Here is a 57,671-nt window from a genome sequence, read left to right as displayed (position 1 = left end):
GCCAAGACAGGCAACCGTTTCGGCAGCATTGATGCCTACATTTCCCGCACCGAGAATCACAACCCGGGCAGCATTCAGACTCCCCATGCCTCCCAGCAGCCGGCCCGTACCTTGAAAAGGAGAGCCGTTCTCTTTCTGCAGATACTGAACACCCAGTTGAGCTGCCACTTTTCCGGCCACCTGACTCATCGGCGCCAGCAACGGCAATCGACCCGACTCAAGCTGAACCGTCTCATAACCGATCGCGCATACACCACTGGCCATCAGTTCCCGGGCAAGCTCCGGCACGGCCGCCAGATGAAGATAAGTAAAAAGAATCACTCCTTTTCTGAAGTGGCGATATTCGTCAGGCAGCGGCTCCTTGACCTTAATAACCAGTTCGCAACGCCATATCTCATCTGCTGAGTCAGTCACAAACGCCCCGGCTTTCCGGTAGGCCTGATCGGTAAAAGCACTGTCTATGCCCGCCCGGGATTCAACAACAACTTTGTGCCCGGCACCCACCAGTAGCGCCACACCTTCGGGGGTAACTGCCACCCTGTGTTCACGATTTTTTATCTCTTTAGGTACGCCTATACGCATGAACATTCCCCGTCACAGATACGGCTGATTATCTGCAACCTTGTGTATGAATATAGCAGAGATTCTCTTTATGATCACGCAACGATCACAGGAAAACCGATCAGAAGCGTTTAGAGCTGGGTCAACTGACGGATATCTTCGGTGAGTGCTCGCACATGCTCATCAGGCGAGATATCCAGATATACCTTTTTGACGATCCCATCGCCATCGATCAGGTAACTCAGGTTTCTGGCCAGATGGTTCATCGAACTGTGGGCTGAATACTCTTCAATCACTTCGCCGTCGGGATCCGATAGAAGCGGATGGGTTATATTCAGCTTCTCGGCAAACTCCCGATGCGAAGGAACGGAGTCGTAACTGATTCCGATCAGCTGCAAATCAAGTTGTTGAAAGCTCTCGTAGCTTTCCCTGAAACGTCTGGCCTGAACCAACCCTTCGGGCCGTCCCTCATTATAGAAATAGACAAGACACCAGTGGCCCAGATAATCCTTCACGGAAACATTGGCATTGTTCTGATTCGGAAGAATGAATTCAGGCACCTCTTTACCAACCTGAATCGGTTTACCGTTATTGACAATTACCCCGATAATCACAACAGCAGGTACGATCACAACTGCAATCATGCCGGCTACAGCCATCGCAATGGCCCGCTGCACCTTCTTTGCCAGTTCATGATTGGCCGGAACGTATCGCTCTGTCATTCCCGCTTTATGCCATATGATCGAAAATAAGTAAAGTCTAATATACGAATGTTAAGGTGATATACAACGTCATCACTCGGAATGCTCTTCCGAAACCCGCTCCTTTTTTGCACGAATGCGGGCCTTCTTATCGTCTACTGCATGCGCATCACGAGGCTTTCTCGGCAGTGAACGGTAGATCTCGACACGATCACCGTCATAAAGCTCCTGGCTTGCCTGCACCAGCTTGGCATAGATACCAAGCTTATTTGTCTTCAGATCAATCTCAGGGCACTTCTCCAGCAAGCCACTGCTGCGAACCGCATCTTCTGCCGTTGTACCCTCTGGAACATCCAGCTCCTCGATAAACTGCTGATGTGGTAGCGCATAAACGACACTGACATGCATTCTAGACCCCTATAAATAAGGATACGCTGAAAAAACCAAGTATCCATGCAGGCCATCCAGGGCCTGAATAAAACGCCAAAAAGTTGTTAGTACTTCTTAAGCTCCATCGCCCGCTTCTCAAACGCCTGTACCATTGATTTGCATGCCGTGGAGAAGATTGGACTGGCCACAATATCGAGCATCATGCTGCGAAACTCAAATTCAATCGAGAAATGGACCCGGCATCTCTCCCCTTCCATCGCTTCGAATGTCCACACGCTCTCGAGAAACCGGAACGGTCCATCCAGCAGGCGAATCTCAACCAGCTTTCCGGAAACAAAACGATCAACTGTTTTAAAACTGTGGCGGGAACCGGCCAGATCGGCCACCAGTTCAGCTGTCAGCTCCCCCTCATCCATCGTGAGGATCGATGCACCAGCCACCCAGGGAAGGAACTGAGGATATGCTTCGATATCCATAACGACATCGAACATCTTCTCGGCACTGCAGCCGATGACCCTGGTCTCCTCAAAGCTGCGCATGGATCAGCGTTTATGCTCAGGCGCGTAAGGATTCTTGCCCCCTGCAAAGTTAAAACGGACAGGCACGCCGGTCAGATTGAAAGTCTTGCGGAACGACTGTTCCAGATAACGGCGGTAACTTACTTTCAAGCCTTTAGGGCGATTGCAGAAAATCTTGATGGTTGGTGGCGATGTGGCGATCTGGGAGGCGTATTTAAGCTTTACGACGGCACCGTTATCGCTGGGGGGATGCTGAGCTTCCTGAGCTGACTGTAACCAGCGGTTGAGTTCACCGGTTCCCAGTTCAAATCGATTTCTCTCAGCTGCCTTTACAGCCTCATCAAGCAGTCGTTTCACGCCTTTACTGCTTTTTGCGGTAATGCGGTAGACCGGTATATCGGTGAATCCACGCATACGGAAATCAAGCCGTTCAACATAGTGCTTCCAGTCATCCTCTGTCAGCAGGTCAAGCTTATTTACGGCAACAATCAGTGCACATCCCTCATCCTGTGCCAGTTGCATCAGGCGCATGTCCTGTTCAACCACACCTTCCGAGCCATCCAGAACCATAACGATCGAATCAGCGCGTCGGAATGCCTGAACCGCCTTGACGCGTGCAACAAACTCGATGATATCGCTGATGCGGCCATGTTTTCTCTGTCCTGCCGTATCCACCAGGCGGATAAAGCCATTGCCGTATACAAGATCGCTGTCGATAGCATCGCGCGTAGTGCCCGATATATCGCTGACCACCATACGCTCTTTGCCAAGCCAGGCATTGATCAGGGTCGATTTTCCTACATTGGGACGTCCGATCACTGCGATGCTGGCAATTGGTTGCTGCTGCTCTTCATCCGCAACTTCAACAACCTCAGGAATCAACATCTCAAGCTGATCGGTAAAATCACGAATACCCTGTCCGTGCGCGGCAGAAACAGCCACAGGATCACCCATGCCCAGTCCAAAAAACTCCACTTCACTGTTCGGTTTCTCGGCTTTATTCACAACAAGCAGAACAGGAATCTGGTGACGGCGAAGTTTGGAGGCAATGGCAGCATCCACAGGCGTTGATCCCGCCTGTCCATCCACGACAAACAGGACGACATCAGCAATCGCCAGAGCAGCCTCAACCTGGGTGTCGATCGCTGGCTGCATCACATCATGCGTCCCTTCACCGATACCGCCGGTATCAACAAGGACCACATCACGCGCTCCGATCAGGCACTCGGTCTCCAGGCGGTCAACGGTTACACCTGGCCTGTCACCAACAATCGCCTTACGTTTACCAAGCAGACGATTGAACAGTGTTGATTTTCCTACGTTCGGGCGTCCGACGATGGCAATAACCGGCAACCGTCCGGATATCTGTAGTGTATTGGTTCTCTGATTCAATGAGGTTACCTGCTTTGGCGCTTAGCGCAGTTTGAACAGAGTTCCGAGGTTATTTCTAACCAGCACCCCGTCAGATGATGCTACGGGAGCCACATCGATACGACCATCTAGTTCCGCGCTGGCAAGCAACTTACCCTCCAGATCAAGGCGGAACACCATACCGAACTCATCGGCAAGCCAAAGGTTCTGCTGCCAAAGAATCGGCCCAACCAGTTCGCCGCTGGAGAGCCGCTGCTTCCAAAGGGTTTCGCCTCCAGATGCATCAAGTGCACTGAGTGCGCCATCCGCACCGGCAACATAGAGCCGTTTGCCAACATGGAGTGGCGAAGATTTCGTTGAAATCTTACGGCTTGCCAGTGTACTTCCATCAAGCAACGACAGGAAAAACAGCTCGCCCTGAAAAACAGGTACTGCAAGCATATCCTCACTTCTGCCGGAAAACTCGGCAGGAATCAGCACGGGGGCTGCAGCAGGCACCTTCAGTTCGCTCAATACTGCCGCCTCATTGCTCAGCAACAGCTGGCGCTGCCAAAGAAAACTTCCACTGTCCGCCTTCAGCGCGACAACATCTCCGCTTTTCATGGAGATATAGATGCGATCCCTGTGGACCACTGGCGATGGCGTATACTGAATACCGAGAACACTGGCTGGACCGGAGTAACTCCACACCTTTTTCCCCTCTGCAGTAAAGCGGAACACTTGATTGTTCTCGGTTTGAAAAACAAAGTCGTTTCCTGCGGGAACCGGCCTGCTCATAAGCGCTGAAGGGAGTTCAACGCTCCATGCGACACTACCCTGATTGATATCGACTCCGAACAGCATGCCGTCCACATCGGCCACGACAACCAATCCATTCGAGAGTTGCAGTGCACCGGACTCTCCGGCAGCTGTCATGGCTACACGCTGAACTTCACTGCCATGCGAACTGAACACCCTGACACGTCTGTCCTGCGCCCCTGCAACAATAAGCTCACCACTTTTTCCCTGAACCACAGCCGGGTTACTGAAACCTGAAGGTGAGGCTGGACGGCGCTGGTCGAGATCAGCACGCCACGCAACCGATATCTCTGCGGGAGCAGAGACAACAAATCTCTCTTCTGCTTTTTCTACTTTTGTATCCGCCTCACCCCAACTGAATAAATCGGTCGAGCAGGCCGAAAGGAGAAGTGCAGTGGCGGCCAACAGTAGCTTCATCATATACTGTTTCATCAGGAAGCTTTCTTGTTGATCTGTGATTCAATTTTACGCAACAGTTCCGCATCGGTCGAAGATGGTGCATCCATTGCTTTTTGCAGGTAATCCTGCTTCTCAGCCTCATCACCGGAGGCCTGAGCCATCAAATAGTATCGAAGCTGAAGGTACTGCCCCCCGACCTGCTGATCGAGCAGGGATTTGGCGGCGGCAGCGTCTCCTTCTGCCAGTTTGATTTCAGCGAGATCAAGCCTTGCCTGCCAGATCCACTCATCCATGGCTTTGCCATGTGCCATCAGGGCATTCAGGTGCAATTCGGCATTTTTACTGTCCACAGATGCCAGCTGCATCAGTGCAAGGGCGGAATAGCTGCTGCTGGAGAAGTCCCTGTTAATACTCTGCAGCAACGCCAGCTTTTTGGCCGAGTCGCCTTCATTCATCGCCTGCTGGTAAATGGTTGCGGCTGTTGCACGCTGGGATTGCTCATTTTCAAGCCAGAGTCCGACTGCCATCAGTACAACCACTACTGCGGCAGCTGCACCAATCAGCGATTTCTGGTTTTTCTCAACCCAGTCAATCCACTGGGCCGAACGCATCTCCTTCTTCAGTTCATCCAGGTCGGAATCTTTCACCGGTATATTATCACTCATCAGTTTAACCCCATTTCACATCAACGAACAGCACACACATAAAGCTGGTGCACCCTAAAAGGCACCCATCCGGTGTCAATGTCAGTTATTCTGCAGTCGATGACCGCTGCCGCCGTTCCAGTACAATGGACACCACGCTTTTCACCAGTGCTGCCATCGGGATGGCTATCACGACGCCGACAATTCCCCACAGGCTGCCAAAGAGAAGTATCGCCACAATAATGGCAATCGGATGCAGGTTCACGATCTCGGAAAAGAGCCATGGCACGATCACATTGGCATCGATCGCCTGAACTACGCCATATGCCAGAACACTGTAGGCCATGGTATCAGTCCATCCCCACTGGAAAAATGAGAGCAGAATCACCGGAATAGTCACCACTGCCGCGCCAACGAACGGAATCCAGACTGAAATACCCGTCAGCACGCCAAGCAGCACTGCATATTCATGCCCCATCCACCAGAAGACCACCCACATGGCCAAGCCTACTATGAACGCTTCCCAGAACTTGCCGCGGATGTAGTTACCTATCTGGATATCAAGTTCATGCCAGACCCGCTGCAGCAGTGAGCGCTCTTTGGGCAGAAACTGCTGCATCCAGCTGATGACTGCATGCTTGTCCTTGAGAAAAAAGAAGACCATCACAGGCACCAGTACGGCATAAACCAGCAGCGTGATCATGCCTGGAATCGAAGCAATCGAGAAGGTAAGCAGCGCCCCGCCCCACTCCTGAAGTTTAAGTGCAATGGCTGCAATCACCTTCTGCAGAAAGTCCGGATTGATCCACTCGGCATGGTTGCTCTGCAACTGCTGCAACGTTTCCCTGATCGACTGCACATATTGCGGAGCCTGGCTAACAAGCCTCCCAATCTGCTCGGTAAGTAGTGGCAGAACAGCCAGCAGGGCAAAGAGAATCAGCAGGAGAGCGCCACCACCTGCAATAGCGATAGCAAGCGTTCGCGGAATTTTGCAGCGCTCCAGAAGATCGACAACGCCATCAAGCACATAAGCCAGCGCAATAGCCAGCAGCACTGGAGCCAGAACGGGCACCAGCAGTACCAGAAGAACGAATATAACAAGCAGGGAGGAGAGCAGCATCACCAGTTCGGTGTCTGCCATCCACCTCTTTAACCATGCAGTTATGACGGACATGTTTGCCTGCGTTTGCAAGGTCCCAAGGCAACCATGGCAGCCGCAGCTGCTACAGCAAGAAGGTGGATCACAGCACTAACGCCGTGCCACATGCCGAACTCCTTGCGCAGCGGATGATCCGCTGACACCAGATCCATTGAGCCTATCTCTGCTTTCAGACCTGCCAGAACCGGTGAAACGGCAAACTGATTGACAGAAACCAGCAGAACCAGCGCCAGCAGCAAATACCAGCGAACAGCTCCGGTTTTCCATTCAGTTGCTCTCATCTGGAACCAGATTACGACGACAACGGCTGCGAGCAGCAACAGAACCAGATTAGCAATATGAAAGGTTTCTCCAGCCAGCATGCCAGCCATTGATACACTGCCTGCCTTGGAGAAGAGAACAGGGGCAACCAGATACCCGGGAACAGCAAGAAGACCGAGCATCAGGGCAAGACAGAGCCTGACTGAACCGATACGAATGCACTCAACGCTCATCTATCTCCTCCAACAACTGGCTCTCCCGCACAGGAGGTGCGGCGGACGAAGTACATGAGCCGGACAAAACCGGGCTGTTGTCCGGTGTCCATGATTGAGGACAGGATATCCGCAACCGGGCTCAGGTAACTACTCGTATCGGATCTCCTGAACCTCATACTCACGGAGACCACTTGGCGCCTGTACATTAATCACATCGCCCTCCTCCTTGCCGATCATTGCACGTGCAATTGGCGAGGTAATGGAAACCTTGCCATGCTCAATATCGGCCTCGTCAACGCCAACAACCTGATAGGTCACCTCGGTTCCCTCATCAAGATCGATCAGATCGACCGTGGCACCAAAAACAATCCTGTCCACAGTAATTGTGGCCGGATCAATGACATGTGCACGCGCCAGTTTGTCCTCCAGCGACTTGATCTTACCCTCGTTCATACCCTGCTCTTCTTTGGCAGCATGGTATTCCGCATTCTCGGATAGATCACCATGTGCACGCGCCTCTTCAATCGTTCTTACGATCCTGTGGCGGTTCTCACCTTTCAGGTATGCGAGGGTCTCACGCAGTGCTTCAGCACCCTGTTTTGTCATCGGTACACGTTCCAATTTCTGTTACCCCTTATGATATTCCTGAATGCTCTTCACGACCGTTACATCCGAATGTCCTGCGATTGCCTGAGCTGCGGCAAGTCCGCCAGCCAGCGTCGTGAAATAGGCAATACCACGCTCAAGTGTTGCCTGACGGATTGATTTCGAGTCCTTCACCGCCTGCAGGCCTTCGGTGGTATTCACAATCAGGTCAATCTCGTCATTGAGAAGCCGGTCCACAATGTGCGGACGAACGCCATCGGTTACCTTAGCAACTTTTTCAGCAGCGATATCTGCGTCATTCAAGACCTGCCAGCTGCCGCTTGTCGCAAGAAGTTTGAAACCTGCATCCACCAGTGTTCTGCCCAACTGCACGAGGCCATGTTTATCTGCGTCACGCACGGAGACAAAGGCTGTCCCCGAATCCGGAAGGCGAAGTCCGCCTCCAAGCTGTGCTTTGGAGAAGGCAGCAGCAAAGTCCGGTGCAATACCCATCACTTCACCTGTAGATTTCATCTCAGGACTAAGCAGCGGATCAACACCGCGGAACTTCACAAACGGGAATACGGCTTCTTTAACAGCACGGAACGAGGTCGGCTGCGCAATTTCGTCGATGCCAAGATCATCCAGCGACTGGCCGGACATGATTCGTGCAGCAATCTTGGCCAGCGGCTTACCGGTCGCCTTCGAAACAAACGGAACTGTACGCGATGCACGCGGATTCACTTCCAGCACATAGATGGTGTCGCCCTGAATAGCGAACTGGATATTGAGCAGACCCTTCACATGCAGCGCAAGTCCAAGTTCAACTGTCTGACGCCGGACTTCAGCAATAATGTCTTCGCCGATCGAGTGCGGAGGCAGGCAGCAGGCTGAATCGCCCGAGTGAACACCCGCCTCTTCGATATGCTCCATGATACCGCCTATAACGACTCGCGTGTCATCGGCCAGAGCATCGACATCAAGCTCGATAGCGCTGTTCAGGAAACGATCCAGAAGCACCGGATGATCAGGAGAAGCCTGTACAGCCTCGTTCATGTAACGAAGCAGGCCCTTCTCATCATGAACGATCTGCATGGCACGGCCACCCAGCACATAGGATGGGCGAACCACGACCGGATAGCCAATCTCTGCTGCGACCTGTACAGCCTCTTCAGTGGAGCGTGCTGTTCCGTTCTCAGGCTGCCTGAGCCCAAGTTTGTGCAACAGCTTCTGGAACCGCTCGCGATCCTCGGCAAGATCGATCATGTCCGGGCTGGTGCCGATAATCGGCACGCCTGCAGCCTCAAGTGATTCGGCCAGTTTCAACGGCGTCTGGCCGCCAAACTGTACAATCACGCCGTCCGGTTTCTCGGTATCGACAATCGCCATCACGTCCTCATAGGTGAGAGGCTCAAAATAGAGGCGGTCGGAGGTATCGTAATCGGTGGAAACGGTTTCAGGGTTGCAATTGACCATGATCGTCTCAAACCCGTCTTCGGAGAGGGCAAATGCCGCATGTACGCAGCAGTAGTCGAACTCGATACCCTGACCTATTCGGTTGGGGCCACCGCCAAGCACCATGATCTTCTTCTTGCTACTCGGGCGCGCCTCACACTCATCCTCGTAAGTAGAGTAGAGATACGGGGTATGCGCCTCAAATTCTGCCGCACAGGTATCAACGCGTTTGAATACTGGATTCACACCGGCTGCCTGACGTGCCTTGCGTACCGTCAACTCATCGCTGACCAGCAGTTCGGCCAGACGCATATCCGAAATACCCTCACGCTTGGCTTCAAGCCACTGCTCGCGGGTCAGCGAATCCACATCCCGGCCGCAAAGTGCGGCCTCCAGCAGAATCACCGAAGTCAGTTCACGGATAAACCATGGATCGATATTGGTTACTTCAAACACACGCTGCTCGGACCACCCTGCACGCAAGGCTTCTCCAACCCACCAGAGCCGTTCGGCGCCCGGAACGGCAAGCTTCTCCTGCAGGAAGCGCTCCTCATCGACATCATCGGGAATGCTCTTGTCGAAACCACACGAACCGGTTTCCAGGCCGCGCATGGCTTTGCCGAGTGATTCGGTAAATGAACGACCGATCGCCATCACCTCGCCCACCGACTTCATCTGCGTGGTCAGGCGCACATCGGCACCTGGGAACTTCTCAAATGCAAAACGCGGCAGCTTGGTGACCACATAATCGATGGTCGGCTCGAATGCCGCATAAGTTTCGCCGGTAATATCATTGCGGATCTCATCCAGCGTGTAACCCACGGCCAGTTTTGCTGCGATCTTGGCAATCGGGAATCCGGTTGCCTTGGATGCCAGTGCTGAGGAGCGGGATACACGCGGATTCATCTCGATCACAATCAGGCGTCCGTCTTTCGGATTGACTGCAAACTGTACATTGGAACCGCCCGTCTCGACGCCAATCTCTCGCAGGATGGCAATCGAGGCATCACGCATGCGCTGGTACTCTTTGTCGGTCAGGGTCTGGGCAGGCGCCACGGTAATCGAGTCACCGGTATGCACACCCATCGGATCAAAGTTTTCGATTGAACAGATGATCACGCAGTTATCGGCGCAGTCCCTCATCACCTCCATCTCGAACTCTTTCCAGCCGATAATCGACTCTTCGACGAGGATTTCGTCAGTTGGTGAAGCATCAAGACCCGAGTGTGCAATCTGCTCAAACTCTTCCGGATTGTAGGCGATACCGCCACCGGAGCCGCCGAGCGTAAATGAGGGACGGATAATGATCGGATAGCCGATCTCTTCAGCCAGCGCCCTCGCCTCAGCCATATCGTGAGCAAAACCGCCGCGCGCCATTTCCAGCCCGATATGATCCATCGCAGCTTTGAAACGCTCGCGATCTTCTGCCTTATCAATTGCATCAGGCTGAGCACCGATCAGCTTAACATCGAATTTCTCAAGAATGCCGTGTTTGTTCAGGGACAGTGCGCAGTTCAGTGCCGTCTGGCCACCCATGGTCGGAAGAATCGCATCAGGGCGCTCCTTCTCGATAATCTTGGCGACAACCTCCCAGGTAACCGGCTCAATGTAGGTGGCATCGGCAAACTCGGGATCGGTCATGATGGTGGCCGGATTGGAGTTTACCAGAATAACCCGGAACCCCTCCTCCTTGAGCGCCTTACAGGCTTGAACCCCGGAATAGTCAAACTCGCAGGCTTGGCCGATTACAATCGGGCCTGCTCCCAGAATCATGATGGACTGAATATCATTTCGACGTGGCATCTGCTTGGCTTCTCCTTGAGCGGAACCTTCGGCTCCAGACACAGAAAACGGGTAAGCGTACGGCCTACCCGCCAGTGCGCCAACCCTAGCGCAGCAGCAGCCGTCGGAAAAGGTGCAAGCAGGGGTATTTCGCGATGCAGAGAACACTACCGCCCGGCAGGCGACAGCAGATCAGAACTGTACTTGGTATGCCCCCGGGTTTATCTCAAGAAATCTCGCTGGCTGGTACCGGTTTTCCGGTCAGAAATCCCTGTGCGATATCGCAACCGTAGGAGCTCAACAATTCGAGCTCTTCGGTAGTTTGCACCCCTTCTGCCACCACGCTGAGTTCAAACTCATGGGCCAGGCTGATAACTGCGCGAACCACTTTCTGATTGCTCGGATTACTGTTCAGACCGATGACAAAGCTGCGATCAATCTTCAATTCATGAGCGGGAATATTTTTCAGATAGGCGAGCGAGGAGTAGCCGGTGCCGAAATTGTCGATTGAAACCCTGAATCCAGCCTCATTGAGCTGGTGCAGTGTTTTAATAGCGTGATGCACATGCCTCATTACCGAATTCTCTGTCACTTCAAAAGTGATGGGAGAAGAGGATATACCATGCTCATCAATCCGCTTCAGAACAGAGGAGACGAACTTGGGGTTGAGAAGATCATGTGTTGAGATATTGACCGAAAGATTGCGATTCACGCCGCTCCGCTGCCAGATGCCAACCTGTCTGATGCTGGCATTGAGCATCCACTCCGTCAGGTCACAGATCAGACCTGTTGTTTCCGCCAGAGGAATAAACTTGGCAGGTGGAATCTCAGCAGTATCCCAGCGGGTCAGCGCCTCAACACCGACCACCTTCCCACTTTTTATATCCACCTGAGGCTGAAAATTAAGTTCTAACATCTCGGAATGAATGGCTCTCCGCAGCGCACCGAACATCTGCAGGTTTTCGCTCGCCTGCTGGGCCATATCACCGCTATAACTGACAACAGGCTCCTTTCTCGCCTTGGCTTCTTTCGTGGCCATCATGGCACCGTGAACCATCTCATCCGGCGAAGCACAATTCAGTGGATAAGTTGCCACGCCAACATTCAAGCCGAGAAAGATGGATTCCCCATGAATCATGAATGGCAACTCGAAGCAACTTAACAGCTTTGATACAACGGTCGCTATCAACTCATCGCTAACCGTTGGCAGGAGAATAGCAAACTCATCACTCGAGAGGTGGGCAACAGTATCTGCCCTCCTGACAATGGTCTGCAAACGGCCGGCAAACTGAATCAGCAACTCATCACCCACATCAAAACCGAGGGTACTGTTGATATCTGAGAACGGGAATGGATCAATGTGCATCAACGCCAGCGATGTTCGGGCTCTGTCGGCGACATCTATCTCGTGTTTCAGGCGGTCATACAGAAGTGTCCTGTTTGGAAGCCCAGTCAGTGCATCATAGAGTTGAGAATCAACACCACTTTCCGCCATAGTCCCACCCGCTTTGAGATCAGCTTAGTCAGTTAGACCGTCTCTTCTACTATTATAGCCGCTATTATGAACGCTGCAAAACAAGTTGCGGAGCATTGATCAGGCGTAACGCCACCCTGCTCTCTCCAAATCTTCGGGATAATCGATATCAAATTCCGTATCGAGAATCGCGCAAGAGAGGTTGAACTTTTGCACATGCTTCAGCGTCTGCGCCAACACCTCCGGGGAAGACCAGTTGATCTGGTCAAACAGAGGATAAGCACTGGCCATAGCAATCAGATCATAGCCTCCGTCCTCGACCGGCCCGAGCACGACATCATGCGACTGCAGCATTTCTGCAGCAGCAATCAATCTCTCATCCTGCATGTGTGGCGAATCGGTTCCCAGAAACATTGCGCCTTCGGCGCCATCAGCAAAGGTGCCAACCATCATGCGGTGCATGCGGTCGCCAAGATTGCCTTCTCCCTGCGAAATAACGGGAAGATTAAAACGTGAAAAAAATGGGTGGCCGGGGTCGTCAGCAGAGATCAACACATTATCAAACAGCCTGGCAGCCCGCGACACAACCTCCTCTGCCATCTCCGCATGCAGTGTTGCCGCCTGGTCAGCGCTATAGCGGCCGATCAGGCGGGTCTTTACCCTGCCAGCAACCGGTGCCTTGCACATGATGATCACGTGAACGTTCGAGACTCCCTTCACCGGGCATCCCGATACATAACCGCCAATTTATCCGGAGCAACTCCCATCCAGAAAAGAATACGGAGCTTCCACATCAGCAAAAGGGTGTTCATCGGACCGAACTGTTCCCATCGCCGACTGCTGGTAACCACCTGTTCTCGCAGGCAGGCAATTTCTCCCTGCCGTTTCAGACGCATTGAAAGCTCCACATCCTCCATCAGAGGTATATCAGTAAAACCGCCCATTGCCTCAAACTGTGCGCGCCGCACAAAGATGCACTGATCTCCCGTACTGATTTTTGAAATTCGCGATCGCAGGTTGATCATCGACTCGATTACCCGGTAAATAGACTGTTTTCCCGAGAGCCGAAGATTGAACCGGCCAGCTATCACCTCCGACCGTTTGCAAACCTCCCTCAATGCCTCCAGACAACTTGAACTAAGAAATGTATCTGCATGAATAAAAAGGATTATGTCTGCCTTGCACATGGCTGATCCGGCATTCATCTGCTTTGCCCTTCCCGCCTCGGAGCTGATCCATGTCAGACCTGACTTTTCGAGCATTGTGCATGTTGAATCACTGGAGCCCCCATCAACAATCACACACTCATCCAGATTAAGAGACCTCAGCCGGTCAATCAGCACAGACAGGAGTGCCGCCTCGTTAAGTACAGGCACAACTGCTGCAACGGTAAGTTCACCCCTCAATCGAAAGAGCCACCCAGCCACTTCCGGGTTCCCGGAAATTGGTTACCTGCCCTCGCCAGACGCGACCTGCCAGAGCAATCAGGTTTCTGCCATGCATAAAGAGACGAATATCGAGCTTCATCTCAACACCCTCCACATCAACCACACTTGGCGGGACAAGCTTTTGCATAATGGTTTCGTTTAAGTCAAAAGAATCGAAGCGCTTACGACTCATGCCACGCCCTATCACCACTCCCTTGCCGCCATGGCGTGCAGCCGGTTTGAATACGTAATCCTTGCGCTCAGACCAGGCCTTGTCGGAATCGGTCTCGGCAAGATGAATGGTTTCCGGAGTCACTGCCCTGATCAAAGCCAGTGAATCATCATCTACACAAGCCTCAAGTAAGCCTGGTCGCCACCAGTCCACCATGCGCGATTTGTCGCCAATCAGGGCATAACTGCGCGGATGCGGGTTGATCACCACCTGGCCTCGCTCATAGGCCTGCCGAATATGTCTTATGTCCGCTTCCTCAAGATAGAAATCAGTGTGCCGGTTATAGATCGCATCGATGGCTCTTCCGTCAACTGAAAGCCCGTTATCAGTCAATTGCAAATCTTCAGGACTCACAACAACCGCGTGGCGTCCGTGTCGCTCGAAAAGCTCGGCATAGGCCAGCATCTCCGGATACATGAACTGCTCGGTAACATTCTCATCCATGATGGCAATGCTCATCCACTCTTCACGAAACATCCCAACCAGCCGCTCCTCAAGCGACCCTTTCAGCTCCACGATATCCGGCTGGGGGAACCAGCAATCTTCTCCGATATACAGGCCACCGGCATTGTTATTGATCTCAATCAGCTTCGGCCCCTCCGGCGTCAGATGGAAATCAAACCCCATCAACACACTCGGCCATGTCGTTCTGATCTTCGCAGCATCAGGCAGATATCTCTCCAGTTGCTCGAGATATGCCTGATTATCTTTCAGCGCGAACACGGTGCGCGCAAACGCGAGCATGATATGGAAGTCATGCGAAGGGATAGATACAGGAGTTTCACTTGCCATAGATGTCGCCATGACCGAAGGCTATCTCAGAAACAGGTACTCTGTCACAATGCGCCGCATGCCAACCTCAACCCCCACCTCCAATCGCAACAGCCCTGATAAGCCCCAGCTTCCTGTTATCTCTCTTGCAGAGTTGCAGTCGCTGCTCAAAAACCTGGGGCAACCTGCATTCCGTGCAAAACAGATAATCGACTGGCGCAACAAGGGGGTGCTCAATCCCGATGAGATGAAAAACATCCCGGGCGAGCTTCGCGCCATTCTGAAAGATGAACTGCTCTGCGAACCGCTGCGCCTTATTCGACGCCAGTTATCCAGCGATGGTACACGCAAATATCTCTTCGCTCTGAATCGACCGCGCGTATCCGGAAAGATGGTCGAAAGTGTCCTCATCCCTGAGGAGAAACGCGGAACGGTCTGCATCTCCTCACAGGTGGGTTGTGTGCTCGACTGCCCCTTCTGCCATACCGGCACACAGGCTTTCGAAGCCAATCTGACAGCTGGTGAAATTGTAGCCCAGGTACTTGCAATCAAGTCTGACCTGCGCAGCGAGCCGATGAGCGGAGACCTGCATAACGACATCACCCACATTGTCTACATGGGCATGGGTGAACCGCTGGCTAACGAGGATGGGGTGCACGGCAGCCTTGCCGCACTGCTTTCTGATGAGGGGCTGAAGTTATCACGCCGCAGGATTACCGTTTCCACTTCAGGGCTGGTTCCCCAGATTAAAAGGCTGGGTGAGCTATTTCAGGTAAATCTTGCTATTTCACTGCATTCGGCGATCGACGAGCTTCGCGATTCACTTGTTCCGATCAACAGGAAATACCCCCTGAAGCAACTGCGCAACTGCCTGAATCATTTCCCGATGGGCAAACAGCGCCACATCACGCTCGAATACGTACTGCTGCATGAGACCAACGACAGGGATGAGGACCTGCAGGCCCTGATCGACTTTGTGAATCCGGAACGCGAGAGGGTCAACCTGATCCAGTTCAACCCCTACCCGGGCAGCCCCTACGAGGGAAGTTCAAAGGAACACATGAGCAAGTTTGCGCAAAACTTGATTTCAAAAGGGATTCGTGCCACGGTAAGGCGATCAAGGGGCGAGGATATCATGGCTGCCTGCGGCCAACTGAAAGCGGAAACCTCAGACCAGTAAAGGGAGTACAGATGCAAGCGCGCACGGGCATTATCGGCGGCAGCGGATTATACGATATCCAGGGTATTGAGAAGATCGACTCCCTCGACATAGACACGCCTTACGGCAAACCCTCCGACAAGTTATTGCTGGCCAGAATCAATGGTCACGAGGTGGTGTTTCTGCCCCGCCACGGGCGCACCCACAGCATTCCACCGCATAAGATAAATTACCGCGCCAACATTTATGCCATGAAGGTGGCGGGTGTGAATCGCATTATATCCGTCTCTGCTGTTGGCTCATTGCGCCAGGAGATTGAACCGGGCCACTTTGTTCTTGTCGATCAGTTTGTCGACCGCACCCACAGCAGGGAAAGCACCTTTTTCGACGGCCCGATTGTTGCCCATGTCTCCATGGCAGACCCGGTCTGCGCATGCCTGAAGTCGAAGCTGCTGGCTGCATGCACAAGTGCATCCATTACCACCCACCCCACCGGAAACTATATGGTCATGCAGGGACCGCAGTTCTCTAGCCGTGCAGAATCTGAGCTCTACCGCAGCTGGGGCATGGATGTGATAGGCATGACCAATATGCCGGAAGCCAAACTCGCCCGAGAGGCTGAGATATGCTACGCAACGGTTGCCATGAGCACCGATTATGACTGCTGGCATGAAGAGGAGGAGAATGTTTCAGTATCCTCTATTGTTGAAACCATGCATGGCAATGTGACCAAAGCACAATTAATGCTGCAGCACTATTTCAACACGCTTACTGAAGGATTCTCCTGCAGCAGTGGTTGCCCATCCGCGCTTGAACATGGTATTTTCGCTGACCTTAAAGCGCAGAGTGATGAGGCTCTTCGCCCCGTACATGTGCTGGTGGAGAGGCTATTATGAATTGCGCAGGTTATATTCGAAACGGATTCACGGTAATCCTGTTCTGCCTGTTTGCAATCCTCCTGAGTGGTTGCGCCAGCAGTCAGAAGCATGAGGCCCAAGAGCACAAACTGGCCGCGACTCACTATCAGCTGGGTAAAGATGCGCTGATCAAGGGAATGCTGCCCAAGGCGTTTGAAGAGCTGATGAAAGCGGACAAGCTTCATCCCAACCAGCCCGAGGTTCTGGATGTGCTTGCCTACGCATGGTTGCTGCGCGGGGATTTGGACAAAGCAGAGGCACATTACAAGCGCGCCCTGAGATATGGCGCCGGATCGGCAACAAAAAACAATTACGCTAACCTGCTGAATAAACTTCAGCGTTTCCCTGAAGCAGAGAAGATGGCAATCGGGGCACTCGAAGACCCCCGCTACCCTAATCAGGACCTGGCCTTCATTAATCTCGGCGATGCCCTGCTCGGCCAGAATAAATATTCCTTGGCAATACAGGCATACCGTCAGGCACAGATATTCAGCCCGGGCAGCATCCTGCCTGAAATGCGTATCGCCAAGGCCTATGCGAAAGAGAATCGCACCAATGAAGCGATATTACTGTATCGGGCCCTCTACAGCAGAAACAACAGCAACCGGGCTATCGTTGAAGGCTTGCTTGCCCTTCTGAAACAACAGGGTGAAACCACCCAGGCACGCCTCATGCTCAAAGAGTTCAACCACAATGCCACTTCCGCTCTAGATAAAGCATGGGCAATGGACGAGTTGGCTCAGCTGAAGTAATCATGGACGACACAGCAACCGAAAGCGGCAACATGCAACGTCAGGATCTGCTCGACAGGATTGGCAGGAAACTCTACGAAGCAAGGGAGGCCCGTGGAGATGGCATTGATGCGCCAGCCCGCATTCTGAAGCTGAGCAAAAACAATCTGCAAGCACTTGAATCGGGCAACTGGCAACAGCTCCCTGATGAAGTCTATGCATTGGGTTTTTTGCGCCAGTACAGCAAATACCTTCAGGTCGATATCAGCCATGAACTCGAACTGCTTAAAAACGACCAGTATAAGCTGACCAAGCCGCTCACCTTTCCTGACCCGGCCGTTGCCCCATCAAGGAAATGGGCATGGGTAGCCGGCATCGCGTTCATCCTGCTATTTATCCTTTTTAATATTCTAAACAGCAGCAAGGCGGACTTTGACATCGCTGAAGATATTCCTCTCTACCCCGAACAGAGAGAACAGCCGGCCACCGATCACCTGCCGAATGTCGGACAGGATGAGTCTGCTGGCAATGTTGCCATGCTTCCGGAAGGCGAAAAAACAGAGACCCCCGCCATTATTGTAAATCTGGTGGCCAGTAAGGGTAGTGAATCCACGGCTGCCGGGAAGGCACCTGTACAGCCTGTTGCAGTGCACATCTACCGCTTTGAGGCGGTCAATGGCGATGTCTGGCTTCAGGTTTATGCACCCGATGAGACCGGCCTTAAGAAAGGATCTCTGCGCAAAGAGGTGCTACTCAAGCAGGGGCACCATACGAGCATAGAGGTGGCTTCTGAATCGGTATGGATCACCTGCGGAAATGCTCCGGCCCTTCGCATCTCCGTGGATGGCAATGTGACCGCAGAAACAGGAACTCTTGGTGCCGGAAAAAAGGTTCTGCGCGACTATCACTTCAATATCAGGTAAGAAAACAGCATCAAAACAACCTTGCCATTTTTACCCGCCTGCTGCATATTGCTGGACCTTCGATAAACGCTACGAGGGGAGCTTTTATGACCGCCACAGACTTCCAGTCCGCACGACGTAACATGGTCGAGTACCAGATCCGCTGCTGCAAGGTGCTTGATCCGGCTACACTTGATCTGATCGAATCCATGCCGAGAGAAAACTTCGTGCCCAAGGAGGTGCGCAGCCTTGCCTACATGGAGGGACATGTCCCCCTTCCATGTGATCAGGAGATGTTAACGCCACTTCAGGAAGCGATGATTATGCAAACCCTGATGCTTGAAGGTGGGGAACGCGTTCTTGAGATTGGAACAGGCACCGGTTTTCTGACCACGATGCTGGCCATGCAGGCTGCTGAAGTGGTCGGCTGTGAAATCCACGCCCCCCTTGCTGATCTCTCACAGGAAAATATCAGCAACCACGGCATTAACAACGCCACCATCGTGCAGGTCAATGCAATGGATGCTGAAGCCATTGCTTCGCTTGCCGAAATGAAGCAGCCATTTGATGCCATTGTACTGGGAGCTGCTGTTAAAGAGATACCTCCCCATATCGAAGCTCTGCTAAAAGAGGGCGGCCAGATCATGGCCTTCATCGGCAGCAATCCGGTTGTCTCGCTGGTGCATCGCCGTAAGGCAGGCCTGGCCTGGCAGGAAACCACCATGTTCGAAACCCTGCTGCAGGATATGGAAGGTGTTCCGGTAAAACGCGAATTCGTTTTTTAAAGTCGGGCGGATTCAATGCAAACAAATCCGGAATGATTCAATACACCAAACTGTTTTAACCTTTGTTCTCAGTGAACCCTGAGAGCCTTAATCAGTTGTCAGCAACGCTCCGGATTACCACTACCTGTTGCCACCATTCATAGAACTGTGCAAGGAAACCTGCGACTTCAGTCGCGGGAGGAATTGCACTTGCGCTGAGTGGTGTTTTTAATACCATGTGACTTGTGGTTGATATCTTATTTAGCAGGAATTGTGTCTATCAAATTGCATACCATGCGGTGTGGTGCCCAAAGTACCGTCATGATGTTCTTGTGGGTGATGTTGCAGCAGGAGCAGAGCGTATTCTGGATGCGATATGCCAGGATCGAGGTTGGTCCGTCATCGCAAAGGAAATACAGCCTGATCACATCCATCTGTTTTTGACGATTCCGCCGGCCGTCGCCGTAGCTGACGCCATCAAGATTCTCAAAGGGGCATCGGCGCGAAAGCTTTTCACCGAGTTTCCCGAATTAAAACAACGGCTATGGGGAGGCAGCCTATGGTCTCCATCCTACTATGTTGGAACAGCAGGCAATGTCAGTGCTGAAACCATACGTCACTACATTGAGCGCACAGAGCATGTCACCAAAAGGCGCTGAATCATGATGCGCACTGCATCAATTAAACTGGACGTGACAGCAGAACAGTCGGCCTCGCTTCGCGATCTGCAGAGCGCATACGTGGATGCATGCAATAAGCTCGTCCCTGTGGCTTCTGATCACCGTTGCTGGAACCGGGTAGCTCTTCACGCTCTTGCATATACGTTGTTGAGATCAACGACGCCACTGGGGTCACAGATGGTGTGTAACGCGATCTATTCGGTCTGCAAAGCATACAAGGCCCAGAAAGAGCTTGGCCGCATCCGCAAGGATAAGCCGGTTCCGATCATCGGATTCAAGAAATCCAGTATCCACTTCGATAAGCGAACCTATACGATTAAGGGTGACATGGTATCTCTATATACTCTCGGAGGCAGGATTTCCGTCCCAATGATTATGGGGCAACACCAGCACGAGATGCTACGCAGTGGAATGCCGAAAGAAGCAGAGCTTATCTGCCGGAAAGGCAAATGGTACTTCAACCTCGTTGTTGAAAAGGAGGACACTGAAAAACTGACATCCGGCCCAGTCGTGGGGGTCGATGTCGGTGAAAACAATCTCGCCGCCACCAGTATTGGCAAGGTCTATGGCGGCGGAGATTTGCGCCACAGGCGCGACAAGCACCTTGCCTTGCGTCGTCGTTTGCAGTCCAACGGCAGTCGGAGCGCCAAACAGAAGCTCCGGCAGGTCTCTGGCAAAGAACAGCGGCGTGTGAAGCACATCAATCACGAAACAAGTAAATCCATCGTCCAGGAAGCGCAGAAAACTGGCGCATCCAAAATCACGATGGAAGATCTCAACCACATCAGGGATAACATCAAAGCAGGAAAACGTGTGCGCACCAGGCTACATCGATGGGCATTCCGACAGCTTCAAACCTTTATCCAGTATAAGGCCGAAGCGGTTGGCATAACAGTGGAGTTCGTCAACCCAGCATACACCAGTCAAACCTGCTCAGCATGTGGATCGCTTGGTAATAGAGATCGACATCGTTTCGAGTGCTTGTGTGGTCTCCGGGCGCATGCCGACTTGAATGCAAGTCGAAACCTTGCCCGGATCGGTAGTGGCATCCCGCTATCGAAGGCGTTCGTAAATACGCCTGATGTTCCAAGTGGCATTGACGCTTGAGAATAAAGCCTCTGACTTTAGTCAGGGGTTATTTACCGCTACCATTCATGCATGAACTCCAGACACTCCTGCGCAACACTTCAGAGCCACCCGTTTAAGTGCCTGATCAGGTCACTCATGCTGGTTTGGCTCACGATTCTTATGCTTCCGTTTCAGCTACAGGCCGCAGACAAAAAGCCGGATGGCAAGCAACACACATCCAGGGAAGAACTGGCACTCCAACTTGCGTCTGAAACCGGCATCAAAGCCGATGTCATACGTTCAATCATTGCACCGGCCACGTTCCGTCCGCAAATCATTGAACGAATGAATCGCCAATGGGAAGCAGAACCCTACCTGAAGTACCGCCCCCTATTCGTCAAAGAGAGCATGCAGGAAAAAGGGCGGGCTTATCTTAAAGAGAATCACAAACACTTCACTGCCATAGAGAATAAATACCGGGTGGATTCTGTCATTGTTGCCGCCATTCTGGGTATTGAGACCAAGTTCGGAGAAATACACGGCAGCCGACCTGTGCTCGACTCCCTATACACCCTCTCCACCGGTTTCCCGCGTCGTGCCAAGTTCTTCCGCCAACAGCTGGGCGCCATCATCCAGATAAGTCTTCAGGATCATCTCAAACTGGATGAGCTGAAGGGATCCTACGCTGGTGCCTTCGGTGCCATTCAGTTTATCCCGACATCATTCCGCGATTATGCCGTGGATGAGGATGGCGATGGTGTTCGAAATGTATTCGATTCCAAGCCCGACATTATTGCCAGTGTTGCCAACTACTTCAGGGAGCATGGCTGGCAGCATGGACGACCCTCGGCTTACTGGCTGCCTGCCGGCACAAAGCTGACAACAGAGTGGCGCAAACAGGCGAAAGGCAAACTGGAGAAGTGGGTCACTCTGGCAGAATTGCGCAAAACCATGCCAAAGCTCTTCGATCCGATTCCGTTGCCCTGGCAGGATGATGACAAGGTCAGCATTATTGAAATGCAGACGAAGCATGGAAAGCAATTTGCGCTGGTGCATTACAATTTTCAGGTCATCATGCGCTACAATTCATCCTATAATTACGCCATGGCCGTGACAGAAATTGCTGCCATGCTGGAGAGAAAGAAATTCGCCGTCGATTGATTAGCTTTATTCTGTCGCTCTTGCTGATAGCTGTTGTTTCAGGCTGCTCTAAACAGAAAGCGGATGGTGCCCCGCCGTCCCCAAGGACTGACACCCCTGCCCTGCCTGATGGAAAAGGCGGCATTCATAAAACCGGCAACCCTTACAAGGTGTCCGGCCGCTGGTACACGCCGATGAAAAGTGTATCGGCATATGATGAAACCGGTATCGCTTCATGGTATGGGGATGCGTTTCACGGCAAGCGCACAGCCAATGGGGAATGGTACGATATGTACACACTCTCGGCTGCCCATAAAACACTGCCGCTGCCGACACTGGTAAGAGTCACCAACCTGGAAAATGGCCGCAGCGTCATCGTACGGGTTAACGACCGTGGCCCGTTCGTTAAAGATAGACTGATCGATCTCTCCTATGCTGCTGCCAACTCACTTGGATACATGCATAATGGTACTGCGAGGGTGCGCGTACAGACACTGGACCAGAGTCCGGTTATTGAGGCAAACACCCCTCCACAAGCCGACACATCGGTAGTCGCGGCGCCTCCCCTTACGCCGCCACCCGTTTTTACACCGCCAGCAGCGGAAAAAAATGAAGCAGCGGCTGTACAAAACAGTGCCGGCATCTTTGTGCAGCTCGGCGCCTTCGGCTCCGAGGATAATGCCAACCGCATGCGTGACTCCCTGCTGACGAAGTACCCCTCTGTATTCCTGGCCCCCAAACAGGTGGCGGACCAAAAACTCTACCGGGTTCGTATTGGCCCTTTCATAGACATGCAGCAAATTGAAGAAACCATGATCTCCCTTCAGAAAAACGGCTACAGTGAAGCTGTGGTGGTCATTGAATAGCATGGCCAGACCTCGCCTGACCGCATTCGGCTCATCACGCCTCGGCCCTGACAGCACCGAATATGGTGATGTCCTTAGGCTCTCGAAATCCATCGCTGAATCAGGGTGGGATGGGATGACAGGCGGGCATCAGGGTATGATGGCGGCCTTCTCTGAAGGCATTCATGCCGGCGGTGGCCATATCCGCGGCATCACGCTGGAACGTTTCCCTACCCCGCCAAACAACACCCTGAGTGAAGAGATCAGGTCCCGGAACTTTTTCGATCGTATGGGAACCCTCATCGAGGAGGCGCAGGCATGGCTTGTGCTGCCGGGTGGACTGGGAACACTGGCGGAGGTTGCCATGACCTGGGACCTGCTTGCCATCCGGGTGCTTGAGCCACGTCCCCTGCTGCTATACGGCGATATGTGGAGACCAGTGATCGACACTCTGTCGGACAATCTGATTCTCTCTGCCGACAGGGCCTTCGAATCCATTCGCATCTGCGATAACCATGAGGATGTGCTACTGGCACTGAAACAGTTCAGTTGAAGGATTCATCACAATCCGACTATCAGGATCTTCGCGCCACTATTGGAAGCGAACATCGGGGTAAACGACTGGATCAGGCGCTGGCTGAATGCTTCCCCCTTTCACGGCGCAGAATTCGCAGGGCCATTGATGAGGGTGGTGTATATCTCAATCGCAAGCGCTGCCGCACGGCCGGACGCACTCTGAAACCGGGTGATACTGTCAGGGTGGTTCTGCTTGAGAATGAACAGCTTGTTCCTTTTGAAGCCTTGCAACTGATCTGGCAGAGGCCGCCGCTCTATCTTATCAACAAAAAGAGCGGGCAATATGCGCAGGAGGCCCTGCACCGTAGCCGTGGCACACTGCCCGATGAGCTTGCCCGCCACCTCAATTTGCCTCCCAGAGAGGCGGAAAACCTCAGGCCTGTTCACCGTCTCGATCGGGGCACATCAGGCCTGATGCTTTTCTCGTCCGACCCCGGTCAACTCAACCATATCCAGTCACACTGGAAAGATGCGGCCTTCAAACACTATCTTGCAGTCACTGAACCGGCTCCGGATTGGGATAAGAAGACAATCACACTCGCCATCGACAAAAAAAGGGACAGCAGAGGATGTTACCATGTTTCCGAATCAGGCCGCCCATGTGAAAGTGAGGCACGCGTGATTGAAAGACGCGGAAACCGGGCGCTGCTTGAACTGATCCCTGTTACTGGTAGAACTCACCAATTGCGTGTCCACCTTTCCGCATTAGGATGCCCCATTCTTGGTGATGTCCGTTACGGCGGCAAAGCACACAAACGCCTTATGCTTCACGCCCGCTATTTGCGCCTGGATGCACCGGCCCTTAAAAGTAGTGAAGCGTGGGAAGCTCAACCCGAGGAGAATTGGCAATGGTAAACAGAACTCTATTTCGTATCACAGGAGTGTACGGATTGATCGCCATATTGGCAGCATCAGTACTGATGATCTCAGCCTCCGAGGCAGCTTCGGTATCATGGCCAAAAGCACCGCAAGTTGATGCCACCTCCTGGGCTGTGATTGATGCACGCTCGGGACAGGTGGTCTCTGCCAACAATGCCAACCAGGAGTTGCCACCGGCAAGCCTGACCAAGATGATGACACTCTACCTCGCCTTTGAAGAGATCAAACTCGGACGCCTGGACCTGAACACCCGCATTACTGTCAGTCAAAAAGCGTGGAAGATCGGTGGCAGCACCATGTTCCTTGAGCCGCGCCTGACACCAACCGTGAAAGAGGTCTTACACGGTATCGCCACCCTTTCCGGAAACGATGCCTGCATCGCTCTGGCGGAACATATCGATGGCTCGGAAGCGGGCTTTGCCCAGCGCATGAACGAGAAGGCGAAGAAACTGGGCCTCGAAGACAGTCATTTTGTGAATGCCACCGGCTTCCCTGAAGAGGGCCATTACAGCTCAGCCATGGATATGGCAAAGCTGGGTGCCGCACTCTGGCGTGACTTTCCGGATATGTACGAAATCTTCAATGAGAGAGAATACACCTACGATGGTCGCACCCAGCCCAACCGTAACCGCCTGCTCTGGAGCTACCCGGATGCCGATGGTATTAAAACCGGACACACAGAAGAGGCTGGCTACTGCCTTGTCGGCTCTGCCGAAAAGGACACCACCCGCTTTGTGGCTGCTGTGTTCGGGACCAGCTCTGACCGGGCACGCGCCGCACACACCAAAACGCTGCTGAAATTCAGCTTCCGTAACTTTGTAACACTGCGCCCTTCCGAGCGTGACATTCGCCGTCAGGTTGAGGTGTTCGAAGGCACTGAAGGTGAAGTCTGGTTGAAGCCTGCAGATCCGATCTGGATTACCGTTCCCAAAGGCAACGAATCCGCACTCTCCTTCCGCCTCCGCTATGATGCACCGCTGAAAGCACCAATCAAAGAGGGTGAAAAACTTGGCACTATCGATGCTGTATTCGGAACTGACCGCGACAATGCGGAAGTACTCAAGTCTGTAGATATGGTAGCCACTCGCGGTGTTGAACGTGCCTCCTGGATAAGCAGGCAGTGGGATGGGCTGCGCCTCTGGTGGCGTGAAGGCGATGAAGGGTCCGCTTCGGAAACCGAATAATCATGACGCTGACGGCCTGGGTTAATGGTCGCTTTGTTCCGCTTGAAGAGGCCACCATTCACATTGAGGATCGCGGCTTCCAGTTCGCCGATGGCGTTTATGAAGTCATCGCCTGTTTCGGAGGCAGATTCCTAGAGCTTGAAGCCCACCTCGATCGGCTTGAAAACTCGTGCGAAGGTATCGGCATCTCGCTGCTGAAGTCACGACCGGAACTGATCGAACTGATCCATGATACTTACCATCGCAACCCTTTCGATCATGCCATGATCTATATTCAGGCAACCCGGGGCATTGCACCTCGCAGCCATCTGCTGACACAGGAAGTCGAGCCTACGCTGGTCATTACCGCACGCGAGCTTCCCTCCCCGTCTGCAGAAAAACTCACGCATGGTGCTTCAGCAATTACGCTTCCAGACATTCGCTGGAAACGCTGCGATATTAAATCGATCGCACTGTTGGCCAGCGTGATCGGCAAACAGGAGGCGGCAAGACAGGGTGTCGATGAGGCATTCTGGCTTGATGATGAGGGACATATTCTTGAGGGGTGTGCCACCAACTGCTTCGCCGTCATCAATGGAGAGTTGGTCACCCATCCTCTCGATCATCATGTGCTCGGTGGCATCACCCGCCACCTGGCACTGAAAGTTGCACGCGAACACGATATAACTATCGTTGAACGGCCTTGGAGGCTTGATGAACCGGGATTGTCTGAGTGCATGATGAGCAGCACAACCAATGCTGTCGTAGCGGTCAGCAATATTGATGGAGTAACAATCGGTAATGGGGCTGCAGGCCCGATAAGCACAAACCTTCGCCAGTGGATACTGGATGAGTTCGAGGCCATGAAACAGTGAACAGAATTGAAGCGGTACTACTGGATATGGATGGCACAATTGTCGATGCCTTCCCTCCGATCATTCGTGCGTTGAACCAGACATTCGTTGAATATGGACTTCCGCAGATGACCCCTGAAGAGGTTAAGCGACATACAGGCCGCGGTGACTGCAGCATGATCTCCCTTTTCGGCGACAGGCGTGAAGAGGCGGGCAAGCGTTTTCTCGAGATTCACGATGAAGATTATCTCGACCATATCAAACCCCTGGCTGGAGCTGAAACGCTGTTACACTGGCTCGGAAAGCAGAGCATTCCGTGCGCTATCGTGACCAGCAAAAGTCAGATGCGGGCCGAGGCACAACTTGATGCACTGGGCTGGCACCAGCATGTTGATGCTGTTATCGGCAAGATTGACGGTCGACCGGAAAAACCGGATCCCACCCCTGTTCTTCTGGCCTGTGAAGCACTTAGCATCCCCGTTGCAAATACTGTCATGGTCGGTGATGGCGTGGCCGACATGAAGGCTGCAAAACGTGCCGGCAGCCGGGGCCTTGGCCTGTGCGACTCGTTTTCGCAGCATGAACTTGAAGAAGCAGGGGCATTCCTCTGCTTCGACTCTCTGGTTGAAATACATGCCTGGCTGAAAGAGCGGTCATGACGCACATCGCTACAGAACCGGATCAACTTACCCGCTTTCTGCTCCCCGATGCATTTACGCGTGGTGCCATTATCCGCGGCGATGGCATCGTCCGGGAGGCAATGCGCGTTCACGGCCTCAACGGGCCTGCAGCCGATCTTTTCGGCCAGACCTTGGTTGCTTCAATCCTTCTTCTAAGCATCAGTAAAGGCGGCATGCGCCAAGTTCTGCAACTCGATGCAGCAGTCGATAGTGCCGCCCCGCTTCGACGCCTGCTGTCAGAAGCAAGGCCCGGGGCAGTTCGAGGATATGTAAGCTGGCAGGAGGAGAAGACTGCCCTGCGCTACGTCGAACATTCAGGTTTGGGTAGCTGGATGGGATCTCCGGTGCGCCTTTCCACTGTTCGCGACATGGGTGTCGGCCACCCCTACATCTCCACGATCGAACACGCTTCCGACCATCTGGCAGACCAGTTGATTCACTATCTGAATCAGTCCGTACAGATCAGGGCTGACATCATATTGCACGGGGATCTTGGCCTGATGATCGAGGCCATGCCAGGCTGCGATGAAGAACACTGGTTCAAGGCCGTGGAAGCGATGGCGAAGATTCCGAACACCATTCTGGAACGTGAATCAACCGAATCCATTTTATCGCACTTCTCAACGCTCAACTGCAAAGTGGTTGGCTCTGACAGCTATGCTTACCGCTGCGATTGCAGTCGCGAGAAGATGCAGGCCGCACTGGATGGTATCTCGAAAGAACAACTTGAAGAACTTGCTGATGAGCAGGGTAAAGTGACGCTCTCTTGCCAGTATTGTGACAACTTCTATGCGCTGGAAATCGGTGCCTGAAACTGAACCAATCACTCTGATGATGGATGACGGCTTTTCATACAATGTGATTCGCAGACCAAAACGGAAAACACTCAGCATCGTTATCCGCGCCACAAATGATGTCGATGTTCTGGCCCCAAGCAGAATGCCACTTGCTGTGATTGATCAGTTCGTTTCCAGCAAATCGATATGGATTCAACGTAAGCTGCTCTTTAACCGGGAAATCAGATCACAATACCGCCCCAAACTTTTTCTGGCTGGAGAAACATTCAAGTTGCTCGACACCCCCCTGAGGCTGGCCACCAGAGCAGGTAAGCGGGGTGTTGAACTGATTGATGATAAACTAGTGGTTACCCTTCCTGCCAGCCTGAAGGCGGAGAGCCGGGAGGAAACGATCAAGAGACTTTTGGTAACATGGTTTCGGGATCAGGCGGAAAACCACTTCAAGCAACGGAGCAAAGTGCTATCACAGCTGATTGGCAGGACCCCTGCTTCAGTCGCCACAAAGCACTACAAAAGCCGCTGGGGAAGCTGTCACCATGACGGGCGCATTTATTTCAACTGGCGTCTGATCATGGCACCCGCTCGGATTATCGATTATGTCATCGTGCATGAACTGTGCCACCTGATCCATCACAACCACTCGACTGCATACTGGAGCCTGGTTGAATCGATCATGCCCGATTTCCGCAGCGCCAAGCAGTGGCTTAAAATCAACGGTGCAACGCTTGAAATATAGTTCCACCTTTCACCATCACCTCGGCCCCATGTCTGATACCAGTTCGGAAAAAGAAATTGTTTGCTATAATAGGATTGAGGAAGGGGAATTGAGGTGCTGATATGATGAAGGCGACTCTCTCCACGTTAAGCAGTTACCAGATTCAGATGCTCAAGTCAGTTTGTCCGCGACGCAGGTCCGGATGGCATATCGACAAAGTGGATGCCCCTTTCGATTACCTGCATATTCACACACCTGAGAGCGAAAGCGTCGATAACGTGAGTTCTGTGGATGATGTTGCCGAGCGATTCATTGCCGGTGGAGGCGACGTGATCCGTCCCAAACTGACGATTCCGGGTGTTGGATCGCTGATCAGCTGCGAGGATGCAGCAGGTCAGGTTTTCTCCTTTTTCGAAGAGGAATACGGAGCATAGTCAAGCAATCAACGGTACATATAAATCGAAAAATCGTTGGCAAGGTAACCATCATGCAGTTCGGCATCAGAAGCGATGTTTTTGCAGTAGTCGAACATCTGGATCGGATCAACGCTCTGCAGATCGTGTGCTTTGATGTGGCGTGCATCAAGCATGTTGAAGGCGACGCCTTTGCGGCATAACCCGTACATCATTGCAATTATCCTGCGAGCATAGGCGCCATCATCATGCAACTGTTCATTCAGTGCGCCGGAGAGAATGACCCAATCAAAGGTGCCGGGAGAGAACTCGAAATCGGTCAGTTCGCCACAAAACAGTTGGGCATCCGGGTGTTTCTCCTTTGCAACCATGATCAGGTCAGGAGAGAGATCGACACCGGTAAAATCAATCTGTTTACCCTGCCCTTCAATCCAGCTTTTAAAATCAGCAAATCCGCAACCTACATCCAGTACTGAATCACCGCTTTCAATGCCAACCTCGGCCAATACCCTGAAACGAACGTCCTGAATCTCCCGGCTGCTCCAGTAGAGAGCGTTGGGGTGGTAGCCGAACCGTTTCAGACTGTCACGATGGCGATCGACAATCCGTTTGCGTTGTTCTTTTTTCATGCGGCAAAATTATCATAAAACCGCCACAGCCCGTTACCGGAAATTTACTTCAATTCATCTCAACACATTCAGGAGCAAAGTGATATAATTCCAAACCCATATACTAGTGCTTTAGAGGAAGATTCATTAGGATGGTTAATATGCAAAATAATGAACAGGAATCCTGGTTCAATTCGGCAAAAGAGGGTGACCTGAAGTCACTTCAGCAAACCTTGGAATCAGGTTTTGAAATCAATTCGACCGATCAGAATGGCAACAGTGCACTGCATTATGCTAGCCAAGGCGCCCATCTGGATGTCATGCGTTTTCTCATTGAGCATGGCGCTGATTTAAACTTGCAAAACTCCAGGCTGTCGACGCCTCTGCATCTTACTGCAAAAAACATCGATGCGATTCGAATTCTCCTGGAAGCCGGAGCCGATCCCAACATCCAGGATGCTGACTGGTGCTACCCCTATTATTTTGCCTTTTACGGCTCAATGACTCGAGAACTGAGCGAACTATACATTAAACACGGTGCGAAAATTCAATATATCGATAAAATGTAGTGACATGCGCCATCATCGGATAAGTGTGCTTAATGGCAGAAGGAGCAGGCCAGATTCATGAATGAACAGCCCATCAATAGGCTTCAATGCGTACGATTGGAGAAAATGGTCTGCGCTCTGGTTGATTATTAAAACGAATGAGAGCCAGGCGTTCCAAAACAGAGCTAATCTCATGGCCGGGAATTCACAGGGTGGCTTCCGGTTTCTTTGAGAGGTATAATAAGACGGAGCCTAAGAATGAATGTAGGCATGTGGACTAGGTTATGACTGAGAGTGTACTACCAAACAACAAAAATAATATTGCTGCACCGCCGTTTGTCTGGCATCAGCATATCAACCTGAAACTAGCCGCACTCGGTCAGCCGACCTGCAAACTGGAAGGTGGTGACCACTCCTATCTGACCATCGCTGACAGTCTGCTTAAACACTACGCACGACAGAGGCGATTACTGTCGGCCTATCGCTGCCCTGCAGATCAGCGCATCCAGAATTTTCTTAATGCTTATCTGACTGAGAACGGTGTTGAACAGCATGTTGAGTTGCCCGGAACCACATTTATTCTCGATCGCCCCGGCATGGCGCGTGAGGTATCACTGCCTCTCAACGGCACCCATTTCCACTCCGACCTGGTCGACTCCTACCGTCTGCTGCAGGGGGTGCTGCACAACCCGAAAAGTGACCGCCGCACCACCAAGGGTGTATTCCATATTGCTGCAGGTGGTCTGCCGGTACCGGCCGATAAATTTGAGGTCCCGGTTGCCACCTTCGGCGCCCTGCTCAAAGAAGCGCTTGATCCCCCCCGCTCCCTGCTTGAACTGCCGGCTACCAGTGAGGAGGAGAAGAAGGCGGAAGTGTGGGTATCGCTGCTGCTGCGTCCGAAAGTGCGCCCTGGTGTGCCGGGTGTTGTCGGTGTTGCAGGACTACTGTCGGAAAAAAGTCTGGAGGTGCGCATGTTTGCCCCAGGCGGCCTGGTCTCCAACCTTGATTTTGTAGAGTCGATCTTCGGCAATGCCGGCGACCCGTTTTTGACTGAAAATGATGCAGCAGCGGACATCGAGCACTGGACCGGCCAGAGTGGCTGCATCATTCTCGCCCCGCATCTGGTGAAGCTGAAGAAGAAAGAGCTGGGGTTACCACATGTAGATGATGCCAGTGACCGACAGCTGCGTGACGGCATGTGCTGGCGACATGAAGATGAGCTATACAATGATGGCCAGGCATTTAAAGTGGTCTGTCGTGATAAACGGGGTGTCATCGTCACCATCATTGCCGACAACTATTTCGGCTACAGCAAGAAAGAGATTAAATCCCAGATCAGTTACTCGGCCAACCTCTTCGGAGGCTGTGAAGAGGAGCATGCCGGTGGCGCACTGGCATTTCCACGCTACAACCTCGGTGAGGTCTATATTCCACGTGCCAGTGATATGCTCGACAACCACACATTTGCCGATCTCTGTCAGCGACTGGCCGACAAGATAGAGCTTAAACCGGAAGGTTATGCCGTTGATAAGCAGTATCCCGACATCATCTATCTGCCAGAAGATGCCCAGATCAGCATGCATGATCTGCAGGTCTTCTGGCAGGGCCCAAACGGCCCGTCGCAGATCAAACTACTGGCCTCTAACACCTTTATCTACCCCAGTGGCTTCAGGGTACATATGGGGCGTCATGCCCATTCACCAAGCTGGCGACTGATTGGCACCATTGGTGAAGGCACCTTCTGCCACAAGCCAAGTACGGTATCCGGTGGCGGCAAGTCGGAGATATCCAAATCGATTGCCGGTGCAGTCATTTCAGGGCCAACCTATGTAGATAACTTTGATCAGGATCTCAAACAGGTACGGGCCATCTTTGAACGCGACTATAGTGACCGCTTCCGCCATCCCGAAGCAGAGAAGCATGATTCGCGAACGCTGCTTAGCAAGGAGCGCAGCCTTGGATCGGTGATCAAACTGTTGACCCCTTCGATTCTCGACTACACAGATGCGTACAACCAGTGGCTGAAAAGCATCCCGAGCCACATTCTTGCGCTGGTCTTCATGATCAAGCGCTTCTACAGAACGGCCTGGGGTGAGAACTGGCATGAGCACTTCTCCGTTGATACGGTCAACGGAAGTCCCGGCCATGAACTCAGGTACAATGGCCGCAAGCTGATGGCCAGCTATCTGCGTGTCGGCTTTGCCGATGATGGCAGCTGGCGCCTGTTCAAGCTCAGGCAGGACTTTATCGCATCGGATAAAATCCAGATGGAGGATGATATCAGTGCCTCGATTGTTATCCCTGCAAGTTATGTCAGCGGCCTCAATCCAGATTATGACCACCCCTGCATCAAACTGGTGGATAACTGTGAAAGGAGACTCTTCCAGCGCCCGGATGAAGCAGTGAACCGCGGTTCGGATATTCAAACTGAGAGTGACCTCTCCAGCGGCAACAGCTTTATCTCCAACTTTGAACCATTGCAGCGGGACGATGCCCGTGAACTGATGGAAGATGTGATGCATTTTGAGGAGTTCAGCCCACCCATGCAGGCGCTGATCCGAAATGCATCAGAGATGGATGAGTCGCTCTACTTTATCTCCACTGCACATCCGAGAATTGTCGATGGCAAACCGAGCCTGAATGTGCGCTACCTGCAGGATCGCCCCGATCTGGCCGACCCGCGCTCAAAATACCTCGCTGAAGTCAGCACCCGTCTGCGCCGGGGACTTGCGCCTGAGCAACCGGTCTATTTCCCGGTCAATGCGGTACTGACCGGGCGGCGCAATAACCCGGCAGAGCCGGGCATCAGGCCACTGGCGGTCTACAATCCGATCCATTATCAGGAGCTTCCTGAACTGTTTATGGATTTCATCTGCAGCCTTACCGGCAAATCACCCTCCACCACCGGTGCCGGTTCGGAGGGTGCACTCACCAAGGGGCCGTTCAATCCACTTACCGCCACAGCCGATCTTAACACGGCACTGGTCTCCTTTATCCTGTGTGGCTATGACGGCTTCTCAACCGCTGCCGGTTATATCGGCTCTAAACGGCGTATTGATCACGATATCAGCATGTTAATTCCTGAGATCTGGTGCCGCCTTCCAGCAAAGGTTCAGAAACCCGCCTATATGATCAAATGGGGTTATCTGAAAAAGCTGGAGGACTTTGAATACAATGGCAAACCCGTGCTTGCCAGCCGTCTCGGTTATCGCATCACCAAACGTTTCGTGCGCAACCATTTCGGCAAGCTGTTTGATACGCCGGTCGCCGTATTTGATAAAGCGATGCTGAAACCGGAAACGCAGGATATGGAGAGCTATGTCGATGGCATCAACAACATCTGCGAGGCGCATAAACGTGTTGCCCTCTCCTACTTTGAAGATGGCTCAATTGATGATGCCTGTCCGCCACTGCATGCACTTCTGCATATCATGGCACATGGTCATTACCAGGGCCGTGATATTCACGATCCGTCAATCCGTCAGATGTTCACCCGCGACTACCTGCTGCAGAGTGACTGGTACAAGGAACGTCTGAACATCAAACAGGCTCGTGACACACAGGTTTGGCTGCAGCATCGTGAGAATCTCGATGCTCATATCGCTGTGCTTGATGAAGATGAGCATGAGAGACGCGCACATCTCGCCGAACGTATCAGCAAGGCTGATCGCATGATTGAGCGGGTGACAAGCGATGACTATCTGCAACGACTGTTTGGTACGCTCGGTGCTGACTGGATTCACCGGGAAAAGTAAAAAGGTAGTGCAGAACTGGGTGCTCTGACGAACAGAGCACCCGGCAATTATTTTGTCAGTGAAATGAACAGCTCAGGAAGTTTTTCCGGTAATCGGTCGATATGATCGATAATGGTGTACTGGCGACCAAAGATATCCGATACATACTCATCGGCCTTGGGGTCAAGATTGATGCAGTAGCTGTAGATGCCATCAAGATCCAGTTCATTTACTGCCTTACGAGCATCCTGAATCAACAACTGTTCATCATTCACATCAATATCGGCGGGTTCGCCATCGGTGAGAATCAGCATAAGCTTCTTATCCGCCTGCTGAGCCTTCAGATAGTGCCCTGCATGGCGCATGGCAGCCCCCATACGCGTTGAATACCCGGCTTCCATTTTGGCAATTCTGGATTTGACCTCATCACTCCATTTCTCTCCAAATCCCTTGATATGATAAAAACGGACATCGTGGCGGGTATTGGAATGGAACCCGGAAATTGCAAACGGGTCGCCTACCTGATCAATCGACCAGGCCAGCAGCGATACCGCCTCCTGAGAGAGCTCCAGAATGGTTTGGTTGCAACCCTCCGCCTTCTCACTGAGCGACTGCGACAGATCCAGCACAATCGTTACAGCAATATTGCGACCGGCAGTACGATGGCTCATGTTGATACGCGTATCGGGAGATGAGCCGCTCTTGAAATCGATTAGTGAACGAATCGCTACATCCAGATCAAGCTCGGAGCCCTCTTCCTGATAGCGAATACGTTCCTTCTCCTGTGGCTTGAGCATATCGAGCATCTGCTTCAGGCGTTTAGCAAGCCTGCTGTGCTTGGCCAGCAGGTTATCGATAAACAGAGGATTTCCTCGTGGATGCAGCGCCTCATAAACGCTAACCCAGTCGGGACGATAGCTCTGGGTATTATAGTCCCATTCGTGGTAATGGCGCGGCGGAAGTCCCTTGAGCTCCTCTTCTTCCTGCTGCTTCTTATCAAGGTGTTCAAAGGTGGTTTCTTCATCATCACCCTGTTCTATATAGATCCACAGGTGACGGTTATCGTCGCGATAATCAACTTCGGTATTTTCAAAATATGTGGTTGGCAAAGCATCTGACTGCCTGCGTGTTCGTGCGATAAAGGAGAGCGCAATCGAAGCCATATCACGGCTGCTGGACTCGCCTTTCTCCATCTCGGCAAAGAAACGGTCGACAAATTCACGGACAACTTCATTCTCATACTGGTAGTCCGGATCAAGAATGGCACGTGAGACCATAGCCAGACGAAGGCGAATCAGCGAAATATTATCAAGCTCGAGAGCTTTTTCATCAGGAACAGGATGCAGTTCCAGAAAAAGTTTCCGCAAACCCGGATAGCGCTGACAGGCCAGGTAATCGACTCGGGAATCTTCAAAGGTTTCAACACCGACGCGCTGGGGTGGACTCCAGTTGTCGACAATCATTTTCTGCGACCAGCGACGATGCGCCGCCATATGTGCAATTGCTGCGCGGTAGCGGTCAATTCCCTTCACACCCTCAAGATCGTCGTAGACATCCGGCAGACGAATCCCATCCTCGTCGAAATAGGGCATCGGTTTGCGCAGATCGTCAAAGGCGACCGAATAGGGTACGAGGTAGTCGCTCTCATTCCACAATGCGCGGAAATAACTATCCAGCTTGCGCTCGTTATCTACCAGCAGTGTGCCGTGGCGTTCACGCTGCAATACAGCCATGGCATCAGAGGATTCCAGGCTGAAATACTCCTCCTGACGTTGAGGATGGTCATTGTAATACTTAATGCCGTATTCCACCCAGTTCCGGAAGCCTTCCAGCGACAAAGCGCCCAGCAGGTTGGGTGCCTGCTCCAGAAGGTTGGGAAGACCCGGGCTTGGAAATGTAGTGTGGTGGCCATGTACGGAAACCGAAGTTCGGTCCAACATGTCGCGTACCACATCGATATACTGTTTGAACAGATCATAACTGTGCAAACGGCGCGCTACCGCCCCACTACTTTGAAGGAACGGCACCATCGCTTTGAAATTGGTATGCGTGGACATGTAGTGCGCAAATTCGCGCAGATCCAACAGTGCCTCTTCACCAACCAGTTTGGCTACGCCCGGTGCCTCTTCAAGATAGATTAGCAGGGGTTCAGGGCCACGCCCCATCTTGCCGAGAAAGCGTGCATTTTCGATATAGGACATTAAACCCTGCTTGCTCAGCAGTGCTTTGGCCTCTTTCATGCAGTCATCAAAGACACGGTCGGCCTGGGCAAAGTTGCAGCCCAGTTTCTGCCAGTACATCTCTATTTCTATGCTTCTCGATAATTCAGGCATCGTATATCAATCCACCCCTCTGTTCGTGCAGTCCGTGTTACCCGAAGGTCGCATCAATAGCATGATCCAGTGTGTCACGGATATCGACATCGTCGGTAATGGGGCGAACCAGTGCCATGCGGCAGGCAGGCTTCGGATCAATACCACCCTTGATCAGGGTTGCAGCATAAACCAGAAGACGTGTGGAGATACCCTCTTCCAGACCGTGTCCTTTGAGGTTGCGGGCAGCTGTTCCGATGGTCACCAGTTTGGCAGCAAGATCCAGATCGATGCCTGTCTCTTTGGAAAGAATATCAGCCTCAAGTGCCTCTTCCGGATAGTCGAAATCAAAACCGGTAAAGCGTTGCTTCGTCGACTGTTTCAAATCTTTCATCAGGCTCTGGTAACCCGGGTTATAGGAGATCACCAGCTGGAAGTCAGGGTGCGCTTCTACCAGTTCACCTTTTTTATCCAGTGGCAGTGTGCGGCGGTGGTCTGTCAGCGGATGGATCACCACAGTGGTATCCTGGCGCGCTTCCACAACCTCATCCAGATAGCAGATACCGCCAATGCGGGCAGCCGTGGTCAGTGGACCATCCAGCCAGCGCGTACCATTAGCATCGAGAAGATAACGACCAACCAGATCGGAGGCAGTCATATCTTCATTACAGGCAACCGTGATCAACGGCTTTCCAAGCTTCCATGCCATGTACTCTACGAAACGTGATTTACCGCAACCGGTAGGACCCTTAACCATTACAGGAAGGCGGGCGGCATAGGCGGCCTCATAGAGCTCCACCTCATCGCCCTGCGCCTGGTAAAATGGTTCTGTGTGAATCTTGTACTGATCTTTATCTGTCATGATTTACTCCCCAGAAGAAATCTTGTCGGGACAGTCTAGCTTATCAAACAGAGATGGCGAACTTATTATAATTATGAATACCATTAGAAAAACTTATACATTAACCGCGATCAGGCCTTTCTGGTCATGCACCTTCTGCAGGGCGGTCTGTACAGGCTGCTCAGTGAATATAGATATTTAAACCGGAGGTTACAGCAATGGCTTCCTGCAGACAGCCAACAGAGAGACGCCAAATGGAAGTCGAATGCCAGGCATCAAATGGCGCTCACTGGCCATGATCTGTTTAAGAGCACGGTTCAGCAGAGGTGGTGGCAGTTCTTCTTCATCGCCGTGAATTCCAGCTACTCGCTTGATTAACCGGGCAGCCACAACAATCGGAAACAGCAGTGTGTTGTAATAGGTAAGATATTCAGGCTCAAACTTTGCATCGATCAGCAACTGTTCCAACTGCCCCCTCTTATATCGCCGCTTATGATGATGCTGCGTATCATGCTCACTCCACAGAAATGGAAAGGCGGGTACAGTCAGCATCAACCTTCCACCGGGTAGCAGAAGCTCCCAAGCCTTCAGTATGGTGCCTCGATCATCTTCAATGTGCTCAAGCACATCAAACATGGTAATCAGATGATATCTCTCACCCTCAATGGAAACACATTCAGGCATTGACCCATGCAGCACAGGGCATACATCTCTTTTCCGGGCCATCAGCAGGGCTTCTTCATCACACTCCAGCCCCTCCAGTTGCCCGAATTTAGAGAGCATGTTGAAGTTTCCGCCGGTTCCACATCCGACATCAAGTATCTTCATTTCGGGCGATAGCGAGAGCGAACCCAGAAGCTTTGAAACAATTTCCCGGCGCGCGGTAAACCACCAGTGTGTATCCTCCACATCCCTCATCAACTGGTAGATTTTTCGCTCCACCGTTACCTCCCGTATCTCGCAATGATGGCGGCATGGCGAGGTCTGTTTTTAAGTAATACAGAATTGTATTCATCGTCATAAACCAGCCTGAAATCACCACGGCGCATCAGTTTCGACAGGATAGGCGCATCTCTCGAACAGATCACATAATCGATGTCATACTTATCAAAATCCCCTTCCCACCCGGTGCCACCGCTGTAGATAGTCATGTACTCGATGAGAAATTTGTCGCCATACATATCAGCCCTGCCATCAATGAACACCTTCTGGTCAGGATACAAACGATAGATCAGGTATCCGCCAAACTGATAGGTGTTGAACATGCGACCTGATATACCGGTGTTGAGGACAAACTCGGTCGCCTTCACAGGAATGGTGGCATCGCGATCTTGCTGATGACTCTTCCCGACTACCGGTGCATACAGCCACATCCCCGCAGCTACGATCACTACAAGCAGCCAGTTCAGGACATACTCCCCTGACCCAATCTGAGAACCGCCGCCAATATGTTTCCTGTACAGCTGCCCCAAAGCACTCCCTGAAATAGAGACAGCAGATCCTTTTGCCAGATAGGCCACCACAAACGGCAACCCTGATAGGATGGCAAACGGCATATGACGGTAAGCTGAAAATCCTGCCACAATGAACACAACCGGAACTACCAGTTCAGTAATATCCAAGGTTGCCCGGCGATAGAAATAAACGAAAAAGAAGCATACCACTAACAGCAGATAGCACTGGGCTGAAAGCGTTTGAAAATCAGGACTACTCCACTCTGTAATCAGGCTCCTGGCGGCCTCCATGGACATTACCTGTATCGGATAGAGCCAATGGCTGAAATAATCAGGATTAAGTGCAGAGCTCAAAACTGTAAGCAACGTGATCAATGCCAGCTTTAGCAGACGAGGGCGAGCCTCCGCATTCAAACTACCAGCCTTCCAATGAGATGCAAATTCACACCCGGAAAACAGCACGAGCAAGGCGATTCCGATGATGTAGCCGCCATGCATATTTACCCATAACACCATCATCAGAGGCAGCAGCAACAGAAACCTTGTTTGCTGACGATATTTAAATTGTATAAGCAGGAGAATGGCTAGCGAGAACAAGATATAACTGATCAGTTGCGGACGCGGTGCAATGAAAGAGGCAATCGGGGCGCTGGCAACGAATACCAGCAGCGCTGTTAAACCTCTGTTCCTGTTAATCTGGCTTGTCGCAAGGAATACGATATAGAGAAACAGAACGACCATCAGTGCCGTCATCACCTTGATGCCAGCGTCGCCGAAAGCATCATGAACAAGATAAAGAAGCAGCTGAAAAAGCCACTCATGAAGCACCCATGGCTGCCCCTCAAATGTGTATGAAAAGATATCATGACCGGGCAAGGCACCGTTAAGAAATATCATTTCACCTGTTTTAAGATGCCAGAAGTAGTCGGGATCAGAGAGATCAAGAAATGTCACCAGTATCAAGAACAGAATCAGCAGTAACATTCTCGGAATATCGAGAATCCTGATAATGTTCATAGATGGTTGATTATTGCTCGCCATCAGGCGTGTTACTTTCACTCGGGAGGTAGGTCTTCACAAGATAGAGAGGCCTTTTCTTGCTCTCATCAAAGATGCGCGCCATATATTCACCAAGCACACCGATGGATAACAGCTGCACGCCACCCAGAAACAGCATAGTCACCATGATGGTCGGATAACCGGCAACCGGATCTCCGAACAGCAGTGTTGCAATAATAATCTTCATACCATACAGAAACGCACAAGTAGCCGTCAAAGCACCGACATAACTCGCCACCTTCAAAGGTACTGTTGTAAAAGAGGTCAACCCTTCAAGAGCAAAATTCCAGAGCTGCCAGAAACTCCATTTGCTAGAGCCTGCCTCGCGAGGCTCGCGCTCAAAAGGAATGCCTACCTGAGAATAGCCGATCCAGGAGAACAGACCTTTCATAAAACGGTGTTGTTCCCGAAGCTTGATCAGTGCATTGACAGCACGGCGACTGAGCAGACGGTAATCGCCGGTATCTCTTGGAATTCGTATGGACGCGCTCCAGTGAATCAGCCGGTAAAAAATGGATGCCGAAAACTTGCGCAGGGAGCTTTCACCCCGGCGGTCTGTACGGGTGGCATATACAACATCATACCCCTCTTGCCACTTTTCGATCAGCCGAGGAATGAGTTCTGGCGGATCCTGAAGGTCGGCATCGATATTGATGACCGCATCACCTCTGGCGTGGTCGAGCCCGGCGGTCAGGGCGATCTCTTTTCCGAAGTTACGGGTAAGATCAATCACACCAACGTTTGGATCATGGTCCCGAAGTTTATCGATAATCGATAACGTTTCGTCTTCACTGCCATCATTTACAAACAGGATTTCATAACGCATCTCAATCTGACATAGAACCTTTAGCAAGCGCTCATAAAACTCCCTCAGTACATCACCCTCATTAAATACAGGGGCAACTACGGTAAGCAGCTTTGGGGCAGCATTTTGCATCTCTCTATTTGTACGCTTCAGTTCAGCGTCCATGCCCACCTCACAATAGTAATAACGAGCTCCAGCAGCTACTGTTAGTATAGTCGAAAGTCCTTAAATATCATAGTGATACTCTTCTGCAACTCAGCCTGGGCATGAAACATCTTATACACCCCCCTTCATCCACACTGTAATTTGTGACAGGCTGGGATAATGTTAAGCAGACGTAACTTTATAAGAGGCGATACAGATAAATGAAATTCTTCGAGGTGGGTGATTGAAGCTATCCAAGGATCAAGGCATACGTGATCAGAAGCCGGCAGTAGCTGTCGCAGACAATCGCAACGTCTGGCGTACTTCGCTATGGGCGGCCATCTCTTTTCATTTCTCACTCTTTATCATAATCGGACTGAGCCGCCACTGGGGCTTCATGACAAGCATCAACGATCTGGGCACCTTTGATCAGGTGGTATGGAACACCCTCAATGGCAACCTTCTCCATACGACCATCAACCCCTTTGCAACCTCAATGGTCAGGCTCGGCATTCACTTTGATCCGATCCTGTTTCTGTTTGTTCCACTCTATGCGATTACCCCCTCTGTTGAGTGGTTTGCAATCGCACAGGCCGCCGCCTTAGCCCTGACAGCATATCCGCTTTTCCTGCTGGGAACCCACATCTTTCAATCTGAGAAATCAGGATTCATCTGGGCTGTCATCTATCTTGTGAACCCCTTTCTAATAAGTGCCGGTGCCTGGGATTTTCACCCGATAACACTTGCCGTTCCTTTTATGGCGCTTGCGCTATTGGCCACTGTGAAAAACCGCCCTGTTACTCTCACCCTGTCATGTCTGATACTTCTGGCATGCAAGGAGCACATGGGGCTGGCCGTAATCGGTTTTGCTGTACTCTGGTGGTGGCTGCATCGAAGCTGGAGAGTACCCACAACACTGTTCGCACTTGGTGCAATTCATCTGGTAATTGTTCTGGCAGTGATTATGCCCCATTTCTCACCGCTTGGAGCTCATGCCATGCTGGGTGATGAACTGGGACAAATGAGCAGATACAGCTGGCTGGGCAGTTCATTGACAGAAGTTCTTCGCACCTTGCTGACGCAACCCGCTTTCGTTTGGGGTCAGATAAGTCAAATGGGAGGACTCTCCTACTGGGGACTACTACTGCTTCCCTTTATTCTATTCCCGACACTGGGCCTTCCATTCCTGCTTCCGGGAGTTGCCGACCTGATTGCAAACACTCTGGCTGCAAACCCCATGCCCAGAGGCATGTGGTCTTACCACTCGGCAACTTTAATTCCACCTCTTGCTGTAGCTGCCATGTACGGGGTCAAACGATTGGCAAGATGGCAGGATCGATTTTCTATTCAGGAGCTGGCGGGTCTTGTACTTATCACCAGCGTTGTGACCGGTTACATCTACCTGCCACTACCGCTGATTGGCGCCAAGAATATCTGGTCACCCAATCACGTTCTGAATTTGCCAGATTCTGACCTGCAGCGTGTGCGCTCTGCAGCTGGTGACAGTACCATCCTCTCTGTTCAGGCCAATATCGGCGCCCATTTCACCCAACGCCAGCAGATTTATATCTATCCTAATAAAGTGGATGAAGTGGATGCCATTATTCTCCGGCTGGAGAGCCCTACGACCAACATTGGTAAATTCCAGAATCATTCAACCCAAGGTTCCAGAAAAGGCTACCAGACCTGGCTTGATGGCCACCTTCAACTGGATCGGACAGAGTACCTAGCATCCATTGAGTGCCTGTTGTCCAATAAAGAGTTCGGAGTACAACTCTGGAATGATCCTTGGCTAGTGCTATCAAAAGATGCAGAAACCTCTCCTCTGGAGGTTATTTCTTCACTAAGAGAGCTTAGAACTCAGTGGCTGATTGCAGATGATGAATACAGTTCCCAACTGGAAGTGTTCAATGCCAACGTTCAAACTCATGGTTACTGTTTGGTGGCGAGCAGGCAATAAACTGAGCGACCTGCTGTGTTCTTCTGACTTATCAACCCTTCAATCCTCCACGATATAGACTTCCGTTCCGATTGAGCACCATATTCAACTGGTGTACTGATCTCTTACAGTCAAAAAAAATACCCTTACCATCTTTGCACATTCACCGAGCATGGATTATAATAAAAGTAAAGGGCGAGGTAGAGCCCTAAAGGATGATCAGGAGGCAGAGATGCGTAAAGCCATATACATGATTGCTAGCTATATCCCAAATATATTTAGTGTAGAAAAGAGAGAACGCGGTGCAACGATGGTTGAATACGCCATCATGGTTGCTCTTATCGCAATCGCAGCGATCGTCATCATCGCAGCTTTGGGTCAAGAAATTAACAACGCATTCCAAGGCGTGAAAGACTGTATTGCTGATCCAACCGCTTGCTAGTTATATGAGTTGGGAAATTAACCTGTCAGGTAAATCGACAGGTTAAGAATCCGGCAACAGATGAACGAGTGATGGATCACGTCAGATTAAATGGCGATTCCTGCTGATGCCCTGCGCTCTGCGCAGGGCGAAGAGCATCGCACGTCTTCATGAGTTAGGAATCGAATCTTCGTTTTGAAACATACCGGATCTTGAATGCGATATTGATCACCGTTTATCGAGTATCGAGGAGGTCTGAATTATGCAAAAACGAGCGATAATAATGCTACTGGTTGCATTAATCATGGGCGGCATTGCCGTGTCGCTGGTGAACACTGCAATCGAGCAGAAAACGGAGCAGGAAGTTGGTGTTGCGGCATTAAGCGTAACGCCAGTTGTTGTTGCCTCTGCCAACCTCGAAATCGGTACGCGATTGAACGAAGTTATGCTGAAGGTCGTGGATTGGCCGAAAGAGGCTGCTCCTGAAGGCACATACGCAACCATCGAAGAGGCACTTGGAAAAGAACCACCTGTAGTCATCAAGGAAATGCGTAAAGGCGAGGCGCTCCTCCCCTACAAACTTTCCGGACAGGGTGCACGTGGTGGCCTTACTCCCAGAATCTCAAACGAAATGAGGGCAATGACGATATCGGTTAACGAGGTTCGCGGTGTTGCCGGTTTTGTACTTCCGGGAGACCGAGTGGACGTTCTCTACACCAAATCTGCTGACAGAAAGTATGTAACAAAATCACTTCTTCAGAACATGCTGGTACTCGGTGTAGACCAACAAACCTCAGAAAAAGAAGACAAACCTCAGATTGTGAATGCTGTCACCCTGCTGGTAACACCTCAGGAGGGTAAGATGCTTACTCTGGCCCAGAAAGCCGGCGAACTAACCCTGTTACTTCGCAATGAGGCTGATGTCTCTGTTTCCTCCGATGGCAGCCTGAGCACCTCCGACATCGACAGGATAGGCAAGAAAGCCGCATTAGGCTCATCGAAAGGAAGTGGAAACTACACCAACATTCAGGTGATTCGTGGCCTTAACACCAGAAACTATACGGTAAAACTGGCACCAACGGCCACTACTCCAACGAGTGAAAATCCTGGAACCGTAACACAGGAAAGGGGTAAATAATGATGACACTAACGACTGAAAAATTTGGAACTAATAAAATAACCAGTTGTTTGCTGCTGATTATTGCCTTGATCGCAATGCCGGCATATGCCACGGATTCATTTACTCTCGATCTTGGTGATGCGGCGAAATCCGGTGAATTGAACCTGGCAGTTGGAAAGTCCAAGATCATCAATTCACCTGTACATATCAAGGAGATCGTCATCGGCAAACCTGAAGTTGTTGATGTGAAACTGCTGAACTCCCGCAAGCTTCTGGTTCTCGGTAAAGCCGCTGGTTATACCAACGTGGCATTCCGTGACAGTAATAAGAACCTGATTGCGCTGCTGGATGTATCTGTCGGTTATGATGTGGAAGCCATTAAATTCAAACTGCATCAGATGATGCCGGGAGAAAAGGATCTCCAGGTTCGCAGTTCGAATGAAATGGTGATCCTGTCCGGCAACGTCAGCAGTGCCCTTGCCATGGACACTGCCTTGGTTGTTGCCAGAAGCTTTGCGCCTAATGGGGTAACCAACCTCATGCGTGTCGATGGCAATGGCCAGCAGGTGATGCTGGAAGTGCGCATCGCTGAAATTGAGAGGACCTCTCTCAAACAGCTGGGTGTAAACGGTACACTTGCCGGAAATATCGGCAGAACCAACCTATCAAGTGCACTTAATGGCGCAGTAGCCAATGCATTCGGAACCCTTGGCGTTGTTTACCGGGGTCTGAACCTGACGCTTTCTGCACTGGAAACACAAGGGCTTGCAAAGGTTCTGGCTGAGCCCAACCTTGTTGCCCTCTCCGGGCAGGAAGGAAGTTTCCTTGTCGGTGGTGAGTTTCCGATTGACGTTGCCCAATCCGGGGCAGTCGCCGGAGCCATTACGGTCGAATACAAGGAGTTCGGTGTAGGACTGAAATTCACACCGACTGTTCTGGACAGTACCAAGATCAACCTGCAGTTGCAGGCTGAGGTCTCCTCCATCGCGGCAGCAGCAACGCTCTCCAATGCCCCAACGCTGAGGACACGCCGTGCAAGCACTACGGTTGAAGTGGCTGACGGACAGAGCTTCGCCATTGCCGGACTGATCCAGAACGATGTAAACAACAACATCGATAAGGTTCCAGGTCTTGGTGATGTGCCTGTACTGGGTGCACTGTTCAGAAGCACTGACTTCCAGCGCAATGAAACCGAGCTTGTTATCATGATCACACCGCGTCTGGTTAAACCAATGGCTGCAGGGCCTGTCGCACTGCCGACAGATAACTTTGTTCCGCCAAGCGATGTCGATCAGTACCTGATGGGTCGCCTGCAGGGTTCACCTAAAGATGCACCTGCCACAACCGCTCCGTCAGGACCGGCAACCGGAACTGACCCGGGTGGTGTAGACGGTGCATTCGGCCACCAGTTATAAAAGGAGTCTTATTATGGCAATCAAACAATTACTTGTAATTCCCGCCGCAATGGCTCTGATGATTGCTGGCTGTTCTTCACACGTCGGGCCAGAGCCCATGCAGAGTGATTTTGGCAACTCGGTGAAAACCAACATTGCCAGACAAACGATCAATCCAGATGCGGGTGCTGAGCAGATGGCACCAGCCACTCTGGATGGACAGAAAGCTGAGAAAGCCATGAAGACGTACAGAGAGGGTGATGGCAAAGCCTCCACTGACCGCCTTGTGCAGGATATGGCTAACTAGAGAATCTAGCCTATAAAGGGTGCCAATATGTGTATGCAATCCCGAAAAGAGCGTGGCGCAATCCTGATAATGACCTTGGTCTACAGTGTCGTTCTTATTGGAATTGCAGCACTGGCACTTGATGTAGGTCGTCTGCTTCTCCTTCATAGCGAAATGTCAAATGCCGCTGACGCAGCTGCACTTGCTGCAGCTGCTGAATTGGATGGTAAAGACGATGCACGAGCGAGAGCTCGAACCGCAGCCAGAGAACTTTTATCCCACACTGGCCGCTTCGCGAAAAAACAGGACCTGCTTAATAATGCAGCTCTTCCGGACAGTGCATTCACATTCTACTGCGCTATCGGCAGTGAGTTCGACCTGGATTCGTCAGCTGCCTGCTCTGATAGCAATGAAGACCACCCCTACTATGACGCAGCCACCGATGCTGAGGCCCATTATGTTAAGGTTACACTGGCAGATGATGGTGGTACAGATGACTACTATGTCATAGACCTTTTATTCTTTCCTGTTATTAACCTGATTACCAATGATGATACAATATTGGCATCGGCCCATGCTGAGGCGACCGCAGGCCGCAATAATCTGATCTGCAACTACCCACCCCTGATGATCTGCGATCCATTTGAGGGTGAGGGTGGATTGAAAAACAACCTCACACGTGGGCAACAGATTCGTTTAAAGGCTCAAGGCCCCAATACCTCATGGGCTCCTGGTGATTTTGGCTTCCTGCAACCAACAGCTGGACCCGGAGCAGACAACCTAAAAGAAGCAATTGCTGATGAAGGAATACAGGGATGTACTCCTCGAATTGTTACAACAAACCCAGGTGAAGTAGTTTCCACAACAGACCCATTTAATAGCCGTTTTGATGAAGGCGGCAAAAAGAATGAATATCCACCTGCTCCCAACGTCATTGATTATCCGAATGATCAAACCTGGGTCAGCTATGATAACTGTAAAGATGATAGTAAATGCCGTATTGGCAACAATGATTGGAGTAGACTCGACTACTGGAATGAATTTCATGGAGGCACACCACCAACAACCTTGGACTTCGATGATGAGGATGGAATTCCATTCAATGATGCAACCCGGTATGACTTCTACAGGTGGGAAGTTTTAAATGACGAACTGCCCTGCAGTGAAGGGTACGCTTTCTTCAAGGATCAGAAAGGAAACCTGAGCGGGGACACATTATCTTGCTCGGGAAACCCTTCAGCGAGTTTCGACAAAAAAGATTACGTTGCTACTGAAGTACTGAACAAAGGAAGCTGGGTAACTGAATATTTCACCTCTCCAGGCCACGGGCCTATCGTAGAGGGCATCCCCAGCAATAAAGACGATGATCTTCTAAATCGTCGCGTTCTCTATATTGCTACTCTCAGTTGTGATGCGCTAGGCATGAATGGAAAGACAACAAATATCCCAGTTAATTCCCCGGATGGATTTGCAAAAATCTTTCTCATCAAACACAGCCTTGGCCCGTCCTATGCAGACTTAGACGGCGAATATCAGGGATGGTCTGACACTACGGAGTCGACACAGCATGTTGACCTTCAACTCTACGAATGATCGCTGGCAGACGCGCTGCCGTGGTGCAGTGATGGTTGAATTCGCCATCATCACGCCACTGCTGATTCTACTGGTTTTTGGAATCACAGAGCTTGGCCGCGCACTTTATCAGGAGAACATCCTTACTCAGGCAGTTCAAACGGGAGCCCGTTACATGGCCAGAGTACCTGATATTCTTGATGTGGATAACAACTGTGCACAACAGGCGGGATGGAGTGCAGCCGAAACAGCCGCCAAGAACATAATTGTCTACGGGACAGTGGAAACCGGCACTACGCCGCTGCTACCGAATCTGGCGACAGCAAATGTAACCATTACGAGCGCTGTCAGTACAGATGCCGGGGTAACGATAAGCGCATGCATCATCTCCATTCATGCTGAAGCTGACTTTGCCGGAATTTTCGGCCCTGAATACTCCATCCCTCCGATTCCGTTTATTGGCTCGACCGGCACAGGAGGTTTGAGCGCCATAACGTTGAATGCCGAAACGCAAGAGAGGTACACCGGTGAATAGGCGGATCATGAATAGAGCGCGTGAATCTGGTGCCGCTTTAGTTGAAATGGCCATTGTGCTGATCATATTTCTGGCACTTGTGTTTGCCATTATCGAATTTTCACTGCTGATATTTAATTACTCCAGAGTCATTGAAAGCACACGTGCAGGCGTAAGATATGCTATAGTTAATAATGTAGAGGCAGGTTGTGCTTCAGGCGTGGCCAACATCACCTGTCCGGGTGGTGCTGCAGTGTCCTGTAGTCTTGCAAACTCTTCTTTAATTCTCGCTGAGATGCAGAAGACAGTGCAGGCCGGGGTCATTGAAGCAGGCAACGTGGATATTACCTACGCATGTGCTACTGGAGCTGGTCAGAGTGAACGCCCTACTCCGATACTGCTGGTGACTGTGACAGTAACAGGCGTAGAGCACCATTTTACGGTTCCCGGAGTGATTGGTCTGGGGGATGAACTGACTTTGACGCTGCCAGCCCAGTCAGCAACACGGATAAGTGAGGATTTGTACACCTATACTGCACCGTGAATGGAGTTTGTAGAAAAGTTATTGAGTGAGGTACGCCATGAACCTGAAAGTAATCGCTGAGTTGATGAATGAAGAGGCCTCTGAACAGCTGAAGGCGGCGATTTCCCATATCAAAGGTATCAGTCTGACTGTAAGGTTACCAAGGATTGAAGCCGACATCACCAGGATTGGCAAGAGCGAAATTCCCGATGTTCTGATCATCGAAATTACAGATGATTCTCCTGATGATATCGACAACATTGTGAAGGTGATCAAGGACAATCCCGATCACATGAGTGTATATATCGTATATCGCGAGTGCTCATCCGAAACAATGCGTCGCCTTGTAAAAGGCGGCGTGAAAGAGTTCCTGCCACTTCCACTGCAGGCTCAGGAACTTGCACTTAGCCTGCTTGAACTCGTATCCGACAAACGCGTCAGGGTTCAGGCGCATAAGGATTCCGGTGGTGTTACCGCTTTCATTAATGCCAAAGGTGGCGGTGGGTCAACGCTGCTTGCCACCAATACAGCTGTGATGCTTGCCTCAGAATACAAGGTTTCCACAGCCCTGATCGATTTTGATATCCAGTTTGGGACGGCCGCGATCTACCTTGATCTGAATCCGCGCAGCAATGTAATGGATGCACTGGTGGACATCGACCGTATCGATCCGGTCTTCATTCAGGCATTGATGACCAAGCACAAAAGTGGTCTTGATGTGCTCGCTTCACCAAGCGATATCGAGCCGATCAACGGCCTTATCACCGTTGAGGGTGTGAATCGCCTGCTTGATGTGGTGACCGATATTTATGACTTTGTCATTCTCGATATCCCACGACTCTTCACACCGTGGACCATTGCAGCCTTGAAACATGCCGATCCGATTATGCTGGTGACCCATCATGATCTGACCACTATACGCGATGCCAGACTTATCATGGACTCATTGCCGAAAATGGAGATTCCTACCAGCAAGGTGGAAATCATTAACAATCGAGCCATGACCAAGGTGGAAGAGACATCGATCGACAGTCTTAAAGAGACACTGCACAAAACCCAGATACACAGGGTGCGTAACGACTACAAGACAGCCATTCACGCAGAAGAGAATGGCATGCCTGTATCAGATATTTCCAGTCGCTCTGATCTGACCAAAGATATCAAAGCGCTGGCACTCTATCTGGTTGAGAAGCATCATGGAAAACAGGAAGAAAAAGGATTTTTGGACTCCCTGTTTGGCAAAAAATGAGAAATAAAGAATGAGGTGAACGCTCATGACCATCACATCTGACTCTCCCCGACCCAACTGGGATGAAGCACATGCTTCCGAGGCAGGCAAATCGACCGACCAGTCGAAATTCCAAGCATTTAAACAGCGTGTTCACAGACGATTGCTTGAGAGAATGAATCTGAAAATCATCGATCAGGTCGATGAGGCTACGGTCCGCAAGCAGATTTCTCAGGAAGTTCGCGATATTATTTCCGAAGAGCCGACCCCGCTGAATGCCAAAGAGCGCGCACGTCTGGAGTCTGAAATCCAGGATGAGGTTCTCGGCCTTGGTCCTCTGGAATCACTTCTGGCAGATCAAAGTGTTAATGACATTCTGGTCAACACCTTCAACCAGATCTATGTTGAACGGCATGGTGTTCTTGAAAGAACCGATATTCGCTTCCAGAACAATGAACACCTGCAGCGCATTATTGATAAAATCGCCAGTAGTGTTGGTCGCCGGGTTGACGAATCCTCGCCAATGGTTGATGCCCGATTAGCAGATGGCTCCCGTGTTAACGCGGTTATTCCGCCTGCCGCCCTGGATGGCCCTATTCTCTCGATCCGGAAATTCAGTACCGACCCATTCCAGATCAGTGATCTGGTTGAATTCAAAGCGATGACGCCGAGAATGGCGACATTCCTTGCTGCGGCTGTGAAGGCCCGCATTAACATCCTCATCTCAGGCGGTACCGGCAGCGGTAAAACCACCCTGCTTAATGCTCTCTCCGGTTTTGTTCCCGAAAAAGAGCGAATTGTCACGATCGAGGATTCCGCTGAACTGCAACTGCAACAGCCACATGTTGTCAGGCTGGAGGTTCGCCCACCCAATATCGAAGGTAAAGGTGAGATCACCCAGCGCGACCTGGTTCGTAACTGCCTCCGCATGCGCCCGGATCGCATCGTGGTTGGTGAGGTGCGCGGTGCCGAGTCCCTCGACATGCTGCAGGCCATGAACACCGGCCATGACGGATCGTTGACAACCATCCATGCCAACTCCCCCAGAGACGCCCTGACAAGGCTGGAGCACATGGTTGGTATGAGTGGTGTTCCGATTCCAACCAATGTCGTCAGACAACAGATTGCGGCCGCCATCAACCTGCTGATTTCTTCAGAACGCATGCTTGATGGCCGCCGTGTTATTACCAGCATTCAGGAGATCACCGGCATGGAGGGCGACATCGTCAACATGCAGGAGATCTTCACCTTTAAACGTAAAACCGTGGACGAATCAGGCCATGTTGTTGGTGAGTTCCGGGCAACCGGAATCAGGCCGCGTATGATCAACAGATTTACCGAGCGTGGCATCAGTCTCAATGATGACCTTTTCGACCCCAAATATGTCTATGAATAGGTGATAATATGATTGAATTTCTCGTTCCGCTTATCACATTTATTGCTATCGTATCTCTGGTAGCGGGAGTCTATTATATATGGGATCTGCTTGGAGAAAGCGGCGCATCAAAGGTTGAACGCAGATTAAGAATCCTTTCAGCCGGAGGTGGGCACGGTGCAGAACTGCTGAAAAGAAAACAATTAAGCAGCAATCCTGGGCTGAACAGCCTTCTTCAGGGAATCCCCCGTATTCATGCTATCGACCGACTCCTCACCGAAGCTGATCTAGACCTCTCTGTTATGAAGTTTATCGGCTTACAGATTGGCACGAGCATTTTCTTCTTCATTGCCCTGCTGCTTACAAGTGAGTTGTACACACCTTTCGCATTGATCCTCGGCGTGGTTGCCGGCTTCATGATTCCTTACATGTATGTGTCCAGACGTGCTGAAAACAGGCGCCAGCGATTCATTGAAATGCTCCCTGATGCACTCGATTTCATGGCCCGCAGTCTGCGCGCTGGCAATCCGTTTACTGCCACGCTCAAGATGGTTGCAGATGAAGTTCCCGATCCAATCGGTACTGAGTTTGGTATCGTATTCGATGAGATAAATTACGGTCTTGAGCTAAAAGATGCACTGCTTAACTTCACCGACCGTATTCATTGTGAAGAGGTGCAGTATTTTGCTGCAGCCGTAATCATCCAGAAAGTCACAGGTGGTAATCTCGCGGATGTGCTGAATAAAATCTCTGCGGTCATGCGGGCTCGGGTAAGAATGTATCGAGAGATCGCAATCCAGGCCAGTGAGATGAAACTTTCAGCCAATGTTCTGATCGGACTACCGTTCTTCGTGGCCGGTGCCATCGCAATCGCGCAACCGTCATATTTTGATCCCCTGTTCCAGAACCCGTTGGGACAATTCCTGATCATTTTACAGCTGTTCCTGATGGCCGTTGGTTACTTTGTAATCAGGCGCATGATCAGCTTCCGGGTATAAAAGGAGAGTAAGATGAAAGAACTCATTGCAGTCATCAGCTCTTTCCTAAGCACAGATAACCAGATCGCAATTCTGGGCATGGTGTTTCTTGCAACCGCCCTGCTCTTCTACGGCATCTTTATCTGGTTAATGGGTGGCATGAGCCCTGTTCAGCGCCGCCTGAACGCGATTGAGCATCCTGAAGAAGCTATTAAAGAGGATCTACAACAGAGGGATGGCAGATTCTTTGTTCGCATTGCCGAATCTGCTGCAAGTGTGGTCATCCCGGATGAGGCATGGACCGATTCCAACCTGAAAATGAGGCTGGTTAAGGCAGGTTATTATAGCCCCAGAGCTATTCGTGTTTTCATCGGCAACAAGGTGTTCCTTGGCATTCTTGTTCCAGTCGCCATCATTATCATTGCGGTTTTCAGCGGTTACTCCCCTGCTGCCGGCAATCTCTATGTGATTTTCCTCGTCGTTCTGGCGGCCGTTCTGGGTTACAACATTCCAAACTTTATTCTGATCAACAAGATCAACAAACGGCGCCTGAGCTTCTCTGAAAGTTTTCCAGATGCCATGGATATGTTTGTGGTTTGCGTGGAGGCGGGCCTTGGACTTGATGCAGCCATCCAGCGTGTGAGTGAAGAACTCAGGCACAGCCATCCGGTACTAGCTGGAGAGTTTGCCGTTCTGAGCCTTGAGCTACGTTCCGGTAAAACCCGGGAAGAAGCACTCCGGTCTCTAGCAGAACGTACTGGGCTTGATGAAGTCTCTGAGTTGGTAACCCTGCTTGTTCAGGCCGACCACTTCGGTACAAGTGTAGCTGACGCATTAAGAACCCACGCTAAAGAAATGAGAACAATGCGTATGCAGCGAGCCCGTGAAAAGGCTGCCAAATTGCCTGTAAAAATGATCTTCCCGATTATCCTGTTCATTTTCCCGGCACTCTTTCTGGTAATCCTTGGTCCGGCGATTATCCGGATTTACGAAGGGTTCATTAAGGGCCTGGGAGGATAATCGCACGAATCTGAGAGGTGCATCATGTCTGTGAAATATTCCCGTCCACTAAAACAAGGTACAATGATGGTCTATTGCCTGTTGTTGCTGGCTGGATGCACAACCAGTTACGCACTGCTTGATTCCATCCGCCCGGCTTACAGGGTTGGAGGTGAAGCAACTCAGGTTCAGAGCTTCAACAGTTATGACCAAGGAAAACAGCTGTTCATACAAGGCAAGTATGGTCTGGCCCTGGAGGCATTCAAACAAGCAAATGCCGAAAATCCAAACTCCGTAAATGCATTGAATGGAATTGCTGCATGTTATGACCAGATCAAACGGCATGACCTTGCAACCAGTTACTATTATAAGGCACTGAAGATTCAGCCGGATTCGGTCAAAACACTGAGCAACCTTGGTTACTCTTACATTCTGCAAGGACGCTATACCGACGCCAGTAAAGTATTGCAGATCGCGCTTGCACATGAGCCTGATAATGCTCGCGCAGCACATAACCTGAGCCTGGCAAACAGTAGATTGCCTCAGCAACAGGTTCCAGAGGTCAAAGCAATTGCATTGTCCAAAGCAAAAGCATCAGAGCCGGCAGCGGCAGCTCCAGTAGTATCAGAGCCGGTAGCGGCAGCTCCAGTAGTATCAGAGCCGGTAGCGGCAGCTCCAGTAGCATCAGAGCCGGTAGCGGCAGCTCCAGTAGCATCAGAGCCGGTAGCGGCAGCTCCAGTAGCATCAGAGCCGGTAGCGGCAGCTCCAGTAGCATCAGAGCCGGTAGCGGTAGCCCCTGCAGTATCAGAGCCGGTAGCGGTAGCCCCTGCAGTATCAGAGCCGGTAGCGGTAGCCCCTGCAGTATCAGAGCCGGTAGCGGCAGCTCCAGTAGCATCAGAGCCGGTAGCGGCAGCTCCAGTAGCATCAGAGCCGGTAGCGGCAGCTCCAGCAGTATCAGAGCCGGCAGCGGCAGCTCCAGCAGTATCAGAGCCGGTAGCGGCAGCTCCAGCAGTACCAGAGCCGGTAGCGGCAGCTCCAGCAGTACCAGAGCCGGTAGCGGCAGCTCCAGTAGTATCAGAGCCGGTAGCTATTATTCCTGTACGGTCTGACCCTGCGAAATCGACAGCCTCAGCAACTCCTGATCAGCAGCCGATGAAAGTAGTTGTACTTTCTGTAGGCAATAGAATCGAGATTTCCAATGGCAATGGCCGTACTGGTATGGCCAAAGCACTCACCAACTTCCTGAAGAGTCGCAATGAATGGGTCTGGAAGATCACCAACTCCCGCCCATTCAATCAGGAACGTACTACTCTCTACTATCTCTCTGGAAGGCAGATTGAAGCTGAGCAACTGGCAATCAAAGTGCCCGCCCCCGTTGTTCTCAAGGAGACTACATCCAATGTAAACAACAGCGATCTTCGCTTAGTAATTGGTCATGATTTCATTTACAAGAGCGAGAATGAAATTCATATGATGGCAAAAGTACAGGACAAAGTGTCTATGATCTCTGCACAAATGAACAATGTTCTGATGCCTGCACGCCTGGAGATTGCCAACGGTAATGGCCGTAATGGAATGGCCCGTCTGGTAACCAACGTTCTGGCCAGACATGGTCAAACCATCCGCCGGATTACCAATGCGGATAGTTTCGACTATGCATCATCCGTGATCTATTATATGCCCGATCATCGCAAGGATGCAGAAAAGGTTGCAGCCATGCTCCCAGTCAGGGCAGAATTGAAGGAGATGGATATTTCACATCGCAGAGTTGATATTCGCATCGTGATCGGCAAGGACCTGCTTGAAGCAGAAGATTATCTGACACTCCTTTCATCACTTGGGCATGCCTAGAATCAGGAGGAGATTTCTCCTCTTGGTTCCCATGCTTATTGCTGGGTTCCTGTCCGGTTGTGCCTCAAGCCCGAAGAGCAGTGACGCTCTGCAGAAACAGCAGGTATCTCTGGCATCACTTGCGCAAAAGGCTGATGAGGCCTTCGAACAGGGCAACAGCAGTGATGCACTCTATTATTACCAGCAGATGATCTCTCTATCACCAGAAAACCGGCATGCAAGGGTGCGTAGCGGACAAATTTATCTGAACAATGGTCTTTACCAGCAAGCTGAAACCAACTTTGAAGAGGTCCTAAGAACCAATCCGGACGATATTGATGCCCTTGAAAGCATTGGCATATGCCAGATAAAGTTAAGAAAGTTCTCTAAGGCTAAAGAGCATCTGGATAAGGTAGTCTCTCTTGATAATCAACGCTGGAATGCATGGAATGGACTTGGTGTGCTTGCAGATCTTGAACATCACTACACCAAAGCCGTACAATATTATCAAACAGGCTTGCAGATTCTCCCGAACTACCCTGTCCTGCTTAACAATCTTGGTTACTCTTTAATCATGGCGCACCGCTACAGTGAAGCCGAGAAGGTATTGCGAAGCGCACTTTCTCACACCCCCTATTTCGACAGTCGTCTGCGTAACAATCTGGGCATTGCACTAGCTTGGCAAGGGAATTATCAGGAGGCTGTAGCAACCGTAAGTTCGACATATAACGAATCAGTTGCATACAACAACATTGGGTATATTGCATTTCTCAATGGGGAGTATGAAACCGCCATAGGCTACTTTGAGACAGCAATGAGATTAAGTCCAACTTATTACGAGCGTGCTGCCAGCAATCTGGAAAAAGCAAAACAGTTGCAAGGCTCAAAAACAAAACAGTAATGTATATGGGCCCACACGACGAGCTCTAGAGGCTATTTCCCTACCTCGTAACATTTTACCGCTGCAGCTCTGTTTTTCACCTTGATTTCACCCTTGGGTTTCATCGGAACATAGGCCTGACAATGTTGATAGGTCTTCTCTCCAACAATAATGCCGTGACCTTCAGACATCTGCTGTAATCGGGAAGCAACATTTACAGTATCCCCAATAACCGTGTAGTCCATCCGGTTCTTGGATCCTACATTCCCCATCACCACTTCGCCGGTATTTATACCAATACCGATCTCAAAGACGGGATAACCCTTGGCACGGAATTCAGGCATCAGACTCTTGACTCTGGCCTGCATTGCAATGGAAGCCTTCACGGCATTAAGGGCACCCTCTTTAGAATCCCCAATCACGCCAAAGGTTGCCATTAATTCATCGCCAACAAATTTATCCAGTATTCCATGATGTTTGAAAATAATCTTTACCATGGCATCGAAATAATCATTCAGCATGCCGATCACCTCTTCCGGAGCCATATGCTCCGAAATCGCTGTAAACGAACGAATGTCGGCAAATAGCATCGTGGCTTCCTGCCTTGCATTCTGCAAAGGAATATCCTCTTCGGAGTTAATGATCTTTTCGACCAGGCTCTTGTCGATATAACGACTTAAACGGTTACGGGACACCCCTTCTTCTCGGAGCTTCTGCTGGTAATGCTCGATATCACGGGTGTAGACCATCAGCTTCGTTGTCACCTCCTGAAAGTTGCGAGAGGAGCGTGCAGACTCAGCCAAAACCGCATTGAAGTGCTGTACGATTTCAGAGAGCTCATCAGGAATATCGTCATTAAGTTCAATCGAGTATTTATGTTCTGACATAGCCGCCTTGGCAGTAATATCACATATATTGGCAAGCTGTTTGCCGAACCTGCGGATAACCGAATAACCGACCAGATGCATTATCAATGCGACAAGACCAACGACCAGCAACTCGGCAGTAATTTTAACATCGAGATATATGATCAAATAGAAAGAGAGGAGATATGGGATGAAACCGATCAGACTGTAGCTAGCCTGTTCAATATCCTTGAATTTAATTCTCTTTTTTTTCATCTGATTTATTTCGTGCTATGAGATGATGTGGAGTGTTTACGACTATCAAAACTCATCTGGCCATTCAATGACACCCCGATCAACACCCGTCCGGAATCACCGCTCTCTGCGTTGTCCGATCGAATCCACTCGACCGTAACCTGGCATTTCATAAACGCTTCAAGCTCATCGGTATCGGGAAGCTTGATTTCCAGTTCGAGTTGCTGGTCGACTTTGTAATGATCTGGGTGGGATGTTGTCAGACCGACTCCCCCTCCGGAGATATCTTTCAACTGTCCATGGTCGCAGAAAGGCTCTCCTGACTGAGAGAATCCTTTAATTTCAGCCTCAAAATCAATCGCCTGACGATCGAACTCCCTAAGGTTGTTGAAGTCTTGGTCAGACATGATTCAGTGCACCCTTTTGCTTATCCATAATATGTTCATCCCCTTCCTTGAGAATCGTCAATTCAGACAAGAGCCCCCTTCTCATCGAAACAGTCAAGATTAATTCCACTTCCAGTTGTTGAGCCAGTGCGAAAAACATCTGAAGGTTATATCTGTTACGGATAAAACTCTATAGCTGGCCAAGTTCAGGATACCATACACTACTGATTTATCATGCGGAATACACTACCCGCCATAGGAAGCGAACGCTTAATTCTGAAAGGTCAACTTATTGATTGTTCTGCGTGACATAATGCATCAGAAACGAATCAATTCTTTTCAGCAAGGGTGATCAGGCGTATGATGCATTCGTATTCGGCTTCGCCAAATCTGACTTGCCCAATACTTACAAAATCAACAAACACACCATGTGTTTCATAGAATTCAGGGAAACTAATATAATGACTAATCAGCAAAACAAATACGTCTACTCTTTTACTGAGGGGGACGGCAAAGCCAGACAGCTACTCGGCGGTAAAGGCGCAAACCTATGTGAGATGACTCAGATCGGGCTGAATGTTCCTCCCGGCTTCACC

At 51.1% G+C, this 57,671-nt stretch carries 57 protein-coding genes (2 of these 57 only partly in view); 34 read left to right on the top strand and 23 right to left on the bottom strand.

Going from position 1 to position 57,671, the window contains the following annotated elements; translation table 11 throughout:
* The 15 genes from ald to Ga0123462_RS04615 all read right to left on the bottom strand — a co-directional run.
* A protein-coding gene (gene ald, locus Ga0123462_RS04685) for an alanine dehydrogenase (protein WP_100265236.1) crosses the window boundary here: on the bottom strand, positions 1–582 show its 5' portion. The gene continues 519 nt to the left of window position 1, outside the view; 582 of the gene's 1,101 nt are visible here — the first part of the coding sequence; the start codon lies at positions 580–582; its stop codon lies off the left edge, out of view.
* Positions 583–692: 110 nt separating this feature from the next.
* Positions 693–1,283, bottom strand: a complete 591-nt coding sequence (locus tag Ga0123462_RS04680) for a peroxiredoxin (protein WP_100265235.1) — start codon at positions 1,281–1,283, stop codon at positions 693–695.
* A gap of 72 nt (positions 1,284–1,355) precedes the next feature.
* Complete coding sequence (locus tag Ga0123462_RS04675; RefSeq protein ID WP_100265234.1) at positions 1,356–1,670, bottom strand: RnfH family protein; 315 nt, start codon at positions 1,668–1,670, stop codon at positions 1,356–1,358.
* A gap of 86 nt (positions 1,671–1,756) precedes the next feature.
* Positions 1,757–2,191, bottom strand: coding sequence for a type II toxin-antitoxin system RatA family toxin (locus Ga0123462_RS04670; protein ID WP_100265233.1), 435 nt, complete (start codon positions 2,189–2,191; stop codon positions 1,757–1,759).
* A gap of 3 nt (positions 2,192–2,194) precedes the next feature.
* On the bottom strand, positions 2,195–3,562 hold the full coding sequence (der, locus tag Ga0123462_RS04665) for a ribosome biogenesis GTPase Der (protein WP_198507400.1): 1,368 nt from the start codon (positions 3,560–3,562) through the stop codon (positions 2,195–2,197).
* A 21-nt stretch (positions 3,563–3,583) separates the two neighbouring features.
* Positions 3,584–4,759: an outer membrane protein assembly factor BamB family protein gene (locus Ga0123462_RS04660; RefSeq protein ID WP_157821271.1), complete on the bottom strand. Its 1,176-nt coding sequence runs from the start codon at positions 4,757–4,759 to the stop codon at positions 3,584–3,586.
* An 11-nt stretch (positions 4,760–4,770) separates the two neighbouring features.
* Positions 4,771–5,403, bottom strand: coding sequence for a tetratricopeptide repeat protein (locus tag Ga0123462_RS04655; RefSeq protein WP_100265231.1), 633 nt, complete (start codon positions 5,401–5,403; stop codon positions 4,771–4,773).
* Positions 5,404–5,488: 85 nt separating this feature from the next.
* A complete protein-coding gene (locus tag Ga0123462_RS04650) occupies positions 5,489–6,556 on the bottom strand; it encodes an AI-2E family transporter (protein WP_100265230.1) in 1,068 nt (355 codons plus the stop codon).
* Positions 6,544–7,035, bottom strand: coding sequence for a DUF4149 domain-containing protein (locus Ga0123462_RS04645; protein WP_100265229.1), 492 nt, complete (start codon positions 7,033–7,035; stop codon positions 6,544–6,546). The genes Ga0123462_RS04650 and Ga0123462_RS04645 overlap by 13 nt, the downstream gene beginning before the upstream one ends.
* A gap of 129 nt (positions 7,036–7,164) precedes the next feature.
* On the bottom strand, positions 7,165–7,638 hold the full coding sequence (greA, locus tag Ga0123462_RS04640; RefSeq protein ID WP_100265228.1) for a transcription elongation factor GreA: 474 nt from the start codon (positions 7,636–7,638) through the stop codon (positions 7,165–7,167).
* Between the two features lie 6 nt (positions 7,639–7,644).
* Entirely contained in the window at positions 7,645–10,860 is a 3,216-nt protein-coding gene (gene carB, locus Ga0123462_RS04635) for a carbamoyl-phosphate synthase large subunit (RefSeq protein WP_100265227.1), read from the bottom strand.
* Positions 10,861–11,065: 205 nt separating this feature from the next.
* Positions 11,066–12,334, bottom strand: coding sequence for a putative bifunctional diguanylate cyclase/phosphodiesterase (locus tag Ga0123462_RS04630; protein WP_100265226.1), 1,269 nt, complete (start codon positions 12,332–12,334; stop codon positions 11,066–11,068).
* A 99-nt stretch (positions 12,335–12,433) separates the two neighbouring features.
* The gene (locus Ga0123462_RS04625) at positions 12,434–13,033 is read right to left on the bottom strand and encodes a TIGR04282 family arsenosugar biosynthesis glycosyltransferase (RefSeq protein ID WP_100265225.1); all 600 of its coding nucleotides are present in this window, start codon (positions 13,031–13,033) and stop codon (positions 12,434–12,436) included.
* Positions 13,030–13,740 carry a TIGR04283 family arsenosugar biosynthesis glycosyltransferase gene (locus Ga0123462_RS04620; protein ID WP_232726639.1) on the bottom strand — a complete coding sequence of 237 codons (711 nt, stop codon included), beginning with the start codon at positions 13,738–13,740 and terminating at the stop codon, positions 13,030–13,032. Before Ga0123462_RS04620 ends, Ga0123462_RS04625 begins: the two co-directional genes overlap by 4 nt.
* Positions 13,709–14,776, bottom strand: a complete 1,068-nt coding sequence (locus Ga0123462_RS04615; protein WP_100265223.1) for an ATP-grasp domain-containing protein — start codon at positions 14,774–14,776, stop codon at positions 13,709–13,711. The genes Ga0123462_RS04620 and Ga0123462_RS04615 overlap by 32 nt, the downstream gene beginning before the upstream one ends.
* Positions 14,777–14,822: 46 nt before the next feature.
* Between Ga0123462_RS04615 and rlmN the strand changes: the two genes are divergently transcribed.
* The 17 genes from rlmN to Ga0123462_RS04530 all read left to right on the top strand — a co-directional run bounded on the left by rlmN (position 14,823) and on the right by Ga0123462_RS04530 (position 29,047).
* Positions 14,823–15,923, top strand: coding sequence for a dual-specificity RNA methyltransferase RlmN (gene rlmN, locus Ga0123462_RS04610; protein WP_100266490.1), 1,101 nt, complete (start codon positions 14,823–14,825; stop codon positions 15,921–15,923).
* An 11-nt stretch (positions 15,924–15,934) separates the two neighbouring features.
* Positions 15,935–16,798 (top strand): S-methyl-5'-thioadenosine phosphorylase, encoded by an 864-nt coding sequence (gene mtnP / locus Ga0123462_RS04605; protein WP_100265222.1) that lies wholly within the window; start codon positions 15,935–15,937, stop codon positions 16,796–16,798.
* A complete protein-coding gene (locus tag Ga0123462_RS04600) occupies positions 16,795–17,571 on the top strand; it encodes a tetratricopeptide repeat protein (protein ID WP_100265221.1) in 777 nt (258 codons plus the stop codon). Before mtnP ends, Ga0123462_RS04600 begins: the two co-directional genes overlap by 4 nt.
* Positions 17,572–17,573: 2 nt before the next feature.
* On the top strand, positions 17,574–18,473 hold the full coding sequence (locus tag Ga0123462_RS04595; RefSeq protein ID WP_157821270.1) for a helix-turn-helix domain-containing protein: 900 nt from the start codon (positions 17,574–17,576) through the stop codon (positions 18,471–18,473).
* An 86-nt stretch (positions 18,474–18,559) separates the two neighbouring features.
* Positions 18,560–19,237: a protein-L-isoaspartate O-methyltransferase family protein gene (locus tag Ga0123462_RS04590; RefSeq protein ID WP_100265219.1), complete on the top strand. Its 678-nt coding sequence runs from the start codon at positions 18,560–18,562 to the stop codon at positions 19,235–19,237.
* A 224-nt stretch (positions 19,238–19,461) separates the two neighbouring features.
* On the top strand, positions 19,462–19,875 hold the full coding sequence (gene tnpA, locus Ga0123462_RS04585) for an IS200/IS605 family transposase (protein WP_100265218.1): 414 nt from the start codon (positions 19,462–19,464) through the stop codon (positions 19,873–19,875).
* Positions 19,876–19,878: 3 nt separating this feature from the next.
* Positions 19,879–21,003, top strand: coding sequence for an RNA-guided endonuclease InsQ/TnpB family protein (locus tag Ga0123462_RS04580; protein WP_100265217.1), 1,125 nt, complete (start codon positions 19,879–19,881; stop codon positions 21,001–21,003).
* Between the two features lie 51 nt (positions 21,004–21,054).
* A complete protein-coding gene (locus tag Ga0123462_RS04575) occupies positions 21,055–22,125 on the top strand; it encodes a lytic murein transglycosylase (RefSeq protein WP_100265216.1) in 1,071 nt (356 codons plus the stop codon).
* Positions 22,126–22,145: 20 nt separating this feature from the next.
* Positions 22,146–22,970: a septal ring lytic transglycosylase RlpA family protein gene (locus tag Ga0123462_RS04570; protein WP_198507399.1), complete on the top strand. Its 825-nt coding sequence runs from the start codon at positions 22,146–22,148 to the stop codon at positions 22,968–22,970.
* Between the two features lies 1 nt (position 22,971).
* Complete coding sequence (locus tag Ga0123462_RS04565) at positions 22,972–23,502, top strand: LOG family protein (RefSeq protein WP_100265214.1); 531 nt, start codon at positions 22,972–22,974, stop codon at positions 23,500–23,502.
* The gene (locus Ga0123462_RS04560; protein ID WP_100265213.1) at positions 23,499–24,380 is read left to right on the top strand and encodes an RluA family pseudouridine synthase; all 882 of its coding nucleotides are present in this window, start codon (positions 23,499–23,501) and stop codon (positions 24,378–24,380) included. The genes Ga0123462_RS04565 and Ga0123462_RS04560 overlap by 4 nt, the downstream gene beginning before the upstream one ends.
* 65 nt (positions 24,381–24,445) lie before the next feature.
* On the top strand, positions 24,446–25,588 hold the full coding sequence (locus Ga0123462_RS04555; RefSeq protein ID WP_232726638.1) for a D-alanyl-D-alanine carboxypeptidase family protein: 1,143 nt from the start codon (positions 24,446–24,448) through the stop codon (positions 25,586–25,588).
* 2 nt (positions 25,589–25,590) lie between these two features.
* Entirely contained in the window at positions 25,591–26,442 is an 852-nt protein-coding gene (locus tag Ga0123462_RS04550; protein WP_100265211.1) for an aminotransferase class IV, read from the top strand.
* A complete protein-coding gene (locus Ga0123462_RS04545; protein WP_232726636.1) occupies positions 26,439–27,080 on the top strand; it encodes an HAD family hydrolase in 642 nt (213 codons plus the stop codon). The genes Ga0123462_RS04550 and Ga0123462_RS04545 overlap by 4 nt, the downstream gene beginning before the upstream one ends.
* A complete protein-coding gene (hslO, locus tag Ga0123462_RS04540; protein ID WP_100265210.1) occupies positions 27,077–27,913 on the top strand; it encodes an Hsp33 family molecular chaperone HslO in 837 nt (278 codons plus the stop codon). Before Ga0123462_RS04545 ends, hslO begins: the two co-directional genes overlap by 4 nt.
* Positions 27,891–28,634: a M48 family metallopeptidase gene (locus Ga0123462_RS04535; RefSeq protein ID WP_100265209.1), complete on the top strand. Its 744-nt coding sequence runs from the start codon at positions 27,891–27,893 to the stop codon at positions 28,632–28,634. The genes hslO and Ga0123462_RS04535 overlap by 23 nt, the downstream gene beginning before the upstream one ends.
* Positions 28,635–28,735: 101 nt before the next feature.
* A complete protein-coding gene (locus Ga0123462_RS04530; protein WP_232726628.1) occupies positions 28,736–29,047 on the top strand; it encodes a VOC family protein in 312 nt (103 codons plus the stop codon).
* Between the two features lie 8 nt (positions 29,048–29,055).
* Here the strand turns inward: Ga0123462_RS04530 and Ga0123462_RS04525 are convergent, their stop codons facing one another.
* Positions 29,056–29,655, bottom strand: a complete 600-nt coding sequence (locus Ga0123462_RS04525; protein ID WP_100265208.1) for a class I SAM-dependent methyltransferase — start codon at positions 29,653–29,655, stop codon at positions 29,056–29,058.
* Positions 29,656–29,795: 140 nt separating this feature from the next.
* Between Ga0123462_RS04525 and Ga0123462_RS04520 the strand changes: the two genes are divergently transcribed.
* Positions 29,796–30,203, top strand: a complete 408-nt coding sequence (locus Ga0123462_RS04520; RefSeq protein ID WP_100265207.1) for an ankyrin repeat domain-containing protein — start codon at positions 29,796–29,798, stop codon at positions 30,201–30,203.
* A 263-nt stretch (positions 30,204–30,466) separates the two neighbouring features.
* Positions 30,467–33,937, top strand: coding sequence for a PPi-type phosphoenolpyruvate carboxykinase family protein (locus tag Ga0123462_RS04515; protein ID WP_100265206.1), 3,471 nt, complete (start codon positions 30,467–30,469; stop codon positions 33,935–33,937).
* A 47-nt stretch (positions 33,938–33,984) separates the two neighbouring features.
* Here the strand turns inward: Ga0123462_RS04515 and Ga0123462_RS04510 are convergent, their stop codons facing one another.
* The 5 genes from Ga0123462_RS04510 to Ga0123462_RS04490 all read right to left on the bottom strand — a co-directional run bounded on the left by Ga0123462_RS04510 (position 33,985) and on the right by Ga0123462_RS04490 (position 40,552).
* A complete protein-coding gene (locus Ga0123462_RS04510) occupies positions 33,985–36,249 on the bottom strand; it encodes a nitric oxide reductase activation protein NorD (RefSeq protein ID WP_100265205.1) in 2,265 nt (754 codons plus the stop codon).
* Positions 36,250–36,286: 37 nt separating this feature from the next.
* Entirely contained in the window at positions 36,287–37,090 is an 804-nt protein-coding gene (locus tag Ga0123462_RS04505) for a CbbQ/NirQ/NorQ/GpvN family protein (protein WP_232726626.1), read from the bottom strand.
* Between the two features lie 189 nt (positions 37,091–37,279).
* Complete coding sequence (locus Ga0123462_RS04500; RefSeq protein WP_100265203.1) at positions 37,280–38,011, bottom strand: class I SAM-dependent methyltransferase; 732 nt, start codon at positions 38,009–38,011, stop codon at positions 37,280–37,282.
* Between the two features lie 2 nt (positions 38,012–38,013).
* Positions 38,014–39,582 (bottom strand): hypothetical protein, encoded by a 1,569-nt coding sequence (locus Ga0123462_RS04495; protein WP_198507398.1) that lies wholly within the window; start codon positions 39,580–39,582, stop codon positions 38,014–38,016.
* Complete coding sequence (locus tag Ga0123462_RS04490; RefSeq protein ID WP_232726624.1) at positions 39,551–40,552, bottom strand: glycosyltransferase family 2 protein; 1,002 nt, start codon at positions 40,550–40,552, stop codon at positions 39,551–39,553. Before Ga0123462_RS04490 ends, Ga0123462_RS04495 begins: the two co-directional genes overlap by 32 nt.
* Before the next feature lie 223 nt (positions 40,553–40,775).
* On the opposite strand from Ga0123462_RS04490, the gene Ga0123462_RS04485 reads away from it, so the two are divergent.
* From Ga0123462_RS04485 to Ga0123462_RS04420, 14 genes are all read left to right on the top strand, one after another.
* Positions 40,776–42,491, top strand: coding sequence for a DUF2079 domain-containing protein (locus tag Ga0123462_RS04485; protein WP_100265201.1), 1,716 nt, complete (start codon positions 40,776–40,778; stop codon positions 42,489–42,491).
* Positions 42,492–42,702: 211 nt separating this feature from the next.
* The gene (locus Ga0123462_RS04480) at positions 42,703–42,912 is read left to right on the top strand and encodes a Flp family type IVb pilin (protein WP_198507397.1); all 210 of its coding nucleotides are present in this window, start codon (positions 42,703–42,705) and stop codon (positions 42,910–42,912) included.
* Positions 42,913–43,153: 241 nt separating this feature from the next.
* On the top strand, positions 43,154–44,029 hold the full coding sequence (gene cpaB, locus Ga0123462_RS04475; protein ID WP_100265200.1) for a Flp pilus assembly protein CpaB: 876 nt from the start codon (positions 43,154–43,156) through the stop codon (positions 44,027–44,029).
* A gap of 50 nt (positions 44,030–44,079) precedes the next feature.
* A complete protein-coding gene (locus tag Ga0123462_RS04470; protein WP_198507396.1) occupies positions 44,080–45,426 on the top strand; it encodes a type II and III secretion system protein family protein in 1,347 nt (448 codons plus the stop codon).
* Positions 45,427–45,439: 13 nt separating this feature from the next.
* A complete protein-coding gene (locus Ga0123462_RS04465) occupies positions 45,440–45,712 on the top strand; it encodes a hypothetical protein (RefSeq protein ID WP_100265198.1) in 273 nt (90 codons plus the stop codon).
* 27 nt (positions 45,713–45,739) lie between these two features.
* Complete coding sequence (locus Ga0123462_RS04460) at positions 45,740–47,284, top strand: pilus assembly protein TadG-related protein (protein WP_100265197.1); 1,545 nt, start codon at positions 45,740–45,742, stop codon at positions 47,282–47,284.
* The gene (locus Ga0123462_RS04455) at positions 47,259–47,798 is read left to right on the top strand and encodes a TadE/TadG family type IV pilus assembly protein (RefSeq protein ID WP_100265196.1); all 540 of its coding nucleotides are present in this window, start codon (positions 47,259–47,261) and stop codon (positions 47,796–47,798) included. The genes Ga0123462_RS04460 and Ga0123462_RS04455 overlap by 26 nt, the downstream gene beginning before the upstream one ends.
* Positions 47,799–47,805: 7 nt before the next feature.
* Complete coding sequence (locus Ga0123462_RS04450; protein WP_100265195.1) at positions 47,806–48,321, top strand: TadE/TadG family type IV pilus assembly protein; 516 nt, start codon at positions 47,806–47,808, stop codon at positions 48,319–48,321.
* A gap of 37 nt (positions 48,322–48,358) precedes the next feature.
* Positions 48,359–49,549 carry a CpaE/TadZ family protein gene (locus tag Ga0123462_RS04445; protein ID WP_100265194.1) on the top strand — a complete coding sequence of 397 codons (1,191 nt, stop codon included), beginning with the start codon at positions 48,359–48,361 and terminating at the stop codon, positions 49,547–49,549.
* A 25-nt stretch (positions 49,550–49,574) separates the two neighbouring features.
* Positions 49,575–50,924, top strand: a complete 1,350-nt coding sequence (locus tag Ga0123462_RS04440; RefSeq protein ID WP_100265193.1) for a CpaF family protein — start codon at positions 49,575–49,577, stop codon at positions 50,922–50,924.
* Between the two features lie 8 nt (positions 50,925–50,932).
* Positions 50,933–51,901, top strand: a complete 969-nt coding sequence (locus Ga0123462_RS04435) for a type II secretion system F family protein (protein ID WP_100265192.1) — start codon at positions 50,933–50,935, stop codon at positions 51,899–51,901.
* Between the two features lie 12 nt (positions 51,902–51,913).
* Positions 51,914–52,900: a type II secretion system F family protein gene (locus Ga0123462_RS04430; RefSeq protein WP_100265191.1), complete on the top strand. Its 987-nt coding sequence runs from the start codon at positions 51,914–51,916 to the stop codon at positions 52,898–52,900.
* A 24-nt stretch (positions 52,901–52,924) separates the two neighbouring features.
* Positions 52,925–54,730, top strand: coding sequence for a LytR C-terminal domain-containing protein (locus Ga0123462_RS04425; RefSeq protein WP_100265190.1), 1,806 nt, complete (start codon positions 52,925–52,927; stop codon positions 54,728–54,730).
* A 31-nt stretch (positions 54,731–54,761) separates the two neighbouring features.
* Positions 54,762–55,610, top strand: a complete 849-nt coding sequence (locus Ga0123462_RS04420) for a tetratricopeptide repeat protein (RefSeq protein ID WP_232726676.1) — start codon at positions 54,762–54,764, stop codon at positions 55,608–55,610.
* 32 nt (positions 55,611–55,642) lie between these two features.
* On the opposite strand, the gene Ga0123462_RS04415 is transcribed toward Ga0123462_RS04420, so the two are convergent.
* Positions 55,643–56,710, bottom strand: a complete 1,068-nt coding sequence (locus Ga0123462_RS04415; RefSeq protein WP_100265188.1) for an adenylate/guanylate cyclase domain-containing protein — start codon at positions 56,708–56,710, stop codon at positions 55,643–55,645.
* Between the two features lie 5 nt (positions 56,711–56,715).
* Positions 56,716–57,096 carry a PilZ domain-containing protein gene (locus tag Ga0123462_RS04410; RefSeq protein WP_100265187.1) on the bottom strand — a complete coding sequence of 127 codons (381 nt, stop codon included), beginning with the start codon at positions 57,094–57,096 and terminating at the stop codon, positions 56,716–56,718.
* Between the two features lie 440 nt (positions 57,097–57,536).
* On the opposite strand from Ga0123462_RS04410, the gene ppdK reads away from it, so the two are divergent.
* Positions 57,537–57,671, top strand: partial view of a pyruvate, phosphate dikinase gene (gene ppdK / locus Ga0123462_RS04405; protein ID WP_100265186.1) — the start only. The gene runs 2,625 nt beyond the window's last position; 135 of the gene's 2,760 nt are visible here — the first part of the coding sequence; it begins with the start codon at positions 57,537–57,539; the stop codon falls past the right edge of the window.

Source organism: Mariprofundus ferrinatatus (assembly GCF_002795825.1).
GTDB classification, from domain to species: Bacteria; Pseudomonadota; Zetaproteobacteria; order Mariprofundales; family Mariprofundaceae; genus Mariprofundus; species Mariprofundus ferrinatatus.
This window is presented reverse-complemented; position numbering and strand designations above follow the sequence as displayed.

Coding starts and splice junctions, on each gene's coding strand:
- Ga0123462_RS04680 (WP_100265235.1), bottom strand. CDS start 1,283: ATGACAGAGCGATACGTTCCGGCCAATCATGAACTGGCAAAGAAGGTG.
- Ga0123462_RS04675 (WP_100265234.1), bottom strand. CDS start 1,670: ATGCATGTCAGTGTCGTTTATGCGCTACCACATCAGCAGTTTATCGAG.
- Ga0123462_RS04670 (WP_100265233.1), bottom strand. CDS start 2,191: ATGCGCAGCTTTGAGGAGACCAGGGTCATCGGCTGCAGTGCCGAGAAG.
- Ga0123462_RS04660 (WP_157821271.1), bottom strand. CDS start 4,759: ATGATGAAGCTACTGTTGGCCGCCACTGCACTTCTCCTTTCGGCCTGC.
- Ga0123462_RS04655 (WP_100265231.1), bottom strand. CDS start 5,403: ATGAGTGATAATATACCGGTGAAAGATTCCGACCTGGATGAACTGAAG.
- Ga0123462_RS04650 (WP_100265230.1), bottom strand. CDS start 6,556: ATGTCCGTCATAACTGCATGGTTAAAGAGGTGGATGGCAGACACCGAA.
- Ga0123462_RS04645 (WP_100265229.1), bottom strand. CDS start 7,035: ATGAGCGTTGAGTGCATTCGTATCGGTTCAGTCAGGCTCTGTCTTGCC.
- carB (WP_100265227.1), bottom strand. CDS start 10,860: ATGCCACGTCGAAATGATATTCAGTCCATCATGATTCTGGGAGCAGGC.
- Ga0123462_RS04630 (WP_100265226.1), bottom strand. CDS start 12,334: ATGGCGGAAAGTGGTGTTGATTCTCAACTCTATGATGCACTGACTGGG.
- Ga0123462_RS04615 (WP_100265223.1), bottom strand. CDS start 14,776: ATGGCGACATCTATGGCAAGTGAAACTCCTGTATCTATCCCTTCGCAT.
- rlmN (WP_100266490.1), top strand. CDS start 14,823: ATGCCAACCTCAACCCCCACCTCCAATCGCAACAGCCCTGATAAGCCC.
- mtnP (WP_100265222.1), top strand. CDS start 15,935: ATGCAAGCGCGCACGGGCATTATCGGCGGCAGCGGATTATACGATATC.
- Ga0123462_RS04600 (WP_100265221.1), top strand. CDS start 16,795: ATGAATTGCGCAGGTTATATTCGAAACGGATTCACGGTAATCCTGTTC.
- Ga0123462_RS04595 (WP_157821270.1), top strand. CDS start 17,574: ATGGACGACACAGCAACCGAAAGCGGCAACATGCAACGTCAGGATCTG.
- Ga0123462_RS04590 (WP_100265219.1), top strand. CDS start 18,560: ATGACCGCCACAGACTTCCAGTCCGCACGACGTAACATGGTCGAGTAC.
- Ga0123462_RS04580 (WP_100265217.1), top strand. CDS start 19,879: ATGATGCGCACTGCATCAATTAAACTGGACGTGACAGCAGAACAGTCG.
- Ga0123462_RS04575 (WP_100265216.1), top strand. CDS start 21,055: ATGAACTCCAGACACTCCTGCGCAACACTTCAGAGCCACCCGTTTAAG.
- Ga0123462_RS04565 (WP_100265214.1), top strand. CDS start 22,972: ATGGCCAGACCTCGCCTGACCGCATTCGGCTCATCACGCCTCGGCCCT.
- Ga0123462_RS04555 (WP_232726638.1), top strand. CDS start 24,446: ATGATCTCAGCCTCCGAGGCAGCTTCGGTATCATGGCCAAAAGCACCG.
- Ga0123462_RS04550 (WP_100265211.1), top strand. CDS start 25,591: ATGACGCTGACGGCCTGGGTTAATGGTCGCTTTGTTCCGCTTGAAGAG.
- hslO (WP_100265210.1), top strand. CDS start 27,077: ATGACGCACATCGCTACAGAACCGGATCAACTTACCCGCTTTCTGCTC.
- Ga0123462_RS04535 (WP_100265209.1), top strand. CDS start 27,891: ATGCGCTGGAAATCGGTGCCTGAAACTGAACCAATCACTCTGATGATG.
- Ga0123462_RS04530 (WP_232726628.1), top strand. CDS start 28,736: ATGATGAAGGCGACTCTCTCCACGTTAAGCAGTTACCAGATTCAGATG.
- Ga0123462_RS04525 (WP_100265208.1), bottom strand. CDS start 29,655: ATGAAAAAAGAACAACGCAAACGGATTGTCGATCGCCATCGTGACAGT.
- Ga0123462_RS04520 (WP_100265207.1), top strand. CDS start 29,796: ATGCAAAATAATGAACAGGAATCCTGGTTCAATTCGGCAAAAGAGGGT.
- Ga0123462_RS04515 (WP_100265206.1), top strand. CDS start 30,467: ATGACTGAGAGTGTACTACCAAACAACAAAAATAATATTGCTGCACCG.
- Ga0123462_RS04510 (WP_100265205.1), bottom strand. CDS start 36,249: ATGCCTGAATTATCGAGAAGCATAGAAATAGAGATGTACTGGCAGAAA.
- Ga0123462_RS04505 (WP_232726626.1), bottom strand. CDS start 37,090: ATGACAGATAAAGATCAGTACAAGATTCACACAGAACCATTTTACCAG.
- Ga0123462_RS04490 (WP_232726624.1), bottom strand. CDS start 40,552: ATGGACGCTGAACTGAAGCGTACAAATAGAGAGATGCAAAATGCTGCC.
- Ga0123462_RS04480 (WP_198507397.1), top strand. CDS start 42,703: ATGCGTAAAGCCATATACATGATTGCTAGCTATATCCCAAATATATTT.
- cpaB (WP_100265200.1), top strand. CDS start 43,154: ATGCAAAAACGAGCGATAATAATGCTACTGGTTGCATTAATCATGGGC.
- Ga0123462_RS04465 (WP_100265198.1), top strand. CDS start 45,440: ATGGCAATCAAACAATTACTTGTAATTCCCGCCGCAATGGCTCTGATG.
- Ga0123462_RS04460 (WP_100265197.1), top strand. CDS start 45,740: ATGTGTATGCAATCCCGAAAAGAGCGTGGCGCAATCCTGATAATGACC.
- Ga0123462_RS04455 (WP_100265196.1), top strand. CDS start 47,259: ATGTTGACCTTCAACTCTACGAATGATCGCTGGCAGACGCGCTGCCGT.
- Ga0123462_RS04450 (WP_100265195.1), top strand. CDS start 47,806: ATGAATAGAGCGCGTGAATCTGGTGCCGCTTTAGTTGAAATGGCCATT.
- Ga0123462_RS04445 (WP_100265194.1), top strand. CDS start 48,359: ATGAACCTGAAAGTAATCGCTGAGTTGATGAATGAAGAGGCCTCTGAA.
- Ga0123462_RS04440 (WP_100265193.1), top strand. CDS start 49,575: ATGACCATCACATCTGACTCTCCCCGACCCAACTGGGATGAAGCACAT.
- Ga0123462_RS04435 (WP_100265192.1), top strand. CDS start 50,933: ATGATTGAATTTCTCGTTCCGCTTATCACATTTATTGCTATCGTATCT.
- Ga0123462_RS04430 (WP_100265191.1), top strand. CDS start 51,914: ATGAAAGAACTCATTGCAGTCATCAGCTCTTTCCTAAGCACAGATAAC.
- Ga0123462_RS04425 (WP_100265190.1), top strand. CDS start 52,925: ATGTCTGTGAAATATTCCCGTCCACTAAAACAAGGTACAATGATGGTC.
- Ga0123462_RS04420 (WP_232726676.1), top strand. CDS start 54,762: ATGCTTATTGCTGGGTTCCTGTCCGGTTGTGCCTCAAGCCCGAAGAGC.
- Ga0123462_RS04415 (WP_100265188.1), bottom strand. CDS start 56,710: ATGAAAAAAAAGAGAATTAAATTCAAGGATATTGAACAGGCTAGCTAC.
- Ga0123462_RS04410 (WP_100265187.1), bottom strand. CDS start 57,096: ATGTCTGACCAAGACTTCAACAACCTTAGGGAGTTCGATCGTCAGGCG.